This is a genomic window from Ferrimonas marina (assembly GCF_900129905.1).
Classification (GTDB): Bacteria; Pseudomonadota; Gammaproteobacteria; order Enterobacterales; family Shewanellaceae; genus Ferrimonas; species Ferrimonas marina.
This window is the reverse complement of record NZ_FQXG01000005.1, coordinates 398,735-456,405: the sequence shown is the minus strand read 5'-3', so window position 1 is coordinate 456,405 and position 57,671 is coordinate 398,735. Positions and strand designations below refer to the sequence as shown.

Genomic DNA, 57,671 nt, shown 5'->3' with positions numbered 1-57,671 from the left:
AGAGGGCGTTTTCATAGAACTTCTCGTCGGCACTTTCGTTGGTGCCGTAGGAGACGTTCAGGCCCAGCCAGTTCCAGCCGATGCTACCGTAGACCTCACCGAAGTCGAGATCATCGCCATTGGGGTAGGCGTAGTAGATGTAGCCGACGTCGTAACCGAAATCGCCAATCTCGCCGCCAAAGCCGCCGTACAGGTCCCACTCGTAGGTGGCCGCATCGCCAAATTCGATATTGGAAACCCAGGTGCCCAGGTAGAAGCCGGAGTCATGACCCCAGTCGATGCCGCCGGAAACCGCCGGTGCGCCATCGGTTTGGGTGACACCACGCCACAGGTAATCACTGGTGACACCGATATTGCCGCTGACGTCCGCCATGGCTGGCGCAGACAGCAGAGCGCTGGCGCTCAGTATGGTACCGACCGCTACAGATACTGCGTTTTTCATCATCCATTCCCTCTTTTATCCAATTGGGGCAAAGCCCGGTTTTTTAAAAGCAAATCGGGAAGGACCTAGGGGGGTCCTTTCAACATAAACGGGAATGAATTGGAATTGCAAGGTGGCGATAAAAAGCGATTTGGGTCTAATAAACCAAAGCGATACACTGTGGCGCACTGCTGCCCGAGGAAGATGTGATGAACAATTACCTGATCTGCCCCTCCATCCTGTCGGCGGACTTCGCCCGGCTGGGTGAGGATGTCGCTAAGGTGCTGGAAGCCGGCGCCGATGTGGTCCACTTCGATGTGATGGACAACCACTATGTGCCCAACCTGACCATCGGCCCCATGGTGTGTCAGGCGCTGAAAGCCGACATGGATCGCCGTGGGATCCAGGCCCCCATCGACGTGCACCTGATGGTGAAGCCGGTGGATCGATTGATCCCGGACTTTGCCAAGGCAGGTGCCTCCATCATCACCTTCCATCCGGAAGCCTCGGAGCACATCGACCGGACGGTGCAGCTGATCAAGGATCACGGCTGCCAGGCGGGCCTGGTGTTCAACCCGGCCACCCCATTGCACTACCTTGACCACCTGATGGATAAGCTGGACGTGATCCTGCTGATGTCGGTCAACCCCGGTTTCGGTGGCCAATCCTTTATCCCCGGCACCCTAGACAAGATCCGCCAGGTGCGCGAGCGCATCGAGGCCAGTGGCCGACCGATCCGCTTGCAGGTGGATGGCGGCGTCAAGGTGGACAACATCGCCGAGGTGGCCGCGGCCGGTGCCGACATGTTTGTTGCTGGCTCCGCCATCTTCAACCAGCCCGATTATGCCCAGGTGGTCGAACAGATGCGCCAGGAGCTGGCGGGAGTGGCCCGCTGATGCCGCTGTCCCAGGTACAAGCCATCGCCTTTGACCTGGATGGGACCCTGATCGACAGCGGTCCCAGCTTGGCCCATGCGGCGGCGGAGACCCTGATCGATCTGGGCCGACCGCCCTGCGATCCCACCAAGGCCTTGGGCTGGATTGGCAATGGCGCCGAGGTGCTGATCCGCCGGGCCCTGTCTGACGATGTCCAGGTTGATCCCGGCCTGGATGAGGCGCTGGTGGCCAAGGCGCTCTCGCGCTTTCATCACCATTATGCCCAGCACCAGGCCGGCCCGGAACTGCTCTATCCCGACGTGGCTCAGACCCTGACTACCCTTAAGGCGCGGGGCTATCGACTGGGGCTGGTGACCAACAAGCCGGCCCAGTTTGTGCCTGAGCTGCTGGCGGCCTGTGGCATCGATCATCTGTTTGATCACTGGTTCGGTGGCGACAGCCTGGCCCGGCGCAAGCCGGATCCGCTGCCGCTCAACACCCTGCTGCAGCGCTGGGGACTGACCCCGGAGCAGATGCTGATGGTGGGGGATTCCCGCAACGACATCGAAGCCGGTAAGGCGGCGGGCTGCCCCACCATTGGCCTGAGTTACGGCTATAACTACGGGCTGGACATCCGCACCCTAGATCCGGATCATGCGCTGGACCAATTCAAACCGTTGCTGGCGCTGCTGCCGGCCTTAACCGAGAACGAGATCCAATGAGTAAACCCATCGTCTTTAGTGGTGCCCAACCGTCGGGCGGCCTGACCCTTGGTAACTACATGGGTGCACTGCGTCAGTGGGTGAACCTGCAAGACAGCCACGATGCGCTCTACTGCATCGTTGATCTGCACGCCATCACCGTGCGCCAGGACCCGGAAGCGCTGAAAAACGCCTGCATGGATACCCTGGCCCTGTACCTGGCCATTGGCATCGATCCCGATAAGAGCACCGTGTTCGTGCAGTCCCATGTGCAGGAGCACACCCAGCTGGCCTGGATCCTCAACTGCTACACCCAGATGGGTGAACTGAACCGGATGACCCAGTTCAAGGACAAGTCCGCACGCCACGCCAACAACATCAACGCTGGTCTGTTCAGCTACCCGGTATTGATGGCGTCCGACATCCTGCTGTACCAGACCAACGAGGTGCCGGTCGGCAACGATCAGAAGCAGCACCTGGAGCTGTCCCGCGACATCGCCACTCGCTTCAACAACCTGTACGGTGAGGTGTTTGCGATTCCGGAGCCGCACATCCCGCAAACCGGGGCCCGGGTGATGAGCCTGCAGGATCCGACCAAGAAGATGTCCAAGTCGGACGACAACGCCAACAACCGCATTGGCCTGCTGGAAGATCCCAAGGTGATCACCAAGAAGTTCAAGAAGGCGGTAACCGACTCTGACGATCCGGCCGTGGTGCGCTACGACTTGGAAAACAAGGCCGGCGTCTCTAACCTGATGAGCATCTACTCCGCCACTTCTGGCAAGAGCTTTGCCGAGATCGAGGCGGAGTTCGAGGGCAAGATGTATGGCCACCTCAAGGTGGCTACGGCCGAGTCCGTGGTGGCGATGCTGGAGCCGATGCAGCAGCGCTTCAAAGAGATCCGTGCCGATCAGGCCTACCTGGATGCGGTGATGAAGCGCGGCGCAGAGAACGCCCGCGAGCGAGCCGCTGCCACCCTAGCCAAGGTGTACGAGGCAGTCGGCCTGCCGCCGATGCCGCGTTAAGCGCTGAGCCACAAAAAAGCCGCCCCGATGGGCGGCTTTTTTATGGCGCTGAGGCTGCTAGCTACTGGGGCGGGCTGCGCCCTTCTAGGAAAAGGCAGGCACTAGGCCGGGCATAGCCCTTCTAGAGGCTAGGAAGAGCGTTGGAAGGAAAGGTACTAGGCCGGGCAAAGCCCTTCTGGGTACTAGGAGGAGCAGGAGATAGGAAGAGCTAAGGAAAGTCGTTGACGGTGATGGTTCGAGCTCTAGGCTAGCCTGCCTAGCACCTAGCACCTAGCACCTAGCACCTAGCACCTAGCACCTAGCACCTAGCACCTAGCACCTAGCACCTAGCACCTAGCACCTAGCACCTAGCACCTAGCACCTAGCACCTAGCACCTAGCACCTAGCACCTAGCACCTAGCACCTAGCACCTAGCACCTATTGGTACTCGAACACCTTCACAACCTTGCGCACCCCGGCGGTGGTGCGGGCCACGTCCACCGCCAGATCGGCCTCCTGGCGGTCCACCAGGCCGAGCAGGAACACCTCACCGTTCTCGGTGATCACCTTGATGCGTAGGGCATCCAGCTCGCCGTCACTGAACATGCGAGATTTCACCTTGGTGCTGATCCAGGTGTCATTACTCTTGGTGGTAAAGCCCACCGGGCTGCCCTGGCGCAATTGGTCGTGCACCACGGTGACCCCCTCAACCTGGCTGACGATGCGCACCGCCTTGTCACGCAGCACCGGGGTGGGCACCTGGCCCACCAGCAGCACCTGTTGATTCATGCTGATGGCGCTGATCCGAGCCTGGGCGCGCAGATCCTCCTCGCCCCGCAGGGCCGAGGCGATGCGCACCTCCAAGGCATGGTCATCGATCTGGGTACTCATCGAGCGGCGGTCGTTGACCATCACCGCACCACCCACGGCACCGGCCATGATCGCTCCGGCACAACCCGCCAATTGGGTGACCACCAGCAATATCCCTATCGCACGCCACATGGCTCAGTCCTCCTGGGGGAACAGGGTGCGATCGATGTTGTCGCACAGGCAGTGGATTGCCAGTAGGTGCACCTCCTGGATGCGGGCGGTGCGGTTGCTGGGGACGCGGATCTCCACGTCGTTTTCGCTCAGCAGGCCGGCCATAGCACCGCCATCCTTGCCGGTCAGGGCAACGATGGTCATATCGCGGTTCACCGCCGCCTCCATCGCCTTGATCACGTTGCCGGAGTTGCCGCTGGTGGAGATCGCCAGCAGGATGTCACCGGGCTGGCCCAGGGCGCGCACCTGCTTGGAGAAGATCTCCTCGTAGCTGTAGTCGTTGGCGATGGCGGTGATGGTAGAGGTGTCGGTAGAGAGGGCGATGGCGGGCAGGCCCGGGCGCTCGATCTCGAAACGGTTGAGCAGCTCCGCGGAGAAGTGCTGGGCGTCACCGGCGCTGCCGCCATTGCCGCAGGCCAGGATCTTGTTGCCCCCGAGCAGGCATTGGACCATCGCCATGGAGGCCTTCTCCAGGGACTCCGGCAGCGCTTCCGCCGCGTCGATCTTGGTCTGAATGCTCTCGGTAAAGCTCTCTTTAATCCGCTCCAGCATGGCGCGTTCACCTCTTAAAATGCGTTTTCAATCCAGTCGATGTGCTCGCCAGTCATGGCCACCACATCGAATCGGCAGGGGCGGTCCTCCCAGCCGTGTTGTTGTAAGTACCACTGCGCCGCCAGGCGCAGTTTTTGTTGTTTGGCCGGGGTTACCGCGGCACTGGCGCCGCCAAAGCCACCGCTGCGACGGTATTTCACCTCGACGAACACCAGCTGGTTGCTGGCCTGCATCACCAGGTCAACCTCACCAAAGCGGCAATGGACGTTACGAGCCAGAGGCGTTAGCCCCTGGGCCTGGAGGAAGTCACAGGCCCGTTGCTCGGCCCAGTCGCCGCGAGCCCGAGTCATCCTTCCGGGCGCAGCGTTCCGCGACGGTAGCGGGACCAGTCCAGCTGTCGCTCCAGGTTACCATCCGGCTCCACCGTCAGCTGGCCGGATAGGCCACGCATGCGGTAGCCGGTGAACACCCGCATCTGCGCCAGGCGGTCGATCAGGCTCCAGCTGTCGTAGCCCATGGCATACAGTCGTTGCAGTGCCAGCGAACGCTCGGGCCACAAGGCAACCGCTTGTTGATGTTCAGCATTGTCGCTTAACAGCCAGGGCATGTCACTGAGGCGCAGGCCATCGAGCTCCTCCGCCTGGCTGCCGGAACCCAGCTCGCCGTGGGCCCGGCTGCTGGCGTACAAGGCCAGGGGATCGGCGAACACTGCCAGGTTAACGTCGACAAAGGGCTTGAGCAGTCGGACCTCGTTGCTGGTGGCCACCAGGTAGAGCGCATCCACATCCCGACGGGAGCGGAAGTCCGCCTTGGTGCGGGGGCCGAACAGTGTGCGGATCTCGGCGATGCGGGCGTTGCTCTGATCCACATGCATGGCGGATTGCACGGTTTCCCGCATGCTGTCATTGCCCTGGAAGTAGTGGATCTCCGCCTCCTCCTCAGTCAGCTCCAGCCACTCTTCGGCAAAGCGATCGGCCATGCGGCGGCCGGTGGCACTCTGCGACGCCAGTACCATCGGACGCTGGATCCCCTGGGCCTGCATTCGCTGTGCGGCTTGACGGGCCTCGCTTTCCGGATCCAGCGAGAAGAAGTAAAGGTCTTCGTGGGGATCGAGACCGTCGTTCTGATTCAGCGCCAGCAGCGGCACCTCACCCTGGTAGACCGCCATAACCGCGTCCAGGTTGGGTTTGAGCAGGGGGCCGATAACAAAGCCGGCACCCTCATCCAGGGCCTGTTGATAGGCCTCCGCCGGGTCCAGTTGGTCGGTGTCGTAGAAGCGCACCTTACGGCTTTGTTCATCACCGAGCAGGTTGGCCAGCAGGCCATCCTGGATGGCTCGGGCCTGGTTGGCGAATTGGCCCGACAGGGGCAACAGCACCGCCACCTGCTCCGGTCGGTAGGGCTGAACGTTGATCGCCTGCTCCAGATCGCTGGGCAGGCGGCGGGACGCCGGATGGGTCGGGTTGCGGCGCTGCCAGCTGGCCAGTTCCGCTAGCATGGTGGTGGGCTGTACCGCGTAATGCTGGGCCAACCAGGCCAGCTCCAGCCAGGCCTTCCATTGGCTGTCGCGGGTCTGGGCCATGGCCGCCTGCAGCTCCTCTTCCGGCATCGGCGAGAGCAGTTCCCAGATCCGGTCCCAGTTGGGCTGCTGGTAGGCATCGGACAGGTAGGGTCCTAGCTCGTAATGGGCAAAGGCCTGGGACAGGGGGGCACCGGTTTGCTGGAAGTAGCGGATCTGCAGGGCGTAGCGATCCCGCCACTGGGCCGAGGACAGGGCCCATTGGCCTGGCCAGTCCAGCATCGGCAGTACCTGGTCCAGCTGCTGGGTCTCCAGCGCGATGCGGGCACGCAGCAGGCGGTGCTCTGCCGCCAGGGTGCCGCTGCCCGGCAGCTGTGCTTCCAGGCTGTTGAGCAGGTTCTGGGCGGCATTGACCTGACCCTGTTGCAGGTAGGCCCGGGCGGCCAGCAGCAGGTTGGCCTGACGGCGCTCGCCATCGCTGCGCTCCGCTTCGGCCAGGTAATAGGCGGGAGCGGCGCTGGATTGACCCAGGGTAATGCTGCTGGGCTCGGAGACCGGTTCCGGTCCGGTGGCACAACCCAGCAGGGCTGTGACCAGGGCCAGCACGGTCAGCGAACGGCGGGCGCGAAGGGGGGTAAGGCTTTTCACCAGCACCTTCCTGTCTGATAGTGATAGACTTTAGCCCTCTAGTTTAACCCCCTGTTTGTCGTAAACCAATTGGCGTCTGCCAGCTCAGAGAAGGCGATCTCCCTATGTCCACCGACGTTGCCCTGTACATCGTGCCCACCCCCATCGGAAATTTGGGGGACATCACCCAACGGGCGCTGGAGGTGTTGGAACAGGTTGCGCTGATCGCCTGCGAAGATACCCGTCACAGCGGTAAGCTGTTGAGTCACTTTGGGATCAATACCCGCACCATGGCGCTGCACGATCACAACGAGCGGCAGCGGGCGGCCAGCTTGATCCAGAAACTGGCCGCCGGCGACAGCGTCGCCTTGATCTCCGATGCCGGTACCCCGCTGATCTCCGATCCCGGTTACCACCTGGTGACCCAGGTGCGCGAAGCCGGTTACAAGGTGATCCCGCTGCCGGGCCCTTGCGCCGCGACCACCGCTTTGTGCGCCGCCGGGCTACCGTCGGACCGTTTCGCCTTCGAGGGCTTTCTGCCCGCCAAGAGCAAGGCCAAGCGCGATACCCTCGAGGCACTGTGCCAGGAACCCCGCACCCTGATCTTCTATGAATCGCCCCGTCGGGTGCTCGACACCATCGAACAGATGGTAGCGGTGCTGGGACCGGACCGCCCGCTGGTGCTGGCCCGCGAGCTGACCAAGAGCTTTGAGACCATCCACGGTGCGCCGGCAGAAGAGCTGCTGACCTGGCTGCAGCAGGACGAGAACCGTACCCGCGGCGAGATGGTGTTGATGGTGGCGCCGTTCAAGGCAGCGGAGGATGCCCTGCCGGCGGAGGCGCTGCGCACCACCGAGCTGCTGTGCCAGGAGTTGCCGCTGAAAAAGGCGGCGGCGCTGGCGGCGCAGATCCACAACGTTAAGAAGAACGCCCTGTACAAACATGGCCTGGCGGCGGGCTGGTAATCGATTAAGGAAGCAGCAGTTGCCCTGGCGGCACCGGTGTAGACTGGTGCCCGCCGGCCCGGGGCGCTATACTCCTGCGCCTTGGAGTTGGCCAGGCAATCGCTGCCTTGTCGTTGTGCCGGTAGACCTTAGGGTATAAAGCAGACGGGCAAGGGGGAGGAAAGTCCGGGCTCCATAGGGCAGGGTGCCAGGTAACACCTGGGGGGCGTGAGCCCACGACCAGTGCAGCAGAGAGCAGACCGCCGATGGCACTTCCTCGGGAGTGCACAGGTAAGGGTGAAAGGGTGCGGTAAGAGCGCACCGCGCGGCCAGTAATGGTTCGTGGCACGGTAAACTCCACCCGGAGCAAGACCAAATAGGCCCCCATTGGCGTGGCCCGCGTTGGGGGCGGGTAGGTTGCTTGAGCCTGGGAGCGATCCCAGGCCTAGAGGAATGATTGCCGCCGCGCAAGCGGAGACAGGACCCGGCTTATCGGCCAACTCCAACCTAATCAAAACGAAAAAGCCCCTCACCTGAGGGGCTTTTTTGTGTCCTATGTCGACCTGGATTGGTACAAGATGCTGCCAGTGTGTGGATCAGGCAGTGCTTAGCTTTGAGAAAAAAGGGGGTGCCAATGTCGATCGCCTTTTTTGCTGACTGTCTCGTGCCATTGGGCAGCACAAACAAATGCCTGGAAAGAAAGAGGCAGGGTTAGGTCCTGCCCGTCGTCATTCAGCGGCCGACAGCGTCTTGGACAGAACAAGACCTGGCAATAGAGCCGCTGGGGCCTGCCTTTATTCGAAGATCGCCGATCGTTATACGATCGGAGTATTTGCTTTTAACTGGATGTTTTTCAGTCGTATAGCGATGAACTTCCCAAAGTCATAGGCGGCAAGTTTCAGTCCTGGCGCGGCTTTCCCCGAGAATTTGACCACGTCCCTTCCTTGACAATCCTTGCTTCCGGCTCATAATTTGAGTCGTTGTGGGATAAAGTGGTTATTAGTGGATCTATATGGATCATTAAGACAGGGAAGGGTCTCTATGTTCCGAGGTGCCAACGCCATCGCGCTGGACAGCAAAGCACGTTTAACGGTACCGACCCGGTACCGCGAACCGTTGCGCTCGTTGTGCGGCGGCCAAGTGGTCTGCACCGTCGACTTCCAATCCCCCTGCCTGTTGCTTTATCCCCTGCCAGAATGGGAACTGGTTGAGCAGAAACTGATGGCCCTCTCCGATACACAGCCGGCGGAGCGGGCGCTTAAGCGTTTGCTGCTTGGCTACGCCACCGAGGGCGAAGTGGATAAGGCCGGTCGCCTACTGATCTCGGCGCCGCTGCGGCAATACGCCCAGCTGGAGAAGCCGTTGATGCTGGTAGGCCAACTCAACAAATTTGAGATCTGGTCGGAGCCCTTGTGGCAGGCGCAGATCGCCGAAGCCCATCAGCAGGTGGGCTCGGAGGATATCCAGAATAACCCCCGGCTACAGGACTTTTCACTCTGATGGCAGAGCAATATCAACACATCACCGTCTTGCTTGACGAAGCGGTCGACGGTCTGGGCCTGAAGCCGAACGGGACCTACGTCGATGGCACCTTTGGCCGTGGTGGTCATTCCCGTCATATCTTGTCGCGACTGGGGCCCGAAGGGCGCCTGATCGGCATCGACCGGGATCCCCAGGCGATCGCCGTGGCCGAGCAACTGGCCAGCGAAGACGATCGCTTCCAGATCGTTCACGGCCCCTTCTCCGGCATCGCCGAGTACATCGAAGCGCTGGGCCTCAAGGGCCAGATCGATGGCGTGCTGCTGGATCTCGGCGTCTCTTCTCCCCAGCTGGACGACGCCGAGCGCGGCTTTAGCTTCCTGCGCGACGGGCCGCTGGACATGCGGATGGACAACAGCCGCGGTGAGACCGCGGCCCAATGGCTGGCGCGGGCAGAGGCTAACGACATCGCCTGGGTTCTCAAGACCTTTGGTGAGGAGAAGTTTTCCCGCCCCATCGCCCGCAAGATCAAGGAACACATCGCCGAAGGGCTGCCGATGGAGCGCACCCTGGATCTGGCCGGGTTGATCGAGAAGATGACGCCACAGCACAAGCGGGAGAAGGGCAAGCATCCGGCCACCCGCAGTTTCCAGGCGATCCGGATGTACATCAACAGCGAGCTGGAAGAGATCGAACAGGCGCTGCAGGGCGCGGTTCAGGTTCTGGCCCCCGCTGGCCGCCTGTCGGTGATCAGCTTCCATTCCCTGGAAGACCGCATGGTGAAACGCTTCATGCGCAAGATGAGCCAAGGCCAGGAGGCACCGCGAGGTCTGCCCCTGACCCAGGCCCAGTTGGATGAAAGCAAGGTGCTGAAACTGGTGGGCAAGGCCCTCAAGCCCAGTGACGGCGAAGTGGAAGAGAACACCCGGGCACGCAGTTCAGTCCTGCGGGTAGCGGAGAAACGGTAATGACCACGGACAAACCCAGCCTGACACGCATCATTCTCAACGACTTGTGGCAACACAAGGGCCTGCTGGTGCTGGGTTTGGCGGTGGTGATCACCGCTTTTGCGGTGATCTGGTCGGCGCAGGAGTCGCGCCGTCTGACCGCGCAATGGAACAACCTGCTGCAGGAGCGGGATCACCTCGATGTGCATTGGCGTCACCTGCTGCTGGAGGAGCAAACCCTGGCGGAGCATAGCCGCATCGACCGCCTGGCCCGCAATCAGCTGGAGATGAACCGTCCCAATCCGGCCCAGGAACGGGTGGTGAGACTGCCATGAGTCGTCAGGCCAAGCAAAAGCTCAAACCCACCCCTTTTCGCTGGCGCCTGCAGCTGGTGAGTGTGGTGATCCTGCTGGTGTTCGGTGCCATCGGTGCCCGCGCCGCCTGGATCCAGGTGGTGGCACCAGACCAACTGCGTCATGAGAGCGATCTGCGTACCCTGCGGCTGGAGACCTCCGAGGTGCAGCGGGGCATGATCACCGATCGCAACGGCGAGATGCTGGCGGTGAGTGTGCCGGTGATGGCCGCTTTTGCCGATCCCAAGCTGGTGCGCGATGGCAACGGCTTCGAGGATCTGCGTCGCTGGCGGGCGCTGGCGGACGTGCTGGAGCTGGATGCCGATAGCCTGATTGCCAAGATCCGCGACAGCCGTGGCCGATTCCTCTATATCAAGCGCCAGGTTACTCCGGCGGTGGCGGAGTACATCCGTCAGCTGCGCATCCCGGGGATCTCACTCAAGCCCGAGTCCCGCCGCTACTACCCGGCCGGTGAGATCACCGGTCAGCTGGTGGGGCTGACCAACATCGACGACAAGGGGATCGAGGGGCTGGAGCGCAACTTCGATGACTGGCTGACCGGCTCACCGCAAAAGATGCGGGTGCGAAAGGCGCGCAGCGGTGAAGTGGTGGAGAACCTGTCCGTGGTGGAGGAGGGGGAGAACCCCAATGATCTGGTGCTGAGCCTGGATATGCGTTTGCAGGCCCTGGCCTACAAGGCGCTCAAGCGGGCCACCCAGATGCACATGGCCACCTCCGGCTCGCTGGTGATCATCGACATCCCCACCGGCGAGATCCTGGCGATGGCCAACACCCCCAGCTTCAATCCCAACCAGCGCCGTGGCATCCAGGCCTACCAGCTGCGCAACCGGGCCATCACCGACGCCTACGAGCCCGGCTCGGTGGTCAAGCCCCTGGTGGTCGCCGCGGCCCTGGAGAAGGAGCTGGTGACGGCGGATGAGATGATCGACACCAGCCCCGGCTGGATGCGGGTATCTGGCGGCCTGGTGCGGGATGGTCGTAACCACGGCAAGCAGGATCTCGGTACCTTGCTGGAGAAGTCCTCCAACATCGCCATGGCCAAGATGGCGCTGCAGATGGACGTGGAGGAGCTGTTGGCCTTCTACGCCGATTTTGGCCTGGGCACCTACAGCGGCATCAACCTGGATGGCGAGTACACCGGCAATGTGCCCAAGCGCCACCGCTGGTCTGAACATGAGCGCGCCACCCTGGCCTTTGGCTATGGCCTTACCACCACCCCGCTGCAGCTGGCCCGGATGTACGCCATCCTCGGCGGCGATGGCGTCGCCCGCCCTGCGTCCATCCTCAAGCGCCGCGCCATCCCTGAGGGGGAGCAGGTGCTCTCCCCGCAGGTGGCCCGCCAGGTGGTGGAGATGCTGATCGGTGTGACTGAGCCCGGCGGCACGGCTACCCGGGCGGCGGTGAACGGTTACCGGGTGGCGGGCAAGACCGGCACCAGCCGTAAGGCGATCGCCGGCGGCTACGGCGAGGACTACGTCACCCTGTTCGCTGGCCTGGCCCCGGCCGAGCAGCCGCGGCTGGCAATGGCGGTGGTGATCAATGAACCCCAGGGCGACAGCTACCACGGGGGCACGGTCGCCGCCCCGGTCTTCGCCGAGGTGATGGGGGATGCCTTGCAACTGTTAAATGTGGAACCAAGCCAGGGGCGCGCGCTGCGTGGCACCCTGGCCAACAACCGGATGGGGAGCAGCGATGTCGTCACTCGATAGTGTATTGGCTCCCTGGGTTACGGTAGAAACAGGGATCCGTTTCAATAACATGGCGCTGGACAGCCGTAAGATCGAGCCCGGGGATCTGTTTGTGGCGGTGCAGGGGCACCTGCTGGATGGTCGCGACTTTATTGAAGCCGCCATCGCCAAGGGGGCGGTGGCGATCTTGTGTCAGGCGGATCAAAGTGGCCGCCTGCCGGATCAGGGTGGGGTGCCCGTGGTGGGGATCCGGGCGCTGCCCCAGCACCTTTCTGCGGTGGCGCTGCGTGCCTACCCACAGGCCAGTGAGCCCCGCCTGGTGGGGGTTACCGGCACCAACGGCAAAACCACGGTCACCCAGCTCTATGCCCAGCTGCGAACCGGATTGGATGAGCGTACCGGCGTGATGGGCACAGTGGGCAATGGCTTGTGGGGGCAGCTGACCCCGTCCGCCAACACCACCTCTGACGCGGTCACCGTGGCCGCTACCCTGGCGGCTCAGGCGCAAGCCGGTGCCAGTGCGGTGGCGATGGAGATCTCCAGCCATGGCCTGAGCCAGAACCGGGTCTCGGCCCTGCCCATCGAGGTGGCGGTATTCACCAACCTCAGCCGCGACCACCTGGATTACCACGGCGATATGGAGAGTTACGCCGAGGCCAAGCGCCAGCTGTTCTCCCAGCCGGGTCTGCAGGGGTCGGTGCTTAACCTGGACGACGAATACGGCAGCCTGTGGCATCGCCAGCTTAAGGGGCAGATGCGCGCGCTGGGTTACAGCATTGATGGTGCACGCTGCGAAGGCGACTACCTGACCGCCACTGATCTGCGCTTTACCGACGCTGGTGTCGAGGCGCGACTGGAGTCCTCCTTCGGCCAGGGCCAACTGCGCAGCCCACTGCTGGGCAAATTCAACTTGGCCAACCTGCTTGCCGCCTTAGGGGCTTTGCTGATGCAGGGCTACCCGCTGGCGGATCTGTTAGCCCAGGTGGCCAAGCTGCAGCCGGCGGCGGGCCGGATGGAGCGATATCAGGGCAGCACCGGGCCCACCCTGGTGGTGGATTATGCCCACACCCCGGATGCCCTGGAACAGGCCCTGTCGGCCCTGCGTCACCACTGCCAGGGCCAGCTGTGGTGCCTGTTTGGCTGTGGCGGCGAGCGTGATCGCGGCAAGCGGCCGATGATGGCGCAAAGCGCCGAACGCTTTGCCGACCGCCTGGTGATCACCGCCGATAACCCCCGCAGTGAGGCCTTCGACCAGATTGTCCAGGACATGCTACCGGGGCTGCAAAAGCCCGATGGCGCCCTGGTGATCGAGGACCGCGCCGAGGCGGTCCGCCAAGCCTATCAACAGGCCGCCGATGGCGACCTTATCCTGCTGGCGGGCAAAGGCCACGAGGACTACCAGCTAATCCAGGGTAAAACCCTAAGCTATAACGAGCGCCATTTGGCCCAGGCCTTGACCGGAGAAGAGCAATGATCACGCAGTCGCTGGCACAGTTGACCGAGGTAGTAGGGGGCCGCTTGATCGGCACCGACGTCGAGATTGAGCGGGTCAATACCGACAGCCGCCGACTGCAGCCTGGCGATCTGTTCGTTGCTTTGGTCGGCGAGCGGTTTGATGGTCATGATTTCGTCGCCAGTGCCGCCGAGGCCGGCGCCAGTGCGGTGTTGGTCAGCCGTGAGCTGGACAGCTCCTTGCCCCAAATTTTGGTGGAGGACACCCTGATGGCCCTCGGCCAGCTGGGCGCCTGGTTGCGTCGTGAGGTGAATCCCTACAGCGTGGCGTTAACCGGCTCGGTGGGAAAAACCTCGGTCAAGGAGATGGCGGCCGCGATCTTTGCCCAGGCCGGGGAGACCCTGGCCACCCGTGGCAACCTCAACAACACCATTGGTGTACCCCTGACCCTTTTGGAGCTGGAGCCGCAACACCGTTTCGGGGTGTTCGAGCTGGGCGCCAACCACGCCGGTGAGATCCGCTACACCAGCTCGCTGGTGCGCCCGGACGTGGCCCTGATCAACAACATCCAGCCGGCCCACCTGGAGGGGTTCGGTGGCATGGATGGGGTTTATCGCGCCAAATCGGAGATCTTCGAATACCTGGCTGCCGACGGTAAGGCGGTGGTGAACCTGGATGACGACCGTGCCGACGACCTGCTGGCGCTGCTGGAGGATCGCGACGTGATCCGCTTCTCCAGCGAAACCGTGGCGGACGTCTGGGCCGAACAGGTGGAGCCGGGCAACTTTGGTCACTACCGCTTCAACCTGCACCGCGGAGAGCACTGTGTGCCGGTGCAACTGCCGGTGGCCGGCCGCCACCAGGTCAACAACGCCCTGGCCGCCGCCTCGCTGGCCAGCGCCGCGGAGTTGAGCCTGGAGCTGATCGCCGCCGGTCTGGCCAACACCCCGGAGGTGGCCGGTCGTAACCAGTTCCACAAGATCACCGACCAGCTCACTGTGGTGGATGACAGCTACAACGCCAACCTGGCGTCCACTCGAGCCGCCATCGATCTGCTGGCCCAGCAAAACGGCGTTACCCTGCTGGTGTTCGGCGATATGGGTGAATTAGGTGACAGTGCCGAGGCCCATCACCGTGAAGTCGGTCGCTATGCGGCTCAGAAAGGGATTGATTACTTACTGACAACGGGTACATTAAGCGGTTTTGCCGCCGAGCAGTTCGAAGGTGCGGAGCACCTCGACGATCAGCCTGAGCTGATCCGGCAGTTGGTGCGTCGGATCCAGGGGATCCAGGCGCCCACCACGATTTTGATTAAAGGTTCCCGCAGCGCCCGAATGGAACAGGTGGTCGCTGCCCTACGGGAGCAGTTTGGGGACAACCAATAATGCTGGTCTATCTCGCCGAATACTTAACGCAGTATTTCAGCGCCTTCAATGTCATCTCCTACCTGACGTTCCGGGCCATCATCAGCCTGCTGACCGCCCTGGGCTTCTGCCTGTGGTGCGGTCCCAAGATGATCCGTTACCTGCAGCGCCTGCAGATCGGCCAGGTAGTGCGCCACGACGGGCCGGAATCCCACTTCTCCAAGCGCGGCACCCCCACTATGGGTGGGGTGATGATCCTGGCGGGGATCTTCGTCGCCACCCTGTTGTGGGGAGATCTGGGCAACCACTACGTGCTGGTGATGCTGTTTGTGCTGGGCTCCTTTGGTGCCATCGGCTTCGTCGATGACTACCGCAAGGTGATCCGCAAAGACCCGGCCGGCCTGATCGCTCGCTGGAAATACTTCTGGCAGTCCGTTGCGGCCTTCGTGGTGGCGGTGTGGCTGTATGCCGTGAGCCAACCGGAAGACCTGGTGCTGGTAGTGCCCTTCTTCAAGGACGTGATGCCGCAGCTGGGCCTGGTGTTCATCGCCTTGGCTTACTTCACCATTGTTGGCAGCTCCAACGCGGTGAACCTGACCGATGGCCTGGACGGCCTGGCGATCGTGCCCACGGTGATGGTGGCCTCCGCCTTTGCCCTGGTGGCTTACCTCTCCGGCAACATCAACTTCTCTGAATACCTGCATATCCCGCACCTGCCTGGTGCCGGCGAGCTGGGGGTGGTGGCCACCGCCATGGTGGGCGCCGGATTGGGCTTCTTGTGGTTCAACACCTACCCGGCCCAGGTCTTCATGGGTGATGTTGGCTCGCTGGCACTGGGCGCAGGCCTGGGTGCCATGGCGGTGCTGACCCGTCAGGAGTTCCTGTTGGTGATCATGGGGGGGATCTTCGTTATTGAGACCCTGTCGGTGATCCTCCAGGTGGGCTCCTTCAAGCTGCGCCGTAAGCGGATCTTCCGCATGGCGCCGATCCATCATCACTATGAGCTCAAGGGCTGGCCGGAGCCGCGGGTGATCGTGCGTTTCTGGATCATCTCCCTGTGCCTGGTGCTGCTGGGCCTGGCCACCCTGAAGGTGCGTTAAGATGCATGCCGCCGATACCCTCATCCTTGGCCTGGGCCTGACCGGGCTCTCCTGCGTCCGCTTTTTGCGGACGCAGGGCGTTGAGGTAGCGGTATGGGATACCCGCATGCAACCGCCGGGAGCGGATACCCTGGCCACTGAATTCCCCGAGGTGAGGCTGTTGACCGGCCCGTTCGATGCCGACGCGCTCAAGCGAGCACGCTCTCTGGTGGTCAGCCCGGGCATCCCCCTGGCGACCCCCGCCATCGCCGAGGCGATGGAGGCCGGGGTGGAAGCCATTGGCGACATCGAACTGTTTGCCCGTCACGTGGACGCGCCGGTACTGGCGATCACCGGCTCCAACGGCAAATCCACCGTGACCAGCTGGGTCGGGGCCATGGCCGAAGCGGCCCAGTGGTCGGTCGGCGTGGGGGGCAATATTGGTACCCCGGCACTGGATCTGCTGGGACAGGGCCATCGGCTCTACATCCTGGAGCTGTCCAGTTTCCAGCTGGAAACCACCGACAGCCTGGATGCCATTGCGGCGACGGTACTCAATGTCAGTCCAGACCATCTCGATCGCTACACCGGCTTTGATGCCTACCGGGACGCCAAGCTCAAACTCTATGACCAGGCTCAGCTGTGCATCACCAACCGGGCCGACCCCCACACCCAGGCCCCGGAAGAGCGGGCCAGCCTGAGCTTTGGCCTGGATGCCCCCGTGGGACAGGACTACGGCGTACGGGATGGCCAACTGGTGCAGGGGGACACCCCTCTGCTGGACAGCAACGAGCTGGCCATGGTGGGCTCTCACAACCTGGCCAATGCGCTGGCCGCCTCGGCCCTGGCCCGGGCCGCCGGATTGCCCCAGGAGGCGATCAACCAGGCACTGCGCACTTACCGCGGCCTGGCCCATCGTTGTGAACTGGTGGCGGAAAAGGGCGGTGTTCGCTACATCAACGACTCCAAGGCCACCAACGTGGGGGCGACCCAGGCCGCCATCGACGGGCTGTGTGATCTGCCCGGCCGGTTGCTGCTGATCGCCGGCGGTGACGCCAAGGGCGCTGATCTGACTGAATTGGCACCGACCCTGGCCAAGGTCGACCAACTCATCACTCTGGGTCAGGACGGCCCGGCACTGGCGGCGTTGAAGCCCGGTGCCGAGCAGGTGGCAACGCTGCAGTCTGCCGTGGCCCTGGCCGCTTCCGAAGCGCGACCGGGTGATCTGGTGCTGCTGTCACCGGCCTGCGCCAGCCTGGATATGTTCCGCAACTTTGTCGAACGGGGCGAGCAGTTCGCCGCCGCGGTGGAGGCGCTATGAGCCGACTCGCCGCGATGCAGCAGATGGAGTTGTTTGGTCAGCGCTGGCAGGATGGGCTGCGCCGCCTGTTCCCTGCCAGCAACAGCGAGCCACAGCCCTACGATCGTGGCTTGCTGGTGCTGATCCTGACCCTGATGACCCTGGGGCTGCTGATGGTGGCCTCCGCTTCCATGCCGGAGGCGACCCGGCTGACCGGCGATCCCTATTACTTCATTAAGCGCCAGATGATCTTCCTGGCCGGTGCCCTGGTGATCGCCGCGGTGGTGTTGCGGGTGCCGGTACATTACTGGGAGCGCTACAGCTGGTTGCTGATGCTGGTGGGGCTGTTAAGCCTGATCGCGGTGCTCTTTATTGGCCGGACGGTGAACGGCGCCACCCGCTGGATCCCACTCGGTCCATTCAATTTCCAGGTGGCGGAGCTGGCCAAGCTGGCGCTGTTTGTGTTCCTGGCAGGCTACCTGGTGCGACGCCACCAGGAGGTGCGGGAGAACTTCAAGGGCTTCGTTAAGGCGCTGGCGGTCTTTGGCGTTTACGCCACCTTGCTGATTCAGCAGCCGGACTTCGGCACCGTGGTGGTGATGTTCGTAACCACCACCGGCATGCTGTTCCTCGGTGGCGCCCGGCTGGGCCAGTTCGTCGCCCTGATCCTGGTGGGGCTGGGCGGCTTTATCGGCCTGGTGGCCACCTCGGGTTACCGGATGGCGCGGATCCAATCCTTTATGGACCCCTGGGCTGATCCCTTTGGCACCGGCTACCAGTTGACCCAGTCGCTGATGGCCTACGGTCGGGGCGATTGGTTCGGGGAGGGCCTAGGCAACAGTATCCAGAAGCTGGAGTACCTGCCCGAGGCCCATACGGACTTTATCTTTGCGGTGCTGGGCGAGGAGCTGGGCTTTGTTGGTGTGATCGGGGTGCTGTCGTTGCTGCTGTTGCTGGCGATGCGGGCCCTGTGGATCGGCCACCTGGCTCTCAAGCAGGAGCAGGCGTTCTCCGGCTACCTCGCTTACGGCATCGGTATCTGGTTCAGTTTTCAGACCGCGGTTAACGTGGGCGCCTCGGTGGGGGTACTGCCCACCAAAGGCCTGACCCTGCCGCTGGTCTCTTATGGTGGAAGCAGTTTATGGATCATGACCGCCGCAGTGGCCTTGTTGCTGCGCATCGATCACGAGCGGCGCATCGGTGTGGTACCGGTGACGCCAGCCCCCGAGGCGGACAGCCCGGCGGAGCCACCCATCAAGCCCAAGCGACGCAAGAAGCGGAGGGCCGGCAATGAGTAATGGCAAGCGTTTACTGGTGATGGCCGGCGGTACCGGCGGCCACGTGTTCCCCGCCCTGGCGGTGGCTCGGCGTCTGCGTGAGCAGGGCTGGGAGGTACTGTGGCTTGGCACCGAAGAGCGGATGGAGGCTCGACTGGTGCCCCAGCATGGCTTCGCCATTCGCTTTATCGACATCAAGGGCGTGCGGGGCAATGGCCTGGTGCGCAAGCTCAAGGCGCCGTTGCAGATCCTTAAGGCGATCGGCCAGGCACTGGGCATCATGAAGGAATACCAGCCGGACGTGGTGCTGGGGATGGGCGGCTACGCTGCCGGCCCCGGAGGTATCGCCGCCTGGCTGCGCCGCACCCCACTGGTGCTGCACGAGCAAAACGCCGTTGCCGGTGCCACCAACAAGATCCTGTCCCGCTTTGCCAAGGCCCGCCTGGTGGCCTTTGAGGGCGCGCTGGACAATGCCCAGCGGGTCGGTAACCCGGTGCGTGACGAACTGGTCACCCTGGGGGCGGAACAGCCGGTCCAGGCTGGCGAGCAGCTTAAAGTGTTGGTGGTAGGCGGCAGCCTCGGGGCCAAGGTGCTCAATGACACCGTGCCCTGTGCGGTCGGCCAGATCGCCGGCAAGGCCAGGATCACCGTCTGGCACCAGGTCGGCCGCGGTCAGCGTGCTGAGGTGGAGCAGCAGTGGCAGGCTTGCGCACCGGGTGTGGGTGCCCAGGTGGCGGAGTTTATCGATGATATGGCGGCGGCGTATGCCTGGGCAGATCTGGTGATCTGTCGGGCTGGCGCCCTGACCGTGGCAGAGCTGGCAGTGACCGGCCGGCCTGCCATCCTGGTGCCTTTCCCCCATGCGGTGGATGATCACCAGACCCAGAATGCCCAGGCCTTGGTGGAAGACGGCGCGGCGATCCTGATCCCGCAGCCGGAGCTGACCCCGGATGACCTGGCCCAGCGCCTGTTGGCGTTGGCACAACAGCCGAAACAGCTGGAAGCGATGGCCGTAGCAGCCCGCGCCAGTGCGGTACCCGAGGCCACCGACAAGGTGGCAGAGATCTGCATGACATTAGCGCAAAGGAGCGGTCGATGAGCATTAACCTAACCGCCAACCCGCAATCCCGTGGTGCCATGGGACGGGTGAAGCGCATCCACTTTATTGGGATCGGTGGCGCCGGGATGGGCGGCATCGCAGAGGTACTGGCCAATGAAGGCTACCAGGTGTCCGGTTCGGACATCGCCCAAGGCCCGGTGACACAGCGTCTGTTGGACGCCGGTGCCCAGGTCCATATCGGCCACAACGCCCGCTGGGTCGAAGGGGCCGACGTGGTGGTGGTGTCCACCGCCATCGATGAGAGCAACCCGGAGATCCAGGCGGCCCGCGAGGCGCGGATACCGGTAGTACGCCGGGCCGAGATGCTGGCGGAGCTGATGCGCTTCCGCCATGGCGTGGCCATTGCCGGCACTCATGGCAAGACCACCACCACCAGCCTGACGGCCAGCCTGTTTGGCGAGGCGGGGCTGGATCCGACCTTTGTGATTGGCGGCAAGCTCAACAGCGCTGGCACCAACGCCAAACTGGGCCAGAGCCACTACCTGGTGGCGGAAGCCGATGAGTCCGACGCCAGCTTCCTGCATCTGCAGCCGATGCTGGCGGTGGTGACCAATATCGAGCCGGACCACATGGACACCTATGGCGGTGACATCAACAAGCTGTACGACACCTTCGTTGAGTTCCTCCATAACCTGCCGTTCTACGGCACCGCGGTGATGTGCCTCGATGATGAGGGTGTCAAGGCGGTGATGCCGCGCATCGGTCGCCGTATCGTGACCTACGGATTCCACCCCGAAGCCGATGTGCGTGCCGAAGACTTTGTCCAGATCGGTACCCAGACCCAGTTTACCCTGGTGCGTGAAGGGCATGAGCCGCTGCGCCTGACCCTCAACCTGCCGGGTCGTCACAACGTACAGAACGCCCTGGCGGCCATCGCCGTGGCGATGGAAGAGGGCGTCGAAGACGCGGTACTGCTCAAGGCGCTGGTGGAGTTCCAGGGCATTGGCCGTCGCTTCCAGCAATATGGCGACTTCGATACCGGTAAGGGCGAGGTCCGCCTGGTGGATGACTATGGTCATCACCCCAGTGAGGTGGCAGTGACCATCCAGGCAGCCCGCGCCAGCTGGCCGGAACGCCGCCTGGTGATGGTGTACCAGCCGCACCGCTACTCCCGCACCCGGGATCTGTACGAAGACTTCTGCCAGGTGCTGTCCGAGGTGGACTGCCTGGTGCTGATGGAGGTCTACAGCGCCGGTGAGGAGCCGATCCCCGGTGCTGACAGCCGGGCGCTGTGTCGCTCCATCCGTCAGCGTGGCCTGGATCCTGTCTATGCCCCGGGCCCAGAGGCCCTGCCGGCCCTGCTGGCGGATCAGCTACAAGATGGCGACATCATCCTGACCCAGGGCGCCGGTAACGTCGGTGCGGTGGCCCGCAAGCTGGCCGAGATGGGTATGTCGGTGCAGCGGATGAAGGAGCAAGGCTGATGAGCACACAGCAACAAGGCAAGGTAGCGGTGCTGTTCGGCGGTACCAGCGCAGAGCGAGAGGTCTCCCTCAACTCTGGCGCGGCGGTACTCAAGGGCCTGCAGCGCAGTGGCATCGATGCCCACAAGTTTGACCCGGCGGAGCAACCGCTGCAGGCGCTGGCCGAGTTTGATCGCGCCTTTATCGTGCTGCATGGCCGCGGTGGCGAGGATGGCAGCATCCAGGGGGCATTGGAGCAGCTCAGTATCCCTTATACCGGCTCCCGGGTGATGGGCTGTGCCGTGGCGATGGACAAGGTCCGCACCAAGTGGTTGTGGGCCGGCCTGGATCTGCCCACCGCCCAGTTTGAGGTTGTTGAAAAAGAATCGTTTAGTGAGGAAGACGCGGCGGCTATAATGGCGCGTCTTGGTGCCCCGGTGATGGTTAAACCGGCCAACGAGGGCAGCTCGGTGGGCATGGCCAAGGCGGCGGATGCCGCGGCTTTGGCTCAGGCGATTGAGGCGGCCCTGGTGTACGACGACACCGTGCTGGTGGAGGCCTGGATCCATGGCCCGGAGTTTACCGTGTCGATCCTCGGTGACCGCGCGCTGCCGGTGATCCGGATGGAAACCGACCACGAGTTCTACGACTACGACGCCAAGTACGTTACCGGCGACACCCGTTACCTCATTCCCTGCGGCCTCAGCGCCGAGCAGGAGCAGCGGATGCAGCAGCTGGCGCTCAAGGCCTTCAAGGCCGTTGGCGCGTCCGGCTGGGGCCGGGTCGACGTGATGCAGGACGCCGATGGTCAGTTCCAGCTGCTGGAGGTGAATACCGTGCCGGGCATGACCGAAACCAGCCTGGTGCCCAAGGCCGCCAAGGCGGTGGGACTTGAGTTTGACCAGCTGGTCGGCCAGATCCTCGAGATGGCCAGGTAACCCGTCATGGTGAGCCTGTCCCTGCCGCAAACTCAACATGTCCGCTGGGACATGTGGTTTGGCTTGGCGTTTCTGCTGCTGGTCCTGCTGGGGCTGGCGCGGGGTGCCTGGTGGGTGGTGGACTTTACCCGCAGTGCTGACAGCCTGCCGATTGAGGAGCTGGCGCTGATCGGTGAGCGCCAGTACACCAGCGACGACGAGGTGCGTCAGGCACTATTGGATCTGGGGCGCTGGTCGCTGTTTACCGCCGACGTTGAGGCGGTGCGTGAGACACTGACCGCACTGCCCTGGGTCGACCGGGCGTCGGTGCGTCGCGAGTGGCCCAACCGACTGCGGGTTTACCTGCTGGAGCAGGTGCCGGTAGCCCGTTGGCATGAGGCTGCCTGGCTCAATGAGCGGGCGCAGCCATTCCAGGCGCCACCCCGTGAGGGGCTGGAATCTCTGCCGCAACTCTCCGGTCCGCCGGAAAGTGGCGAAAAAGTGTGGGAAATGTGGCAGCAACTGTCTGAATTGCTGGCGTTACACGGCTTTCAAGGGCAAGCTTTGCAGTTGAACCGTCGACACGCCTGGACGCTGCGGCTGGAGGGGGGGATCGAGCTGGCCTTGGGCCGAACCGATACCCTGGCCCGGACGCAGCGCTTTATCGATCTCTGGCCGCAGCTGGAGCAGGAAGGCAAGCCCATTGAACGGGTGGATTTACGATACGACACGGGCTTAGCCGTGCGTTGGCAGGAACAAGAAGAATGACCATGAGCCAGGAATCGAGCTTGATTGTGGGACTGGATATCGGCACGGCGCAAACCAGCGCGGTGATCGGAGAGGTGTTGCCGGATGGTCAGATCAGCGTCATCGGATTGGGCAGCCAGCAGTCTCGCGGTATGGACAAGGGCGGGGTCAACGATCTCGACTCGGTGATGCGCAGCGTTAAGCTGGCGCTGAACCAGGCGGCCTCCATTGCCGAATGTGAGGTAGCTTCGGTCTACCTGAGCATCTCCGGCCACCACGTCAGCTGCCAGAACGAGAAGGGCATGGTGCCGATCAACGGTGCCGAGGTGCTGCAGGAGGACGTCGACGACGTCATCCACACCGCCCGCTCGGTCAAGATCCCCACCGAACGCCGGATCCTGCACGTGTTGCCTCAGGACTTCACCATCGACGAGCTGGAAGGCATTCGCTCGCCGGTAGGTATGTCCGGCATGCGGATGGAGGCCAACGTTCACATGGTGACTTGCTCCGCCGATTGGGCGCGCAACATCACCAAGTGTGTGCAGCGTTGCGACGTCTCCGTCGACGACCTGGTGTTCTCCGGTATCGCCTCCGCTGAAGCGGTGCTGACCGAGGATGAGAAAGATCTCGGTGTCTGCCTGGTGGACATCGGCGCCGGTACCACCGACATCGCCATCTACGCCGGCGGCGCGCTGCGTCACTGCGCGGTGATCCCGGTAGCGGGCAACCAGGTGACCAACGACATCGCCAAGATCTTCCGTACCCCCTTGAGCCACGCCGAGCAGATCAAGGTGCAGTTTGCCTGTGCCCGCAGTGCCCTGGTGAGCCAGGAGGAGAGCATCGAGGTGCCCTCGGTCGGCGGTCGCCCGGCGCGCAGCATGTCCCGCCACACCCTGGCGGAGGTGGTGGAGCCGCGCTATCAGGAGTTGTTTGAGCTGGTGGCCGATGCACTGCGCACCAGTGGCCTGGAAGACCAGGTCGCCGCCGGTGTGGTACTGACCGGCGGTACCGCCCTGATTGAGGGGGCGGAAACCGTGGCAGAAGAGATCTTCGGCATGCCGGTGCGCCTGGCGCAGCCGCAGCCGCTGAAGGGATTAAACGATTACATTCAGGAGCCCAGCTACGCAACTGCGGTTGGGCTACTGCATTACGGTGCGAAGCAATTGGCAGTGAAGGCCCATGAGCGCGCACCGAAACAAGGTTTGGGTCAGATTCTAGGCAGGATGCAGAACTGGTTCAAAGGCGAGTTTTAACGCCGTTTTAGTAAAACATTTGGACGCGGGCTGAACGGAGATAAAAGCATGTTCGAGATTGTAGACAGTCACAGCGACGACGCTGTCATTAAAGTCGTCGGGGTCGGCGGCGGTGGCGGTAACGCCGTCGAGCACATGGTGGAGCAGACCATCGAAGGGGTGGACTTCATCTGTGCCAACACCGATTCCCAGGCGTTGCGCAAATCCTCTGCGCAAACCACCATTCAACTGGGCAAGAACGTCACCAAGGGCCTGGGCGCTGGCGCCAACCCCGAGGTAGGTCGTGAAGCCGCCCTGGAAGACCGGGAAACCATTCGCGCCGCCATTGCCGGTTCCGACATGGTGTTCATCGCCGCGGGCATGGGCGGTGGTACCGGTACCGGTGCCGCTCCGGTGGTTGCCGAAGTCGCCAAGGAGGAGGGGATCCTCACCGTGGCGGTGGTGACCAAGCCGTTCTCCTTCGAGGGCAAGAAGCGTTCCGCCTTTGCCGAGCAGGGGATTGAGCAGCTGGGCAAGCAGGTGGACTCGCTGATCACCGTGCCCAATGACAAGCTGATGAAGGTCCTGGGTGGCCGCACCAGCCTGCTGGATGCCTTCAAGGCCGCCAACAACGTGCTGCTGGGTGCCGTGCAGGGCATCGCCGAACTGATCACCCGTCCGGGCCTGATCAACGTCGACTTTGCCGACGTGAAGACCGTGATGTCCGAGATGGGTAACGCCATGATGGGCACCGGTGTCGCCCGTGGCGAAGACCGTGCCGAGGAAGCGGCGGAAGCCGCCGTGGCCAGCCCGCTACTGGAAGACATTGATCTTTCCGGTGCCCGCGGCGTACTGGTCAACATCACCGCCGGTCTGGACATCAGCATCGAAGAGTTCGAAACCGTGGGTAACCACGTTAAGGCTTACGCGTCTGAGAACGCCACCGTGGTAGTGGGTGCCGTTATCGACCCTGAGATGAGCGACGAGCTGCGGGTTACCGTGGTTGCCACCGGCATCGGCGCTGAGAAGAAGCCGGACATCCAGCTGGTGAGCAAGCCTGCCGCCAAGCCGGCGGCAGAAGCCCGTCCGCAGGTTGAGCGCGCCGCGCCGGAAGCCCCGGCCAAGGCCAGCCCGGCCCAGTACGCCGTCGACTCCGCCCCGAGCCTGGGCAGTGCCACCAGCACCCCGTCTCAGCCGGAGCCGAGCCGTCCGTCCAATCCGAGCGCCCCGGGCAACGCCGCTGCCGCCAAGCAGCCGCAGAGCCAAGAGCACTACCTGGACATCCCGGCGTTCCTGCGTCGTCAGGCCGATTAAGGAAATCGGATAAACTGGTTGGGCCTGTTTTTTGTCAGGTTGCATTTTTGTGGTAGAATGCGCGCCTTTGGTACGCAGTAGGAGAGCTGGCTATGAGTAAACAAAAGACGCTTCAGCGTCCGATCCAAGCCTCTGGAGTGGGTTTGCACTCCGGAAATAAGGTGACGATCGTGTTGCAGCCTGCCCCGGTCAACACCGGGATTGTCTTTCGCCGGGTGGACTTGTCCCCCGTGGTGGAAGTGCCTGCGCGTGCCGATCTGATCAAAGAAACCACCCTGTGCAGCGGCTTGGCCAATGAGCAGGGGGTGAAGGTCCTGACCGTGGAACACCTGATGGCGGCTCTGGCCAGCTTGGGGATCGACAACGCGTACATCGAGGTAGACGCGCCGGAGATCCCGATCATGGATGGCAGTGCCAACCCCTTCCTTTTCCTGTTGCAAAGCGCCGGTATCGCAGAGCAGTCCGCGTCCAAAAAGTATCTGCGTCTGCGCAAGACCGTGCGTGTGGAAGAGGGCGACAAGTGGGCGGAGTTCCGCCCCTACAACGGGTTCCGCCTGGATTTCTCCATCGACTTTAACCACCCGGCCATCAGCCGTAGCGCTCAGCGTCTGGCCCTGGAATTCTCCGCCAGTGCCTTCTCCCGCGAGATCAGCCGAGCGCGCACCTTTGGCTTTATGAAGGACATCGAGTTCCTGCGGGCCAACAACCTGGCCCTGGGTGGCAGCATGGAAAACGCCATCGTGCTGGATGAGTACCGTATCCTCAACCCGGACGGGCTGCGGGATCCGGACGAGTTTGTGAAGCACAAGATCCTGGATGCGGTGGGGGATCTCTACCTGGCTGGCCACGCCATCCTTGGTGAGTTCCGTGCCCACAAGTCTGGTCACGCCCTCAACAACCAGTTGATCCGGGCCGTGCTGGCAGACGCCTCCGCTTGGGAGATGGTGACCTTCGAGCAGCCCCAGGAGGTGCCGATGGACTACCTGGCACCCTCACTGGCGTAAACGCTGGATTAGGTTTTCGATTGGCCGCCCGAATGGGCGGCCAATTTTTTAAGTTTCTCTCCCAATTCGCCGCCTAACGTATTTGCGAGGGTCTCAAGCTCGTTCCCTGCCTTTTTGCTTAAGTGTTTGGATATTTGAGGCTTTTGTCGCGTTAGCTGGGACAGCTCCGGGTTGACTTTGAACTGGATAGTCGTGAGCATGGGAAATCCTTTTTTCCGCAATTCCGACAGCAGATCAAGGTGTTGATACTGCAGTCGCGTGGCCCAAGCCGCCGACGCCAGTTCAATCACCAGGGTGCCGCCACGCAGGTTGGCGACCTTAATCTGGTCCCGGATCGCCGGGTCGAGCAGTGGCAGCAACTGCGCCTGCAGCTGACCCAAGTGACCGCTATGCCGCTGCAGTTGGGCGAAATGTTCACGGGCCAGGTTGGCCATGTCTTGCGGTTTGGATTTCAATTAAACAACGGAAATTAGTTTAGACACCATGAGTGTAACAGTCTTTATCCGCTCTAAGCGCGGCGTGCGCCGCATCGAGCCGGGCAAACGTTGGTTTTTACTGCCAGTGGCGCTGATCGCCTGCCTGGTGGGGATCTGGCATTGGTCAGAGCAACGGGTGCTGACGGTGGCCACCGAGTTGGCGATGACCCACCAGCGTTCGGACAGCCAGCAGGATAAGCTGTTGCAACTGCGTGATCAGACTGAAGCCCAGCTGTCTGTGCTGGCCGCCCGTCTGGGTCGCATTCAGGCCCGGATGAACCGGGTCGAGGCAGTAGGGATCGCCCTGGCGGAGCGCTCCGACCTGAGTGAGCAGTTCGACTTCAACAGCGAGGTGGGCCTGGGCGGCGTCGATGTGCCGGATCAGAGCGACATCGAGCTGGATCTGCTGCTGGCGGAGATGGACGAGTTGATGATCCGACTGGACCGGGTAGATAATCAGCTGCCCCTACTTGAAAGTCTGGAACGCCATCACCATATCGAGAGTGAGACCTACCTGAGTGGGCGTCCACTCACCAACGGTTGGCAGTCTTCCTCGTTCGGCTATCGTAATGACCCCTTCAACGGGCGTCGCCGGATGCACCGCGGTCTGGATTTTGCGGGTCCCGAGGGGGGAGAAGTGATCGCCACCGGTGCCGGAGTGGTGTCCTATTCTGGTACCATGTTCGGCTATGGCAATCTGGTTGAGGTTGACCATGGTAATGGCCTGAAAACCCGTTACGGTCACAACAAAGACAATCTGGTGGAGTTGGGCCAGGTGGTGGAGAAAGGAGAGGTGATTGCCACCATCGGCAGTACCGGACGCTCCACCGGGCCACACGTTCACTACGAAGTGTTGGAAAATAACGTACAGGTGGATCCTGCGCGGTACGTGTACCGCAAACCGAGAAGTTAGCAGGGATCTAACGGATTAATCCTCACAGGCGCCGACACCTTTTGTCGGCGTCTGCCGTGTTAAGTAGCGATGTAAAGCAATGTTAGCGAAACTCCTGACCAAGGTATTTGGTAGTAAGAACGAGCGAACCCTTAAGCAGCTGCGCAAGGTGGTGACCAAGATCAACGCCATGGAGGCGGATTTTGAAGCCTACAGCGACGAGCAGCTGAAGCAGAAAACTGAGGAGTTTAAGCAACGAATCGCCGAGGGGGCTACCCTGGACGACATCTTGCCGGAGGCCTTTGCCACCGTACGGGAAGCCTCCAAGCGGGTGTTCGCCATGCGCCACTTCGACGTCCAGCTGATGGGCGGCATGGTGCTGCAGTCTGGTCGCGTCGCTGAGATGCGCACCGGTGAGGGTAAGACCCTGACCGCGACCCTGCCTGCCTACCTCAACGCACTGACCGGCAAAGGCGTTCACGTCATTACCGTGAACGACTACCTGGCTCGCCGTGACGCCGAGTGGAACCGTCCGCTGTTTGAGTTCCTCGGCATGACCGTGGGCATCAACCTGTCCGGCCTGCCCCATGAGGCCAAGAAGGAAGCCTACGGCTCTGACGTCACCTACGGTACCAACAACGAGTTCGGCTTCGATTTCCTGCGTGACAACATGGCGTTCTCCGCTGCCGAGCGGGTCCAGCGTGAGCTGCATTACGCCCTGGTGGATGAGGTGGACTCCATCCTGATCGATGAAGCCCGTACCCCGCTGATCATCTCCGGTGCCGCCGAGGACAGCTCCGAGCTGTACATTCGCGTCAACACCCTGATCCCCAAACTGGTTCGCCAGGAGAAAGAAGACACCGAGGAAGAGGTGGGCGAAGGCGACTTCTCCGTCGACGAGAAGGCCAAGCAGGTCCACATGACCGAGCGCGGTCAGGAGAAGGTTGAGACCCTGCTGCTGGAGATGGGTCTGCTGCAGGAGGGCGATTCCCTCTACAGCGCCGCCAACATCTCGCTGCTGCACCATGTCAACGCGGCCCTGCGTGCCCATATGCTGTTTGAGCGCGACGTCGACTACATCGTCGATGACCAGGGTCAGGTGGTGATCGTAGACGAGCACACCGGCCGTACCATGCCCGGTCGTCGCTGGTCCGAGGGTCTGCACCAGGCGGTGGAGGCCAAAGAGGGCCTCAAGATCCAGAACGAAAACCAGACCCTGGCGTCCATCACCTTCCAGAACTACTTCCGCATGTACGACAAGCTGGCGGGGATGACCGGTACCGCGGACACTGAAGCGTTCGAATTCCAGAGCATCTATGATCTGGATACCGTGGTGCTGCCCACCAACAAGCCGATGATCCGTAAGGACATGGCTGACCTGGTGTACCTCACCGCGGAAGAGAAGTTTGAGGCGATCATCGCCGACATCCGTGACTGCATGGAGCGGGGCCAGCCGGTGCTGGTGGGCACCATCTCCATCGAGTCCTCCGAGTACCTCTCCAACCTGCTGCGCAAAGAGAAGATCAAGCACAACGTGTTGAACGCCAAGTTCCACGAGCAGGAAGCGGAGATCGTTGCCCAGGCCGGTCGCAGCGGCGCGGTAACCATCGCTACCAACATGGCCGGTCGGGGTACCGATATCGTGTTGGGTGGCAGCTGGCAGGCGGAGATCGACGCTTTGGGTGACAACCCCAGCGAAGACAAGGTCGAGAAGATCAAGGCCGACTGGCAGGTGCGTCACGACGCGGTGCTGGAGGCCGGTGGTCTGCACATCATCTCTTCCGAGCGTCACGAGTCCCGTCGTATCGATAACCAGCTGCGTGGCCGTTCCGGTCGTCAGGGTGATGCCGGTTCCTCCCGCTTCTACCTCTCCATGGAAGACAGCCTGATGCGGATCTTCGCGTCTGATCGTGTCTCCGGGATGATGAAGAAGCTGGGTATGGAGCGTGGCGAAGCGATTGAGCACCCTTGGGTTAACCGCGCCATCGAGAACGCGCAGCGCAAGGTAGAAGCCCGCAACTTCGACATCCGTAAGCAGCTGCTGGAATACGATGACGTCGCCAACGATCAGCGCCAGGTGGTGTATGCCCAGCGTAACGAGCTGATGGACGACGAGGACATCAAGGAGACCATCGAAGCGGTTCGCGCCGATGTACTCAACGAGGTGATCTCCCAGTACATCCCGCCGCAATCCCTGGAGGAGATGTGGGACGTACCGGCGCTGGAAGAGCGCCTGGCGCTGGACTTCGAGCTGGCCCTGCCCATCGGTGAGTGGCTGGACAAAGAGGACGACCTGCACGAAGAGACCCTGCGTGAGCGCATTGTTGCCGCATGGGACGAAGCCTACGCTCAGAAAGAGGAGCAGGTGGGTGAGAAGGTGCTGCGTCAGTTTGAGAAAGTCGTGATGCTGCAGACCCTCGATAACCTGTGGAAGGAGCATCTGGCGGCGATGGACCACCTGCGTCAGGGTATCCATCTGCGTGGCTATGCCCAGAAGAACCCCAAGCAGGAGTACAAGCGTGAGTCCTTCGAGCTGTTCCAGGGGATGCTGGAGAGCCTGAAGACCGACGTTATCTCGCTGCTGTCCAAGGTACGGGTGCAAGCTCAGGAAGACGTGGATGCCATGGAGCAGAAGCGCCGTGAGCAGGAGGAGCAGCTGGCTCGTCAGCGTGCCTTCCAGCACCAGCAGGCTCAGCAGATGGGTGCCGAGCAGGCGCCTCAGCAGGCCGTTGCTCAGCGTCAGGGCCCCAAGGTCGGTCGTAACGACCCTTGCCCCTGCGGTTCTGGCAAGAAGTACAAGCAGTGCTGCGGCAAGCTGTCCTAAAGACTAGGTGCTAGGAAGAGCAGGCTCTAAGAGCAGTAGCCTAGAAGCGAAGCGCCCCCGCGCCTAGCAACCTAGTAGCGAAGCGTCCTAGAACCTAAAAACCTGCTTCAAACGGGCAACCCAGAGTGGTTGCCCGTTTTGTTTCGATAGGGAGTGAGGAAATGACCATTATCCAGGTGGCGATCGGAGTGGTACTGGACAGCCAGCAACGGGTGCTGGTGGCCAAGCGCAAAGCAGAGCAGCACCAGGGCGGCCTGTGGGAGTTCCCCGGCGGCAAGGTGGATGCCGGTGAGGGCTTTGAGCAAGCCCTGGCTCGGGAGCTGGAAGAAGAGGTAGGGCTAACGGTGCTGGGCTGTGAGCCACTGCATTCGGTCACCCACGATTACGGCGATCGCACCGTGCAGCTGGCCACCTACCTGGTCACCGAGTTTGATGGCGAAGCCCAGCCCAAGGAGGGCAACCCGCTGCAGTGGGTGCCGGTGACTGACCTGCCAAAGCTAGCGATGCCAGCAGCTAATCAAGTGCTTATCCAGGCGCTGTTACAGAGATTGGCCTGACAAAAAAACGCCACCCTTTGGGGTGGCGTTTTTGTTTGTGTTTTCCGTGCGTTCAGTGCTTGGGCTCGTCCTCATCCTCATCCTGGAGGAAGAAGTCCGGCTCACTGATATCAAACTCATCCGGCAGCTCCACCTTGCCGTGGATGGTGTTGCGTTCCTCGGCCCAGTCGCCCAGGTCAATCAGCTTGCAGCGCTCGCTGCAGAAGGGGCGGAAGGGGTGGTCCTTGTCCCAGGGTACTTCGGCTTCACAGGTGGGACACTTCACTTTCAAAGTCATTTGCTCTCCAAAGACAGGCACAGCTGTATCGGCAGATTACGTGAATCTGCCTTGCCGGTCTCGTGGTTGATCAGGTGGATGGTAAAACGGTGCCGGTGGGCGCTGATGGTAGGGTATACCCCGTACTCCTGCTTAACCCGAACCTGCAGCAAATCGAGCCCCTGCTCGGAGCTGGCCTGGTAACTGCCGCGGATCGCCAGTTGCTCCTGCCAGCGGCCGGTTTGACGCAACAGCTTGAGTGACAGTGCCACGCTGTCCAGCACCGGCGCCAGGGTTGCCAGCCATGCCTGGCTCTGCTTGGCTTTGGTGTCGCTGTCCTGGGCCAGCCAGAAGTGCAGCTGCGGCAGGTCAAAATTGCCATAGCCGCCTGGAATGGTCATACGTTGGCGTAGGGCACTGAGGAAGCGGTCATTCTTGAGCACTTGGGTGGGCCTGGTCTGGGCCTGCAGCCGACGCTGCAGGTTCTGCAGTTGTTGCTCGAACAGGTCCAGTTGGGCGTGGTCCACCGAGGGTAGCGGGCGCCACAGCTCTATCTGGGTGAGCTGGCGCTCCAGGTCTTTGAGCAGGTCTGAGCGCAGATCGGCGCGCTCCAGCAGCTCGGCCAGTTCAAACAGGGTGCGGAAATAGGCCATCTCCGCACCGGGATGGGACAGGGTCGCGTGGGCTTTCACTTCGCCGGCGACGGTCTCGATCCGCAGGTAGTTGCGGATCTTCTCATTGAGCGGCTGCTCAAAGGTCAGCGACATGCTGTTTCTCCGCCATAGAAAGATAGGATTGATGTAAGCGTTGAACCTCGCCATCGAGTTGGGCCAGGTCACCGCTGTTGTCGATGATGTCGTCCGCCGCGCTGAGCCGCTGTTCACGGCTGGCCTGGCGTTTGAGGATGCTCTCGACCAGTTCTGGGTCATTGCCATCGCGGGCGCTGGTACGGGCTATCTGCACCGACTCCGGCACATCCACCACCAGAACACGGTGCACCAACTTATCCAGGCCACCCTCCACCAGCAGCGGTACCACCAACACTACGTAGGACGAGGGGGCTGCCTGGCACTGGGCCAACATCCGCTGTCGGATCCGCGGGTGGGTCTGCTGGTTCAGCCACTGGCGCTCGCCTTCATCGGCAAACACCCGTTGTCGCAGTGCGGTGCGGTCCAGCTTGCCATCCGCCTGCAGTATCGCATCACCGTAACGTTCAACGATCGCCTCAAAGGCCGGCTGGCCGGGTTCCACCACCTCGCGGGCGAGGATATCGGTATCCACCACGGTGATCCCCAGCTGGGCGAAGCGATCGCTCACTTGAGTCTTGCCGGAGCCGATGCCGCCGGTCAGACCCACGATAAAGTTGCTCATGGTCTGGCTCCCCAGGTTGTTGATTGGCTGAGGCGCTTAAGCGCCTAGGGCAGCACTCAGGTACCAGCTCACCAGCTGTGGGCCCCACAACAGGTAGATGAAGCCTCCCAGGGCGATCCAGGGGCCGAAGGGCATGGGTTTGCCCTGGGCCAGCTTGCCGGTGGCCATCAGTGTAATCCCCACCACGGCACCGCCAACGGAAGCCAACAAGATGATGGGTAGGATCGCCTGCCAGCCAAACCAGGCACCGAACAGGGCCAACAGCTTGAAGTCACCGTAGCCCATCCCCTCCTTGCCGGTGAGCAGCTTAAAGCCCTGGAACACGCTCCACAGCGACAGGTAGCCGACAGCGGCACCCAACACGGCGTCGCTGAGGCTGGCGAACAGACCGTCGATATTCAGTAGCAAGCCCAGCCAAAGGAGGGGCAGGGTGATCTGATCCGGCAACAGCATCTTGTCCAAGTCGATAGCGGACAGGGCCACCAGGGACAGGGTCAGTAGCCAGGCGGCCAGGAACTGCGGTGTCGGCCCCAGTTGCCAGGCCACCAGGGTACAGAGCAGTGCGGTGGCGAGTTCAACCAGGGGGTAGCGCACAGAGATAGGCTCGGCGCACTGGTGGCAGCGGCCCTTCTGGGCCAGGTAGCTTATCAGGGGAATATTGCGCCAGGCGGGGATGGCGGTGCCACAGTGGGGGCAGGCACTGCCGGGTACCACCAGGTTGTACTGCGCTGGATAGCCATCATTGAAGTTGCCGTTATTTAGCGTGCCGGTTTTCAGGGTGGCCTGGTCACCGCTCAGCTCCAGGGCTTCCGCGCACTCCAGCTTCCACTCCCGCTCCATCATGATGGGCAGGCGGTGGATCACCACATTGAGAAAGCTGCCCAGCAGCAGGCTGACCAAGAACACGCAGCTAAAAAACAGCGCCGGATAGAGGGTAAAGGATTCAAGCCACCAGGCCATAACAGTCGCCTATAGAAAGATCTTCCCGACGATCCTATCCGACAACGTTACCCAATTGGAAGATGGGCAGGTACATAGCAATGACTAGCCCACCAACTAGCACTCCAAGTACCACCATCAGCATCGGCTCGATCAGGGTGGATAGGCCATCTACTGCATCGTCCACCTCCATCTCGTAGATGTTGGCAACCTTGTTGAGCATGTCATCCAGCGAGCCGGATTCCTCGCCGATCATTACCATCTGGATCACCATGTCGGGGAATACCGGCACGGTGCGCATCGCCACGTTCATCTGCAAACCGGCGATCACCTCCTCTTTCACCTTAAACACGGCATCGCGGTAGACGGCGTTGCCGGAGGCGCCAGCGGAGGCATACAGCCCTTCCACCAAGGGCACACCGGCGGCGAAGGTGGTGGCCAAGGTACGGGAGAACTTGGCGATAGCAGCTTTGTGCAGGATGGGGCCAATGGCGGGGAGCTTCAGCACGCCTGCATCAACCCGGTTACGGAACTTGGCGGAGTTGCGATGGGTGCGCACGAAAGCCCAGATCAAAACGACGATGATGCCAAAAAAGTAATACCAACTGGACTGGAGAAAACGGGAGAGACCAATGACCAGTTGAGTAAAGAAGGGCAGCTCGGCGCCAAAATCACTGAAGATTGATTCGAATTGGGGCACAACGAACAGCAGCAGGATCAAGGTAACGCCGATGGCCACGGTGACTACCGCGGCAGGATAGAACATCGCTTTCTTAATCTTCGACTTGAGCGCCTCGGCCTTTTCTTTATAGGTGGCCACCCGGTCGTACACCTTGTCCAGGGTGCCAGATTGTTCACCAGCGGCGATCAGATCGCAGTAAAGGTCGTCAAAGTATCGGCGATGGGGTCGCAGGGCTTGGGATACAGGAGTGCCAGATTGGATCTCCGCCAGGATGGTTTGCAGTAGGATCCGCATAGTCGGCTTTTCGTGGCCTCTCGCTACCATCTCCATGGCGGTGACCACGGGCACCCCTGCCGAAAGCATGGTGGCTAGCTGTCGTGTGATCACCGCGATATCGGCGGGGGTGATCTTGGCCTGGCGCTGAAACAGAGGCTTGGGTTTCTTGGCGACCCTGAGGGGTTGTACTCCCTGCTTGCGCAACTGAGCCTTCACCTCAAGGGCGGAGCTGCCGCGAAGCTCACCCTTGATCGGTTTACCCTGCTTGTTTTTACCGGACCAGGTAAACTCAGTAACGCTGTCCTTGGCCTTTTTTGGCCGCGATTTGGTGGCAGTGGCCATGGCTCCATCCTTGGTTCATGATTGTTGCGTTTTCGTTCGAGCCTGCGCTCGCCCGTTTTCTAGCAGCGAGCGGCGAGCACCAGGCTCTTGGTATCAAGTACCTAGTGTTTGGTAACCCGGTTAACCTCCGCCAGGGAGGTGACCCCTAGCATCACCTTCTCGAGGCCGGATTCGCGCAGGGTTTGCATGCCATCCGCCTTGGCCTGGGCGGCCAGGTCGAGGGCGCTGCCCCCGGCCATAATTTGAGTTGCCATCTCTGGCGTCATTTGGAGTAGCTCGTAGATTCCTACTCGTCCCTTGTAGCCGCCGTTGCAGTTGTCGCAGCCCTTAGGTCTGTAGATAGGGAAGGGCTCAGCCAGCATTTCGGAAGTAAAGCCCTCCTCCTCCAATGCGTGTCGGGGTACCTGCTCCAACTCCTTGCATTGGGGACAGAGCTTACGGGCCAGGCGTTGAGCGATGATGAGGCTGACTGAGCTGGCGATGTTGTAGGCGGGTACACCCATGTTGAGTAGTCGAGTCAGGGTTTCCGGTGAGGAGTTGGTGTGCAGGGTACTGAGCACCATATGGCCGGTTTGTGCTGCCTTGACCGCGATCTCAGCAGTCTCTAGATCACGGATCTCCCCCACCATCACGATGTCCGGGTCTTGTCGTAGGAAGGAGCGCAGCGCCTCGGCAAAGGAGAGGCCCGCCTTGGGGTGGATCTGCACCTGGTTAATGCCCGGTAGGTTGATCTCCACCGGGTCTTCCGCCGTGGAGATGTTTCGCTCCTCGGTGTTGAGGATGGAAAGGCCGGTATAGAGGCTGACGGTTTTGCCGGAGCCGGTAGGGCCGGTGACCAGGATCATGCCCTGGGGTTTGTGTAGGGTATCGAGGTAGAGCTGTTTTTGACGGTCGTTGTAGCCCAAAACGTCGATATTGAGGCTGGCGGCGGAGGAGTCGAGGATCCGCATCACCACCTTCTCACCAAACAGGGTAGGCAGCACCGATACACGAAAATCGACGGATTTTTTGTTGCCCAGCCGTAGCTTAATGCGGCCATCCTGGGGCAAGCGGCGCTCAGCAATATTGAGCTTGGCCATTACCTTGATGCGGGCGGCCAGGCGGGGGCCCAAACCCACCGGGGCGGTTTTTATACTTTGCAGGATACCGTCGATGCGGAAGCGTACCCGATAGGTGGTTTCATAGGGCTCGAAGTGCAGATCCGAGGCGCCGCGGCGAATAGCCTCGGTCATCAGCTTATTGATAAAGACAACCACGGGTGCATCGTCCGCACCGTTTACCACTGCATCGTCGGTGGGACGCTCACTTTCGCTGGTCTCTACGCCGGCCAGGCGCTGTTCATCCTCTTCAGTGATGTCTAACTGCTCTATCTCGTCACCCAGCAGTTTCTCAATAACACGATCTAGCTCGGATTGGTCAACGAGAATTGGGTCTACATGAAGTCCAGAGTTAAACTGGAACTCTTCGAGAGCAGTAAGGTCATTGGGATCTGAAATCGCGAGGACTAATCGGTTGCTTCTGATTGATAATGGCAGGCAATGGTGTCGCTCGATGAGGTCTCTACTTTTTTTATTGTCCTCAAAGTACTCTGGAAGTAGCCAGCCGACATCAAAGCTTGGATGACCAAATATGTCATGGTTTAACTGCATTAATACATTGCCTTGTCATTAAAGGCGAAACGGCGGGTCTAAATGACCCGCCGTTCCTTAATGTCACGGACAGTAATCAGTAACGGTGTTGGCGCCGTTTTTACAGGCCCCGACCCAAGTTATCGCACCGGTAGTGGCATTTACCGTACCAGTCAAGACATAGGTGTGCCCTGACGCCAAGGAACCAATGCCATCTGCAGGAGCGGTTGAAGTAACCGTCACAGCAGTAGTGCTAGAAAAGTTAACCGCAAGCCCAATTGTGTCATTGCCGGTGGTACCAGCAGTGACTGTATTGGGAACGCCATTTGAATTTGCTACACAGTTGGTGTTCCCGGTGCCAGGAAACGACTGCGAACATACTTCTACAGCGGTCTTTGCGCCGCTTGTTGCGGCAACCAAATGAGTAAAGTTGGATTTCTTGGTGTAGTTAGAATATGCAGGAAGTGCAACCGCGGCCAAGATACCGACGATTGCAACCACAATCATCAGCTCGATCAGGGTAAAGCCCTTTTGTTGAGTCCGTTTCATCATCATCTCCGTCCAGAATGGATATCCGTGTCTCAAGTTGGTTGAAGCGTCCGACCAAACCGTGCTGAAGCTTGCCTGGTGACGTCACGCTGCCTCTCAAATTTGCATGGATGCAACACACTTGAGAGGTACAAAAACGAGTGTATTCAACTGTTTTTTATAACGCAATGGTAACAACTAGGCAGGTGAGAACCGGGAAAGTTGCGATCAGATCCTGGCTTTTAGTAATTCAGTCTCCGGATCGTTCTTAGTTTGGAGGCTCTGGCTGGGCAAGTGTTCCAATTTATTCCCGATCCTTAGAAAATAATAAACGAACAAAAAATCCCCCATCAGGGGGATTGACTATTTGCATTTTGTTATTTCATTCGGTGTCGGATGCATTTTTTGGCTAGGGTGGTCGTACTTTTGGGTGATTTAAGGATTACTTCCCTACTAGCACCTAGCACCTAGCACCTAGCACCTAGCACCTAGCACCTGCGCTTAGCCTTTGAAGCGCATCGAGAGGTCCATGGCGCGTACATGCTTGGTTAGGGCGCCTACGGATACGTAGTCCACCCCGGTTTTGGCGAAATCGCCGATGGTATCCAGGGTCACATCACCGGATACCTCCAGCTTGGCCTTGTGGCCGCCTTCGTTACGCAGCTTCACCGCATCCAGCATCATGGTGATGTCGAAGTTGTCCAACATCACGATGTCGCTGCCTGCTTCCAGCGCCAGGGCCAGCTCCACCAGGTTCTCCACCTCCACTTCTACCGGTGCATCCGGGCGCAATTGGCGGGCAGACTCAATGGCTTGAACGATGCCGCCGCAGGCGGCGATGTGGTTTTCCTTGATCAGGAAGGCGTCGTACAGGCCGATGCGGTGGTTATGGCCGCCGCCGCAGGTGACGGCGTACTTCTGGGCGGTGCGTAGACCCGGCAAGGTCTTGCGAGTATCCAGCAGGCGGCACTGGGTACCTTCCAGGCGGGCAACATAGTGCTGCACCGTGGTGGCCACGCCGGACAGGGTCTGGATAAAGTTGAGCACGGTGCGCTCGCCGGTGAGCAGCGCGCGGGCCGGGCCGTCCAGTTCGCACAGCAGCTGACCCGGCACCACCAGGTCGCCGTCGTCCACGTGCCAGTGCAACGCCACCTCGCCTCCGAGCTGGTTGAAGGTCTGCTCAGCCCAGGCCTTGCCGCAAAACACGCCTTCCTCGCGGGTGATGATGGTGGCCTCGGCGGCCCGGTCGGCGGGGATCAGCTGAGCGGTGATGTCGCCTTCGGTGGGCCCCAGGCCCCCCAGGTCTTCTTGCAGGGCGGCGCTCACCGCCAATCGGATGTCGTTCTCGAGCATCAGTACTTCCGTAATGTCAAAGTGTCCCCACGCTGGATAAGCTCCAGATCTTTAAGGGCATTCATTCCCAATAAGATGGTGTTGTCGTCCAGACCGGGATTAATATTGGCGGAGAGATCATACAGGGTTAGCACGCCGATGGAGAGGGTCTCGATGCGGGTCTGGAACACATCGATGCTGCCGTTGGCGGTGTTAACGGGAAAACGGCGACCGGGCTGAAGCCCCAATCGGCTGGCGACGTGCTCGGGGATGGAGATCTCGGTGGCGCCGGTATCCACCAGCATCACCACGTCGTGGCCGTTAATTTGGGCGCTGGTGACATAGTGACCCTGGCGGTTGCGCAGCAGCTGCACCTCACTGACGCTGCCCACCATCTGGCTCTGCACCCGCTGGTTGGGGTTGTGTCGGGTAGCCAGCTTCTGGTCGAAGTAGAGGTAGAGCAGGCAGGCGAGGGCAATCCAGGCCAACACAAACATCACTTTGCCTAATCGCTGCGTCTGCGGAGATGTCGGACTCATGGCATCACTGTTATGGTGAGGGATTAGCTTCATTATTTGCGAGGGTTGAAGGAATTACCATGATTACTGGCCACGGCTTGCCGGAGAAACCCGGGGCCGATCCCACCAATAGCTATGCGCTCGACCCCCAGGGCCGCTACCTGTTAGCCGCCCATCACTGCTTCTCGCCGCACCAGGGGCCGCGCCCGGAGGGAGAGCAAGTCAGCCTGCTGGTGGTCCACAACATCACCCTGCCAGCCGGTCTGTTTGGCGCGCCCTTTATCCATCAGCTGTTTCTGGGTTGCGTGCAGCCGCAGCTTCCCGGGCTGGAGGAGGTGGTGGGGCTGGAGGTCTCAGCCCATCTGCTGATCCGACGGGACGGTTCGATGGTGCAATATGTGCCCTTTGACCGCCGCGCCTGGCATGCCGGGGTCAGTGAGTTTGAGGGCCGCAGTGGGTGTAACGATTTCTCTATCGGTATCGAGTTGGAAGGGGGCGATCACATCCCCTATGAAAATGCGCAGTATCAGGCCCTTGCCGGGGTGACTAAATCCCTGATGGAACAGTATCCTATGCTGACTCGCTCCCGCATTGCGGGGCACAGTGATATCGCCCCGGGTCGCAAGACCGATCCGGGCCCGGCGTTTGACTGGGACGACTTCTACCGATTATTGGACGATTGATATGGCCCTGTTTTCTCTGCTGTTGGTGCTGTTGCTGGAACGCGCCAAGGTGCTTAGCCCCAAGCTGCAATTCGAAACCCTGTTTGAGCGCTACCGTCAGGCCAGCTTTGACGATGACAAGCTGGATCAGCTGCCGCAGATGCTGCTGACCCTGTTGCTGCCTGCGGTACTGCTGCACCTGCTGGCGGGTTTCCTCGAGGGGCGCCTGTTTGGCTTGCTCCATCTGCTGCTGTGGATCGGCACCGGCCTGGTGCTGTTTGCCCACCAGCCGCTGCGTGACCGCTTCCGCGAGTACCTTAATGCCGCCTGCCGCGGCGATACCCAAAGCTGTTATCACCATGCCCAGCAACTGGATGAGACCGGTGACGAGGCCGGCGCCTCGGAAAGTGAGATGGGTGAGCACATGGGCCAGCTGGCGGCCTGGATCAACTACCGCTATTACGCCGCGGTGGCACTCTACTTTGTCGCCCTGGGGCCGGCGGCGGCGCTGTTCTACAGCACCGTGCGGGCCTACCACGATCACTTTTGTCAGCAGGAGCTGAAGCGGCCGCTGGTGCCCACCCTGATGCACCTGCTGGACTGGTTGCCGGCGCGGATCGTGGCGCTGGGTTTTGCCCTGTCCGGTCACTTCAGCCGAGCGATGGGTCAGCTGTTGCCGCGACTGTTGGATCCCTTTGCGCCAGCCCGTACCCTGATCACCGAGGTGGCGCTGGCGGCGGAAGACCTGCCGGAGCACTCCGACGATCCCGTCAGTGTGCAGTCCACCTTCGCCCTGCTGCAGCTGGCCAAGCGTAACCTGATCCTGTTGCTGGTGGTGGTCTCCCTGCTCACCATCTTTGGTGTGCTGCAGTAAAGCTGCAGCCCCAACTTACTCTCCCTATTGCATTGGTCTGACCATCTAGTCATTTGCCTGCCATAATCATGCAATGTTGACCATCACACCCTAAAGCGGTTTTGTGATGGGGCTCAAAAGTATTGATTTGGTTGTGTGAGGTCTGCTACATTTCGTCGCAGGTTTCAATGGTCATACCAATTTCACGTTTCATTAACCTTTGGAATAAAACGCTTTATGGCCTACCGCAGAATTAATCAGCCGAAGCTGTCCGACGTCATCGTCAAAGAATTGGAAAAGATGGTGCTGGAAGGCAGCTTGAAGCCGGGCCAGAAACTGCCGCCGGAGCGGGAGTTGGCCGTTCAGTTTGAGGTATCGCGCCCCTCTTTGCGGGAGGCGATCCAGAAGCTGGAGGCAAAAGGGGTGCTGACCCGCCGCCAGGGAGGCGGTACCTACGTTAAGCAACAGCTGTGGAACAGCCTGTCTGACCCGCTGGTGGAACTGCTCGCCAACAACCCAGAGTCGCAATACGACCTGTTGGAGTTCCGTCATGCCACCGAGGGGATGATGGCTTACTACGCCGCGCTGCGGGGCACCGATGCCGATCACGCATCGATGCGACGCAAGGTACAGATCATCAAGGAGGTGCAGGGCAACCACGAAGAGGAGTCCAAGGCCATCGTCGATTTCTACGGCTCGGTGGCGGAGGCATCTCACAACGTGGCCATGCTGCACCTGGTGTTGAGTCTGGCGCCGTTGCTGCGTCGGAACATCGCGGAAAACCTGGAACTGTTGTACCGCCGGGAGGGGTCTTCCGAGGTGGCAAATACCCACCGGGAAGCGCTGGTGGAGGCCATTCTCAAGCGCGAGCCGGAGAAGGCACGCCAAGCCTCCAACGACCACCTGGCCTACATCGAAGAAGTCACGCTGGAGGTGCGTCGCGAAGACAGCCGCCAGCAACGCAGTTTGCGAAGAATGCGGAACGACCTCATATAGGGGCGCTCCACTCACAATTAGTCGCTATCGAGGCGGCGTGGAAACCTAAGGGCATAGCTCATGTCAGACACCATTCATCACGATGTCGATAAACAAGAAACCCAGGAATGGCTAGAGGCACTCAGTGCCGTGATGCAGGAAGATGGGGTAGAACGGGCCCAATTCCTGCTGGAACAGATGATCCACAAAGCCCGCCTCGACGGCGTTGATCTTCCTACCGGGATTAACACCAACTACATCAACACCATCGCCCCTGCCGATGAGCCCGCTTACCCGGGTGACATGAGCATCGAGCGCCGCATCCGTAGCATCATCCGCTGGAACGCCATCATGATCGTGCTGCGCGCCTCCAAGAAGAACCTGGACCTGGGCGGCCACATGGCATCCTACCAGTCTGCTGCGGCCTTCTACGAAGTCGGCTTCAACCACCTGTTCCGTGCCCCCAATGAGAAAGACGGCGGCGATCTGGTCTACTACCAGGGCCACATCTCCCCCGGCATCTACGCACGTGCCTTTATCGAAGGCCGCCTGAGCGAAGAGCAGCTGGACAACTTCCGCCAGGAGGTGGATGGCGAGGGGATCTCCTCCTACCCCCACCCCAAGCTGATGCCGAACTTCTGGCAGTTCCCCACCGTGTCCATGGGCCTGGGCCCGATCAGCGCCATCTACCAGGCTCGTTTCCTCAAGTACCTGGATGGCCGTGGCCTGAAGGACACCAAGGAGCAGCGCGTCTACGCCTACCTGGGTGACGGTGAGATGGATGAGCCGGAATCCCGTGGTGCCATCTCCTTCGCTGCCCGTGAAGGCCTGGATAACCTCTGCTTCCTGATCAACTGTAACCTGCAGCGCCTGGACGGCCCGGTAATGGGTAACGGCAAGATCATCCAGGAGCTGGAAGGCCTGTTTAAAGGTGCCGGCTGGAACGTGGTCAAGGTGATCTGGGGCAACGGCTGGGACAAGCTGCTGGCCAAGGACACCACCGGTAAGCTGCTGCAGCTGATGAACGAAACCGTGGACGGCGACTACCAGACCTACAAGGCCAAGAACGGCGCCTACGTGCGTGAGCACTTCTTCGGTCGCTACCCGGAAACCGCTGCCCTGGTGGCGGACATGACCGACGAGGAGATCTTCGCCCTGCAGCGCGGTGGCCACTCCTCCTCCAAGCTCTACGCCGCCTACATGAACGCCAAGACCACCAAGGGCAAGCCCACCGTGATCCTGGCCAAGACCGTGAAAGGCTACGGCATGGGCGAAGCCGCCGAGGGCAAGAACATCGCCCACCAGGTCAAGAAGATGGACATGACCCACGTAGTCCACCTGCGTGACCGTCTGGGCCTGCAGGACCTGGTGACCGACGAGCAGGTGGCCGAGCTGCCCTACCTCAAGCTGGAACAGGGCTCGCCGGAGCACCGTTACCTGCACGGCCGCCGCGAGGCCCTGCACGGCTACACCCCGCAGCGTCTGCCCAACTTTACCCAGCCGCTGGAGCTGCCCAAACTGGACAGCTTCCAGGGCCTGCTGGACGCCCAGAAGCGCGACATCTCCACCACCATGGGCTTTGTCCGTGCCTTGAACCTGCTGCTCAAGGACAAGGGCATCGGCAAGAATATCGTGCCGATCATCGCCGATGAGGCGCGTACCTTTGGTATGGAAGGGCTGTTCCGCCAGATCGGCATCTACAACCCCAAGGGTCAGCACTACACCCCGCAGGATCGTGACGTCGTCTCCTACTACAAGGAGTCCACCTCCGGTCAGGTATTGCAGGAAGGGATCAACGAGCTGGGGGCGATGAGCTCCTGGGTGGCCGCGGCGACCAGCTACAGCACCAACGATCTGCCGATGATCCCCTTCTACATCTACTACTCCATGTTCGGCTTCCAGCGTGTGGGCGACATGGCCTGGATGGCGGGCGACCAACAGGCCCGTGGCTTCCTGCTCGGTGCCACTGCCGGTCGTACCACCCTCAATGGTGAAGGTCTGCAGCACGAAGATGGTCACAGCCTGGTGCTGGCCAACACCGTGCCGAACTGCATCAGCTACGATCCCACCTTTGCCTACGAGGTGGCGGTGATCATGCAAGACGGTATCCAGCGCATGTACGGGCCGGAGCAGGAGAACGTGTTCTACTACCTGACCCTGATGAACGAGAACTACGCCCAGCCGGCCATGCCGGAAGGCGCCGAGGAGGGGATCCGCAAGGGGATCTACAAGCTGGAGTCCTACCAGGGTGATAAAGCCCAGGTCCAGCTGCTGTCCTCCGGCACCATCATGATGCAGGTGCGCGAAGCGGCCCAGATCCTGTCCGAAGAGTACGGCATCGGCTCTGACGTGTTCTCCGTGACCTCCTTCAACGAGCTGACCCGCGACGGTCAGGACGTGGAGCGCTGGAACATGCTGCACCCCACCGAGGCGGCGCGTACCCCTTACATCACCGAGGTGCTGGGCGACGCCCCCACCATCGCCGCCACCGATTACATGAAGAACTACGCCGAGCAGGTGCGGGCCTTCATCCCGGCGGACAGCTACAAGGTGCTGGGCACCGACGGCTTTGGCCGCTCCGACAGCCGTGCCAACCTGCGTCGCCACTTCGAGGTGAATGCCCACTACGTGGTGGTCGCCGCCCTGAACGAACTGGCCAACCGTGGCGAGCTGGACAAGAGTGTGGTGGCCGACGCCATCGCCAAGTACGGCATCGACGCTGACAAAGTTAACCCGCTTTACGCTTAAGGGATTGCCTGACCATGTCTATTGAAATCAACGTACCCGATATTGGTGCTGACGAAGTTGAAGTGACCGAGATCCTGGTGGCCGTGGGCGACCGGATCGAAGAGGAACAATCCCTGATCACCGTGGAGGGCGATAAGGCCTCCATGGAGGTGCCGGCCAGCCAGGCCGGTGTGGTCAAGGCGATCAAGGTAGCGGTGGGCGACAAGGTCGTGACTGGCTCCCTGATCATGGAGTTTGAAGCCGAAGGCGCAGCCGAGCCTGCCGCAGCAGCGGCACCGGCTCCGGCCGCCGCGGCCCCGGCAGCAGCCTCCGAGGTGAAATCCGTTGCGGTGCCGGACATCGGTGGCGACGAGGTGGAGGTGACCGAGATCCTGGTGGCGGTGGGTGACCAGATCGAGGAGGAGCAATCCCTGATCACCGTGGAGGGCGACAAGGCCTCCATGGAGGTCCCGGCCCCCTTCGCCGGCACGGTGAAATCCATCACCATCTCGGTGGGCGATAAGGTCAACACAGGCAGCCTGATCATGGAGTTCGAAGTGGGCGGCGCGGCCCCAGTCGAGGCCGCTCCGGCTGCCGCTGCTGCACCGGCGGCCCCGGCCAGCACCAGCGTACAAAGCGTTGCGGTGCCGGATATTGGTGGTGACGAGGTGGAAGTGACCGAGGTGCTGGTGGCCGTGGGCGACAGCATCGAGGAGGAGCAATCCCTGATCACCGTGGAGGGCGACAAGGCCTCCATGGAGGTGCCAGCGCCGTTCGCCGGCACGGTGAAGGCCATCACCATTGCCGTGGGTGACAAGGTCTCCACCGGCAGCCTGATCATGGAGTTCGAGGTGGCTGGTGCAGCCCCTGCACCGGCTCCGGTGGCCCCCGCTCCGGCGGATGAGCCCAAGGGCAAGATGCCGCACCCGGCCCCGGTGGCCTCCGATCAGGTGGCACATACTGAACCGGGCACCGGCTTTATCGAAAACAGTGCCTACGCCTACGCCACCCCGGTGATCCGCCGCATGGCGCGTGAGCTGGGTGTTGACCTGTCCCGGGTGACCGGTACCGGTCGCAAGCGCCGGATCCTCAAAGAGGACGTGGAAGCTTACGTTAAGGCGGCCCTGGCTCAGGTGCAGTCCGGCAAGGTGGCTTCAGCCCCGGCGGGCAATGGTGGTGGCCTGGATCTGATCCCCTGGCCCAAGGTGGACTTCGCCAAGTTTGGCGAGGTGGAAGAGAAGCCGCTGTCAAAGATCAAGAAGATCTCCGGCGCCAACCTGGCCCGCAACTGGGCGATGATCCCCCACGTCACCCAGTTTGACGAGGCGGACATCACCGAGCTGGAGGCGTTCCGCAAGGAGCAAAACGCCGTGGTGGCCAAGCAGGAGCTGGGCTTCAAGATCACCCCGCTGGTGTTCATCCTCAAGGCGGTGGCTAAGACCCTGGCGGACTTGCCCCAGTTCAACAGCTCCCTGTCCGAAGACGGCCAGAGCGTCATCCTCAAGAAGTACATCAATGTCGGTGTGGCGGTGGATACCCCCAACGGCCTGGTGGTACCCGTGGTGCGCGACGTCAATAAGAAGGGGATCTACGAGCTGTCCCAGGAGCTGATGGCGATCTCCAAGAAGGCCCGCGGTGGCAAGCTGACCGCCGGTGATATGCAGGGCGGCTGCTTCACCATCTCCAGCCTGGGTGGCATCGGCGGTACTGCCTTTACCCCCATCGTTAATGCGCCGGAAGTGGCCATCCTCGGGGTCTCCAAATCGGAGATGAAGCCGGTATGGAACGGTAAGGAGTTCGTGCCGCGTCTGACCCTGCCGCTGTCGCTGTCCTACGACCACCGGGTGATCGACGGTGCCGACGGTGCCCGCTTCAGCTCAACCCTGGCGGGTTACCTCAGCGATATCCGCAAGTTGACCCTGTAATACCCCGCTGCAACCGGCCCTCGCGGCCGGTTGTCAGCTTGGATGAACAGGGTGTGTGTCACGTGAAGGGGGTTCTTTGTGATCCGCCTTCTGTTCCGACTCCGGGGGCAGTACAATGCCGTTGCCCCCAAAAGGACTACAGAATAATCAGAGGAATATCATGAGCAACGAGATCAAGACCCAGGTTGTTGTACTCGGCGCCGGCCCTGCAGGTTACTCCGCCGCTTTCCGTGCCGCGGACTTGGGCCTCGAGACCGTCATCATTGAACGCTACAGCACCCTGGGCGGTGTGTGTCTCAATGTCGGTTGTATCCCCTCCAAGGCCCTGCTGCACATGGCCAAGGTGATCGAAGAGGCGCAGATGGTCTCTTCCCACGGCATCAGCTTCGGCAAGCCGGAAATCGATCTGGACAAGATCCGCAGCTACAAAGAGGGCGTGATTGGTCAGCTGACCGGCGGCCTCGGGGGCATGGCCAAGATGCGTAAGGTCAAGGTGGTCAACGGCAAGGGCCAGTTCACCGGCGCCAACAGCATCGACGTCACCGGTGATGACGGCAAGGTCACCACCGTGAAGTTCGACAACGCCATCATCGCCGCGGGCTCCCGCCCGATCGAGCTGCCCTTTATTCCTCATGAAGATCCGCGGATCTGGGACTCCACCGATGCGCTGGAGCTGCGCAACGTGCCGGAGCGCCTGCTGATCATGGGTGGCGGCATCATCGGTCTGGAGATGGGCACCGTTTACCACTCCCTGGGCAGCCAGGTGGAAGTGGTGGAGATGCTCGACCAGGTCATCCCGGCCGCCGATAAGGACGTGGTGAAGCCCTTCACCCGCCGTACCGGCAAGAAGTTCAAGTACATGCTGGAAACCAAGGTGACCGCGGTCGAAGCCAAGGACGATGGCATCTACGTCTCCATGGAAGGCAAGAAGGCCCCGTCTGAGCCGCAGCGTTACGACGCGGTGCTGGTGGCCATCGGTCGTGCGCCGAACGGCAAGCTGCTGGCGGCGGAAAACGCCGGTGTGAACGTGGATGAGCGTGGCTTTATCAACGTTGACAAGCAGATGCGCACCAACGTGCCGCACATCTACGCCATCGGCGACATCGTTGGTCAGCCGATGCTGGCGCACAAAGGTGTGCATGAAGGCCACGTGGCGGCGGAAGTGATTGCCGGTAAGAAGCACTACTTCGATCCCAAGGTGATCCCCTCCATCGCCTACACCGATCCGGAAGTGGCCTGGGTTGGCCTGACCGAGAAGGAAGCCAAGGCGCAGGGCATCAACTACGAAACCGCCACCTTCCCCTGGGCAGCCAGTGGCCGTGCCATCGCCTCCGATTGCAGCGACGGCATGACCAAGCTGATCTTCGACAAGGACAGCAACCGCGTGATCGGTGGCGCCATTGTTGGCACCAACGGCGGCGAGCTGCTGGGCGAGATTGGCCTGGCCATCGAGATGGGCTGTGATGCCGAAGATTTGGCACTGACCATCCACGCCCACCCGACCCTGCACGAGTCCGTGGGTCTGGCGGCCGAGGTATACGAGGGCAGCATCACCGATCTGCCCAACCCCAAGGCCAAGAAGAAGAAGTGATCTTCTGGCGTTGAAAGGCGGCCCTCGGGCCGCTTTTTTTGTCGCTGTGACCCAGCCCGGGTTGTCTGCGCGATACGGCCATTGGGAGGTGAAAATCCTACTCAAATGCCGTACCTTACCCTGAGCAATAAACCAACAAGGATCGTGGTGGCTCGCATCATTCTTTGGCTGTCGCTGTGTTTGGCGACAGCAGCCCAGGCAGACGTCTTTCGCCATTTCGGGGTAGATCAAGGCTTATCCAATGGAACCGTTCTCGACGTGGTCGAGGATGGCGACGGCCTGTTGTGGGTCGGCACCGAGGATGGCCTGTTTCGTATCAGTGACCGGGTGATCCGCCGGGTCGACCGCCTGGGCAAGGACCTGCTCACCGAAGACCCGGTGTTCTATGCCATCCAACCACTGAGTGATCAGCGCCTGCTGCTCTCTACCATGCAGGGTCTGGTGGTGCTGGACATCGCCGAGCACCGCTTCGATTACCTGCACCACTCACTGCCGCAACTTCCCTCCGCGCTCTATACTCGCAGCTTCTTCCGCAATAAGCGGGGCCAGGTATGGTTCGTCACCGGCGAAGGGGTGTTGTTTGAGCTCAACGACAGCCTGACCGAGCTGCGCCAACTGGCGCAACTGCCCGCCGATGAGCGCTGGCGTGATGTCTGGCAGCAAAGCGATGGCACCCTTTGGGTGTTGGGACGCAACCAGCTGTGGCAGCTCAGCGCCGACGGGGTGGTACTGGAGCAGGATCATTGGCCCGCCAGCCGCGGCGAGTTGCGCTCGCTGCTGGAGATCAGTCCCAACGAGGCCTTGCTGGCCAGCAGTCATGGCCTGTACCGACTGGATCTGAACCGCAAACGGGTGTCCCCTGAGCCGATCCTGACCGGCCGGTTGTGGGACCTGGCCCAGGAGCCGGATGGCGATCTCTGGCTGTTGGGCAAAGGGGGCTTGTGGTACTGGCCGGTAACGGAATCGGAGCCACACCAGGTGACCACGCCCTGGAGTAACGACTTCCGTACCGAGATGAGCTATCGCATGACCCTGGATTCGCGTCAGCAGCTGTGGCTGATGAGTGACTTCCAGGGGTTGCTTGGTGTGCGCGCCAACTCCGGCCTGGTCACCGAGCTGTACGATCAGCAGCGCTACCCGCAGATGACCAGCGCCACGGTATGGCACATCTTTGCCGATGGCAGCCAGCGCTACCTGGCCAGCCCCGGCGGGGTGCAGTGGTTTGATCGCGCCAGCGGCGAATACCAGATGATTGAGCTGCCGGGCCTGGGACCGGTGGGCGACGCCTTCGCGCTGCAGCCATTGGATGACGATATCCTGATGGTCGCCACCTCCAGCGGCCTGTACCAGATCGACCGCCATAGCCGTCAGGCTGCGCGCTTTGACCCGGAGGAGGACATCGCCTTGCGCCAGCGCCAGGTCCTCAACCTGCTGCCGGACGGGGACGATTTCTGGATCCTGACCGATCTCTACCTGCTGCACTGGTCGCCCGAACGCAACCTGATTGAGCCGTTCGAGGTGGATGGCGAGCCGCTGATTGGCGTGCGCAACCTGGTTCGGGATGACAACAACCGCCTCTGGCTGGCTGGCGACAATGTCTGGGGCTTTAGCGACGCCGACGGAAGCTACACCTCGCTGCTGGCGCTGCTGCCGGAGGGGCAACGCTCCCACTTCGTTAGCACCATCCAGCCGCTGCCCCATAACCGGGTCTGGTTCGGCTCCTTTGGCCGCGGTCTGTGGCAATACGATGGCCGTTGGCAGGAGCTGACCCCCATTGGCGACACCTGGGGGATCCAGTGCGACAACCCCAACTTCACCCAGATGATCGACAACCGGGTATTCCTGGCCTGCAACAAGTACCTCTACCGCATCGATCCGGCCCGGGACGAGGTGATCGGCCTGGACCAGTACGATGGCCTGGAGATGACCGGCTACAACGAGGGCGCCTACTTCTACAGCCCTGAGCAGGGCCTGATGATGGGCAGTGTGCGCGGCATGGTGGTGGTGGACCCAGATTACTTTGCCTCCCAGGAGCAGGGCGAGCGACCGCTGATCGAATCGCTGCAGATCCAGTACCAGGATGGCCAGCGTCAGCTGTTGCTGCGGCCCGAGGTACGCCCCACGGTGATCGAGCCGCACTATCACCAGATCCGCATCCAGTTTGCCAACAACCGGCTGCTGGATCGCAGCAGCAAGATGTTCCGCTATCGCCTCAACCACAATGGCGAGCAGGGCGAGCTGCATGAGCAGAGCCAGCACGGCCAGCTGATCTTCGGCCAGCTGCCCTATGGCGATTACGAGCTGGAGCTGTTTGGCATTCGCCAGGGTGGTTGGTACGCCATGCCCAGCCGGCTGCAGTTCACCATCGCCCCCTACTGGTGGCAGCGCCATGAGATACGCCTGGGCGCCGCCGCGGCCCTGCCGTTGTTCCTGCTGGTGCTGTTGTGGGTGCGTTCCCGCCGATTGCAGCGCAGCCGACGGGATCTGTACCAACTGGTGGGCAACCAGAAAAAGCTGCAGCTGGCACTGAGCGCCGGCGGCTCCGACACCTGGGAGTGGGACGCCAGCAGCAACCGGATTCGACTGCAGGATCGCCGCCGTCTGTTCAGTGCCAAGGGCGAGCCCATCGAGATGGATATCCTCACCCTGCGGCTGCATCCGGATGATCGCTTGCGGGTGCACCAGACCTGGCAGGCCCACGTGCTGGGCCAGACCGAGCGCTACGAGATCAAGTATCGCCAGGCGGACCACCAGGGACACTGGCGCTGGCTGTGGGTGACCGGCCAGGCCCAGCAGCGTGACCCCCGCAGCCAGCGGGCCCTGTCTATGACCGGGATCTACACCGACATCACCGAGTCCCGGCGGATGGAGGAGGAGCACTCGCTCTATGCCCTGGCATTTGATCACGCCGCCGAGGGGGCACTGATCCTCGACCGCCACTGCAATATCCACGTCTGCAACAGCGCCGCCGCCGCTATCCTGGGTACGGAGAAATCCCTGCTCAGTGGTGCCAACTTCAGCCATTACTGGCTGCGGGAGCAGGACACGCCGCTATCGCGCTTGCTGCAGCAGGGCGAGTCCTGGCGCGGTGAGGTCACCCTGCTGCCCCAGCACGGCGCGCCGCTGCCGGTCAGCCTGACCCTAAATACCATGGGCGAGGAGGGCGAGCAGCGCTGGATCCTGCTGTTCTCCGACATCTCCGAGCGCAAGCGCACCGAGCTGGCGATGGCCCGCATGGCCAACTACGACGCCCTGACCGGCCTGCTCAACCGCAGCCACTTCAACCTGCAGCTGGAGCAGGTGCTGGAGCAGAACGAACTGCTGGGGGCGGAAGCGGGCCTGATGTTCCTGGATCTCGACCGCTTCAAGCACATCAACGACACCTATGGCCACTCCACCGGCGATGCCCTGCTGGTGGAGGCGGCCCGCCGCCTGCAGGAGGAGCTCAGTGGCTCCGAACTGCTGTGCCGCTTCGGTGGCGATGAGTTCATGGTGCTGGTGCCCCAGGTAGAGCAGCGGGCTCAGCTGGAAGCCTTGGCCAACGCCTTCCTGACCACCATTGCCGAGCCATTCGAGGTGGAGGGACAGGTGTTCTATCTCTCCACCAGTGTGGGGATCGCCTGCTGGCCGCAGGATGCCCAGCAGGCAGAGAACCTGATCAAGAACGCCGATCTGGCGATGTACCAGGCCAAGGACGCCGGTCGCGGTCAGCTGTGTTTCTACTCCAGCCAGCGCAATGCCCAGGCCACCTATCAGCTGGCGCTGGACAAGGTGCTACGCCAGGCGCTGGAGGGGGACCGCCTCAGGCTGCACTATCAGCCCCAATGGGACCTGCTACTGGAGCGTCCGGTTGGGGTGGAAGCGCTGCTGCGCTGTTACGATCCTCAGGCCGGCGACATGGACCCGGCCCAGTTTGTCGAGCTGGCGGAGGCCAACGGCTTTGTCACCAAGCTGGATCGCTGGGCACTGAAACGGGCCTGTGAGGAGTTCTCCCGCTGGGGCATGGACGACCGACTGGTGTTGTCGGTGAACGTCTCCCCCACCCACTTCCGCGAGTCCGACTTCGTTGAGTACGTCACCCAGGTACTGGAGCGCTGCGGCCTGCATCCTTCGCGACTGTGCCTGGAGATCACCGAGCGGGTGCTGATGCGCCAGGTACCGCTGGCCAAGCGCCATCTGCAGGCACTGAGAAGATTGGGGGTCAAGGTGGCGATCGACGACTTTGGCACCGGCTACTCCAGCCTGGCCTACCTCAGTCAGTTCGCGGTGGACCAGCTTAAGATCGACCGCTCCTTTGTCCATGACCTGCCGGACAACCGAACCCAGACCGCCATTGCTCAGTCGATCCTAGACCTGGGTCGCAACCTGGAACTGACGGTGCTGGCGGAAGGGGTGGAAACCCCAGACCAGGTCAGTTTCCTCAAGGGGCAGGGCTGTCACCTGGTGCAGGGCTTCCACTTTGCCCGGCCGATGGGTAGCGAGGCGTGCTGTAACTGGCTGCGGGAGCGGCTGAGTCCGCCATTGCTGGAGCCGGCCGTCACCCAGCTATCCCACAATACCGAAGAAGCCGCCCAGTAGCGCGTTACTGGGCGTCCACCGCCTGCTGCCACTGCTGCAGCCAGGGGGCGGTCAGTTGCTTCAGGCTGTCCATCCGGTGGTCGGCAATAACAAAGCGCGGGTCATCGCGATGGTGATCGTCCGGGATCGCCAGCACCTGCATCCGCGCCGCTTTGGCGGCCAGGATGCCGTTGAAGGAGTCCTCGATCGCCAGGCAGCGCTCCGGCGCAACATCGATAGCCGCCGCCGCATTGAGGTACACCTCGGGGTGGGGCTTGCCATAGGCCAGGTGCTCCGCCGACAGGCAGGCCTGGAAATGGGGCTGCAGTTGCAGCCGCTCCAGGGTGGCATCGATGATGGGGCCCGGCGAAGAGGTGGCCAGGGCCACTGGCAAGCCGGAAGCCTGCACCACCGCCATCGCCTCGGCCACCCCGGGTAGCGCACGGCCCTGCAGTCGGATCTGCCGCGCGACCTCCTGCACCAGCTCATCCGCCACCGCCTCAATGGAAGCCCCCTGCCAGGGAAAGCGCTGATGCCAGTAGTGGACCAGCTGGTCGATACGCAAGCCCTGGGTTTTTAAGGTATCTTCGAAGGTGAGGGGCACGCCGTACTTGGGCAGGATCGCCAGCTCCGCTTGCTGCCACAGGGGCTCGGAATCCACCAAAACCCCGTCCATATCAAAAATAATCGCTTTCAATTTGCCGCCTTCTGTGTCAAAAACTGCGCCCGCTGAATCAGCTTCAGCTTCAGCGTCAGGCGGACGCCCTAGCAATACAGCATCCGCTCAAGAATTACGGCCTACCGAGCACGAGTCTGGCCCATCAAAACACTGACAACCTTTCTGGAAATCAACGATGAATCTGGCAAAAACGGCTCTGAGTTCGGCCCTGGTACTGGCGCTCGCAGGCTGCGGCGGCAGCGACGACGATAATACCGCAAAAACCGGCCAATTCAGCCTGGGCGTCTCCGACAGCCCGGCGCTGGCCACCAATGTGACCATCGCCTTCGATCGCGTTGTGCTCAAGGGCAGCAGCGAAAGCTACACCTTCGATGTCACCGAAGAGGGCGAGCTCAAGCAGGTCAACCTGCTGGATTATCAGGGCCAGGAGGTGGAAACCCTGGTCTCTGGCCAAGAGGTGCCAGTGGGTGAATACCAGATGTGCATCTACATGAAGAACGACACCACCGGTGCGGATGACACCTCCTTTGTGATCGCCGAGGAAGCGATGAAGGGGTTGATCTCCAACTCCCAGGGCAGCTGCGGCAACGCTGACAGCGAAGATCAGGCGGTAAAGGAGGAGGGGCGCATCTTCCTCAACAAGAAGTTCCCCATCGCCGTGGGTGACAACCGCTTCGTGGCCGAGTTCAACCTGGCCAAGCTGCAGCCGCCCAAGGGCAACAAGGATTACTGGGTACTGAAGCCCACCGACGTGGTGCGCATCGAGAACGTGTCCGATGTGGGCACCATCAGTGGCAGCGTTGACTCTCGGATCACCGCTGACTGCCTGGTGGAAGCCGGTGATGACGCCGACAACCGCAGCGCGGTGTACCTCTATCGCGCCGGCGCTACCCTGGATGGGTCAGAGAATGCGGCCAAGATGGCGGACTTCCGTGACGCCCCATACACCACTTTGGAAACCGCGCCGATCGCCAGCGCCCGGGTGGACGAGGAAGGCAAATTCGAGTTTGGTTTCGTGGTAGCCAGCGACTACGCCCTGGGCTACACCTGCGTGGCGCAAAAGGACGATCCGGTGGCGGATGATATGAACGGTGAAGAGGCCAGCTTCTTCCTGTTTGATGCTATCGATAATGTCGTAGTGGAAGAGAACAGCACCACCGAGGTGGCCTTCGGCAGCAACTGAGCCCAAGGCTGACGATCATTCAAAATGGACGCTTCGGCGTCCATTTTTTCGTTAGGGCCTAAAAGGTAAGCTTTGTTCACAGTGAGCCGGGCCGTAATTTGATTTAAAACTGTGCGCAAGATCGCTATACTGCCGACACCCCCGAAGGATGTGGTCTGTGTCACAAGACACCGGGACTGCTTTCCAGGGAATTAGATGGGTGTGTATCACTGCAGGGGCGACATCCTCCCGCACCGGCGCAACGCCGGGGGCAGGGCGGCCGTGCGGCTCTCCCTCTTCTTTTCTGTTAGGCATCATCGGTAGCCACATTGCATCACAGGAAGTGCAGCTTGTTGTGAGCCTGCCAGGAAGAGAAGGAAGTGAGTTGTGTTAGAAGCCTATCGTGAACACGTCGCAGAGCGTGCCGCCCAGGGCATCGTGCCCAAGCCCCTAGACGCCCAGCAAACCAGTGGGCTGGTCGAACTGCTGAAGAATCCCCCCGCCGGCGAAGAAGAGACTCTGATCGATCTGCTGGAGAATCGCATCCCGCCGGGCGTGGATGAGGCGGCCTACGTCAAGGCCAGCTTCCTGGCAGCCATCACCACCGGCGAAGCCAGCAGCCCGCTGATCAGCGCCGAGCGTGCCACCGAGCTGCTGGGCACCATGCAGGGCGGCTACAACATCGAGCCGCTGATCAAGCTGCTGAGCCACGAGCCGCTGGCCCCGCTGGCCGCCAAGGCACTGTCCCATACCCTGCTGATGTTTGATGCCTTCCACGACGTGGTGGAGCTGGCGCAAGGTGGCAACAGCTACGCTCAGCAGGTACTGCAATCCTGGGCTGACGCCGAGTGGTTTACCAGCAAGCCGGCGCTGGCCGAGTCCATCACCCTGACCGTGTTCAAGGTGCCCGGTGAGACCAACACCGATGACCTGTCTCCGGCCCCGGACGCCTGGTCCCGCCCGGACATCCCGCTGCACGCCCTGGCGATGCTGAAATCCCCCCGTGATGGCATTACCCCGGATGAGCCCGGCACCGTCGGCCCCATCTCCACCATCGAGCAGCTGACCGCCAAGGGCCACCCGCTGGTCTACGTGGGCGATGTCGTGGGCACCGGTTCCTCCCGTAAGTCCGCCACCAACTCCGTGCTCTGGTTCATGGGCGACGACCTGCCCGGCGTGCCCAACAAGCGCGGCGGTGGTTTCTGCTTTGGCGGCAAGATCGCCCCGATCTTCTTCAACACCATGGAAGACGCCGGCGCCCTGCCCATCGAGATGCCGGTGGACCAGATGGCCATGGGTGACGTGATCACCGTATTCCCCTACGAGGGTGTGGTGCGTAACGAAGCCGGTGAGGTGATCTCCGAGTTCGAACTGAAGACCGACGTGCTGCTGGACGAAGTCCGCGCCGGCGGCCGTATCCCGCTGATCATCGGCCGTGGCCTGACCGACAAGGCCCGCGAGGCGCTGAAGCTGGCCCCCTCCGAGGTGTTCCGCCGTCCCCAGGACGTGGCCGACACCGGCAAGGGCTACACCCTGGCCCAGAAGATGGTGGGCAAGGCCTGTGGCGTCGAGGGCGTACGCCCCGGCCAGTACTGCGAGCCGAAGATGACCACCGTGGGCTCCCAGGACACCACCGGCCCGATGACCCGGGACGAGCTGAAGGACCTGGCCTGCCTGGGCTTCTCCGCCGACTTGACCATGCAGTCATTCTGCCACACCTCCGCCTATCCCAAGCCGGTAGATGTGAACACCCACGCCACCCTGCCGGACTTCATCATGAACCGCGGCGGTGTCTCCCTGCGTCCCGGTGACGGCGTGATCCACTCCTGGCTGAACCGCATGCTGCTGCCGGACACCGTCGGTACCGGTGGCGACTCCCACACCCGCTTCCCGCTGGGGATCTCCTTCCCCGCCGGTTCCGGTCTGGTGGCCTTTGCCGCCGCCACCGGTGTGATGCCGCTGGACATGCCGGAATCCGTGCTGGTGCGCTTCAAGGGCGAGATGCAGCCGGGTATCACCCTGCGTGACCTGGTCCACGCCATCCCCTACTACGCCATCCAGCAGGGCCTGCTGACCGTGGAGAAGAAGGGCAAGAAGAACATCTTCTCCGGTCGTGTCCTGGAGATCGAGGGCCTTGAGGACCTCACCGTTGAGCAGGCGTTCGAGCTGTCTGATGCCTCCGCTGAGCGCTCCGCTGCGGGCTGTACCATCAAGCTGTCCGAGGACTCCATTGCCGAGTACCTGCAGTCCAACATCGTGATGCTGAAGTGGATGATCTCCGGTGGCTACGGCGACCGTCGCACCATCGAGCGCCGCATCCAGGCGATGGAGGCCTGGCTGGCCAATCCGGAGCTGATGCAAGCGGATGCCGACGCCGAATACACCGAGGTGATCGAGATTGACCTGGCCCAGATCAAGGAGCCGATCCTCTGTGCGCCGAACGATCCGGACGACGCTCGCCTGCTGTCCGAGGTTCAGGGCAGTGACATCGATGAGGTGTTCATCGGTTCCTGCATGACCAACATCGGTCACTTCCGTGCTGCCGGTAAGCTGCTGGACAAGCACAAGGGTGCGCTGCCGACCCGCCTGTGGGTGGCACCGCCGACCAAGATGGACCAGCAGCAGCTGATCGACGAAGGCTACTACGGCATCTACGGCCGCGTCGGTGCCCGCACCGAGCAGCCAGGCTGCTCCTTGTGCATGGGTAACCAGGCTCGGGTTGCTGATGGGGCGTCGGTGGTTTCCACCTCCACCCGTAACTTCCCCAACCGTCTGGGTACCGGTGCCAACGTCTACCTGGCTTCGGCGGAGCTGGCGGCGGTGGCCTCCATCCTGGGCAAGCTGCCCAGCGTGGAGGAGTACCTGGATTACGCCAAGACCATCGATGCCCAGGCGGCGGACACTTACCGCTACCTGAACTTCCACCTGATGGAGCAGTACACCCAGCCCGCCGGCGAGGTGATCCTGCAGCAGCCGGCCTAATCGTCGCTGATGGCAAGGGGCCTCGGCCCGCTTGCTTGATACAACAACGCCAGCTCAATTGAGCTGGCGTTCTTTTTTGTCTTTTGTCCTGTTTGGGGTTGCTGCTCACCCGTGAGCTTGAACGTACTTTCTTGTCGCTTTGGCGACGACAACCAAAGGGGCTACGCGCCCCCTTGGAACCCCCGTTGCCTCCGGTCGGCGCTCAAACTCGTTCTCGCCAAGCACAGCTTAGGTCTCGGCCAGAGTCGACTTTGTTGCTGCGCAGTCCCTGCTTCGCATCAAAGCCCGGCTTCGGCATCCCTGCCTACGCGTTCAAACCTGCAGTTTTCACCCATGCCTCCGCTGGCCTTTCGGGCCATCCTGGCCCTCTCCCTAGCCTTGCTGGGCTTCACTCGGGCGCCTCCAAGTCGGCGAAGTGCTGGCGGGGCGCAATCATTTGTTATCAATCAGAGCCCTCGTGAAGCTCAATTCTTTATTAGGAAATACGCTTTCTTTGGGTTCACGATGCCTACCTAGCACCTAGCACCTAGCACCTAGCACCTAGCACCTAGCACC

General features: G+C 61.7%; 47 protein-coding genes, 1 other RNA gene and 1 pseudogene (1 of these 49 cut by a window edge). 33 read left to right on the top strand and 16 right to left on the bottom strand.

The window, feature by feature from the left end; translation table 11 throughout:
* Window positions 1-442, bottom strand: partial view of a TorF family putative porin gene (locus tag BUC04_RS14440; RefSeq protein ID WP_143165731.1) — the 5' portion only. 230 nt of this gene lie to the left of the window's left edge; only the first 442 of its 672 coding nucleotides appear in the window; it begins with the start codon at window positions 440-442; its stop codon lies beyond the left edge, outside the window.
* A 188-nt stretch (window positions 443-630) separates the two neighbouring features.
* Here BUC04_RS14440 and rpe point away from each other — a divergent pair, with 188 nt between their 5' ends.
* The 3 genes from rpe to trpS are packed head-to-tail and all read left to right on the top strand — an operon-like array spanning window position 631 to window position 3,022.
* Entirely contained in the window at window positions 631-1,317 is a 687-nt protein-coding gene (gene rpe, locus BUC04_RS14435; RefSeq protein ID WP_067665900.1) for a ribulose-phosphate 3-epimerase, read from the top strand.
* Complete coding sequence (locus BUC04_RS14430) at window positions 1,317-2,018, top strand: phosphoglycolate phosphatase (RefSeq protein WP_067665903.1); 702 nt, start codon at window positions 1,317-1,319, stop codon at window positions 2,016-2,018. Before rpe ends, BUC04_RS14430 begins: the two co-directional genes overlap by 1 nt.
* Window positions 2,015-3,022 carry a tryptophan--tRNA ligase gene (gene trpS, locus BUC04_RS14425; protein WP_067665906.1) on the top strand — a complete coding sequence of 336 codons (1,008 nt, stop codon included), beginning with the start codon at window positions 2,015-2,017 and terminating at the stop codon, window positions 3,020-3,022. The genes BUC04_RS14430 and trpS overlap by 4 nt, the downstream gene beginning before the upstream one ends.
* Before the next feature lie 417 nt (window positions 3,023-3,439).
* On the opposite strand, the gene dolP is transcribed toward trpS, so the two are convergent.
* Genes dolP through BUC04_RS14405 form a run of 4 tightly spaced genes read right to left on the bottom strand, consistent with a single transcriptional unit; the run spans window position 3,440 to window position 6,761 of the window.
* Window positions 3,440-4,003, bottom strand: coding sequence for a division/outer membrane stress-associated lipid-binding lipoprotein (dolP, locus tag BUC04_RS14420; protein ID WP_067661572.1), 564 nt, complete (start codon window positions 4,001-4,003; stop codon window positions 3,440-3,442).
* Between the two features lie 3 nt (window positions 4,004-4,006).
* Window positions 4,007-4,594 carry a phosphoheptose isomerase gene (locus tag BUC04_RS14415; protein WP_067661574.1) on the bottom strand — a complete coding sequence of 196 codons (588 nt, stop codon included), beginning with the start codon at window positions 4,592-4,594 and terminating at the stop codon, window positions 4,007-4,009.
* Between the two features lie 14 nt (window positions 4,595-4,608).
* Window positions 4,609-4,944, bottom strand: a complete 336-nt coding sequence (locus tag BUC04_RS14410) for a YraN family protein (protein WP_067661576.1) — start codon at window positions 4,942-4,944, stop codon at window positions 4,609-4,611.
* Window positions 4,941-6,761 (bottom strand): penicillin-binding protein activator, encoded by a 1,821-nt coding sequence (locus tag BUC04_RS14405; RefSeq protein WP_159437699.1) that lies wholly within the window; start codon window positions 6,759-6,761, stop codon window positions 4,941-4,943. Before BUC04_RS14405 ends, BUC04_RS14410 begins: the two co-directional genes overlap by 4 nt.
* Before the next feature lie 104 nt (window positions 6,762-6,865).
* Here BUC04_RS14405 and rsmI point away from each other — a divergent pair, with 104 nt between their 5' ends.
* The 18 genes from rsmI to lpxC all read left to right on the top strand — a co-directional run bounded on the left by rsmI (window position 6,866) and on the right by lpxC (window position 26,382).
* Entirely contained in the window at window positions 6,866-7,705 is an 840-nt protein-coding gene (gene rsmI, locus BUC04_RS14400) for a 16S rRNA (cytidine(1402)-2'-O)-methyltransferase (RefSeq protein WP_067661580.1), read from the top strand.
* Window positions 7,706-7,788: 83 nt separating this feature from the next.
* Window positions 7,789-8,192, top strand: an RNA gene (gene rnpB / locus BUC04_RS14395) — RNase P RNA component class A.
* A 533-nt stretch (window positions 8,193-8,725) separates the two neighbouring features.
* Complete coding sequence (mraZ, locus tag BUC04_RS14390; RefSeq protein ID WP_067661582.1) at window positions 8,726-9,184, top strand: division/cell wall cluster transcriptional repressor MraZ; 459 nt, start codon at window positions 8,726-8,728, stop codon at window positions 9,182-9,184.
* Entirely contained in the window at window positions 9,184-10,131 is a 948-nt protein-coding gene (rsmH, locus tag BUC04_RS14385) for a 16S rRNA (cytosine(1402)-N(4))-methyltransferase RsmH (protein ID WP_067661584.1), read from the top strand. The genes mraZ and rsmH overlap by 1 nt, the downstream gene beginning before the upstream one ends.
* The gene (gene ftsL, locus BUC04_RS14380) at window positions 10,131-10,445 is read left to right on the top strand and encodes a cell division protein FtsL (protein WP_067661586.1); all 315 of its coding nucleotides are present in this window, start codon (window positions 10,131-10,133) and stop codon (window positions 10,443-10,445) included. Before rsmH ends, ftsL begins: the two co-directional genes overlap by 1 nt.
* Complete coding sequence (locus tag BUC04_RS14375) at window positions 10,442-12,193, top strand: peptidoglycan D,D-transpeptidase FtsI family protein (RefSeq protein ID WP_067661588.1); 1,752 nt, start codon at window positions 10,442-10,444, stop codon at window positions 12,191-12,193. Before ftsL ends, BUC04_RS14375 begins: the two co-directional genes overlap by 4 nt.
* Entirely contained in the window at window positions 12,177-13,646 is a 1,470-nt protein-coding gene (gene murE / locus BUC04_RS14370; RefSeq protein WP_067661590.1) for a UDP-N-acetylmuramoyl-L-alanyl-D-glutamate--2,6-diaminopimelate ligase, read from the top strand. The genes BUC04_RS14375 and murE overlap by 17 nt, the downstream gene beginning before the upstream one ends.
* Window positions 13,643-15,010 (top strand): UDP-N-acetylmuramoyl-tripeptide--D-alanyl-D-alanine ligase, encoded by a 1,368-nt coding sequence (locus BUC04_RS14365; RefSeq protein WP_067661592.1) that lies wholly within the window; start codon window positions 13,643-13,645, stop codon window positions 15,008-15,010. Before murE ends, BUC04_RS14365 begins: the two co-directional genes overlap by 4 nt.
* Window positions 15,010-16,089, top strand: a complete 1,080-nt coding sequence (gene mraY / locus BUC04_RS14360; protein ID WP_067661594.1) for a phospho-N-acetylmuramoyl-pentapeptide-transferase — start codon at window positions 15,010-15,012, stop codon at window positions 16,087-16,089. The genes BUC04_RS14365 and mraY overlap by 1 nt, the downstream gene beginning before the upstream one ends.
* A 1-nt stretch (window position 16,090) precedes the next feature.
* Window positions 16,091-17,389, top strand: coding sequence for a UDP-N-acetylmuramoyl-L-alanine--D-glutamate ligase (gene murD, locus BUC04_RS14355; RefSeq protein WP_067661596.1), 1,299 nt, complete (start codon window positions 16,091-16,093; stop codon window positions 17,387-17,389).
* A complete protein-coding gene (gene ftsW, locus BUC04_RS14350) occupies window positions 17,386-18,666 on the top strand; it encodes a cell division protein FtsW (protein WP_234977418.1) in 1,281 nt (426 codons plus the stop codon). The genes murD and ftsW overlap by 4 nt, the downstream gene beginning before the upstream one ends.
* Window positions 18,659-19,744 carry an undecaprenyldiphospho-muramoylpentapeptide beta-N-acetylglucosaminyltransferase gene (gene murG, locus BUC04_RS14345; RefSeq protein WP_067661597.1) on the top strand — a complete coding sequence of 362 codons (1,086 nt, stop codon included), beginning with the start codon at window positions 18,659-18,661 and terminating at the stop codon, window positions 19,742-19,744. The genes ftsW and murG overlap by 8 nt, the downstream gene beginning before the upstream one ends.
* Entirely contained in the window at window positions 19,741-21,189 is a 1,449-nt protein-coding gene (murC, locus tag BUC04_RS14340) for a UDP-N-acetylmuramate--L-alanine ligase (protein WP_067661599.1), read from the top strand. Before murG ends, murC begins: the two co-directional genes overlap by 4 nt.
* Entirely contained in the window at window positions 21,189-22,106 is a 918-nt protein-coding gene (locus BUC04_RS14335; RefSeq protein ID WP_067661601.1) for a D-alanine--D-alanine ligase, read from the top strand. Before murC ends, BUC04_RS14335 begins: the two co-directional genes overlap by 1 nt.
* Before the next feature lie 6 nt (window positions 22,107-22,112).
* Window positions 22,113-22,853 carry a cell division protein FtsQ/DivIB gene (locus tag BUC04_RS14330; RefSeq protein ID WP_067661603.1) on the top strand — a complete coding sequence of 247 codons (741 nt, stop codon included), beginning with the start codon at window positions 22,113-22,115 and terminating at the stop codon, window positions 22,851-22,853.
* Window positions 22,850-24,085, top strand: coding sequence for a cell division protein FtsA (gene ftsA / locus BUC04_RS14325; protein WP_067661605.1), 1,236 nt, complete (start codon window positions 22,850-22,852; stop codon window positions 24,083-24,085). The genes BUC04_RS14330 and ftsA overlap by 4 nt, the downstream gene beginning before the upstream one ends.
* Window positions 24,086-24,133: 48 nt before the next feature.
* On the top strand, window positions 24,134-25,378 hold the full coding sequence (ftsZ, locus tag BUC04_RS14320) for a cell division protein FtsZ (protein ID WP_067661607.1): 1,245 nt from the start codon (window positions 24,134-24,136) through the stop codon (window positions 25,376-25,378).
* 92 nt (window positions 25,379-25,470) lie between these two features.
* The gene (gene lpxC, locus BUC04_RS14315; protein ID WP_067661609.1) at window positions 25,471-26,382 is read left to right on the top strand and encodes a UDP-3-O-acyl-N-acetylglucosamine deacetylase; all 912 of its coding nucleotides are present in this window, start codon (window positions 25,471-25,473) and stop codon (window positions 26,380-26,382) included.
* 8 nt (window positions 26,383-26,390) lie between these two features.
* On the opposite strand, the gene BUC04_RS14310 is transcribed toward lpxC, so the two are convergent.
* Window positions 26,391-26,816 (bottom strand): DUF721 domain-containing protein, encoded by a 426-nt coding sequence (locus BUC04_RS14310; protein ID WP_067661610.1) that lies wholly within the window; start codon window positions 26,814-26,816, stop codon window positions 26,391-26,393.
* Window positions 26,817-26,865: 49 nt separating this feature from the next.
* On the opposite strand from BUC04_RS14310, the gene BUC04_RS14305 reads away from it, so the two are divergent.
* The 3 genes from BUC04_RS14305 (at window position 26,866) to mutT (ending at window position 31,131) form a co-directional block, all read left to right on the top strand.
* Window positions 26,866-27,771 carry a M23 family metallopeptidase gene (locus BUC04_RS14305; RefSeq protein ID WP_067661612.1) on the top strand — a complete coding sequence of 302 codons (906 nt, stop codon included), beginning with the start codon at window positions 26,866-26,868 and terminating at the stop codon, window positions 27,769-27,771.
* A gap of 79 nt (window positions 27,772-27,850) precedes the next feature.
* Window positions 27,851-30,574 carry a preprotein translocase subunit SecA gene (gene secA / locus BUC04_RS14300; protein WP_067661614.1) on the top strand — a complete coding sequence of 908 codons (2,724 nt, stop codon included), beginning with the start codon at window positions 27,851-27,853 and terminating at the stop codon, window positions 30,572-30,574.
* 161 nt (window positions 30,575-30,735) lie between these two features.
* On the top strand, window positions 30,736-31,131 hold the full coding sequence (gene mutT, locus BUC04_RS14295; RefSeq protein ID WP_067661616.1) for an 8-oxo-dGTP diphosphatase MutT: 396 nt from the start codon (window positions 30,736-30,738) through the stop codon (window positions 31,129-31,131).
* Window positions 31,132-31,183: 52 nt separating this feature from the next.
* Here mutT and yacG read toward each other — a convergent pair whose 3' ends face one another.
* The 9 genes and pseudogenes from yacG to BUC04_RS14250 form a co-directional block, all read right to left on the bottom strand.
* Window positions 31,184-31,408, bottom strand: a complete 225-nt coding sequence (gene yacG / locus BUC04_RS14290; protein ID WP_067661618.1) for a DNA gyrase inhibitor YacG — start codon at window positions 31,406-31,408, stop codon at window positions 31,184-31,186.
* A complete protein-coding gene (locus tag BUC04_RS14285) occupies window positions 31,405-32,154 on the bottom strand; it encodes a cell division protein ZapD (RefSeq protein WP_067661619.1) in 750 nt (249 codons plus the stop codon). The genes yacG and BUC04_RS14285 overlap by 4 nt, the downstream gene beginning before the upstream one ends.
* Window positions 32,138-32,758, bottom strand: a complete 621-nt coding sequence (coaE, locus tag BUC04_RS14280; protein ID WP_067661620.1) for a dephospho-CoA kinase — start codon at window positions 32,756-32,758, stop codon at window positions 32,138-32,140. Before coaE ends, BUC04_RS14285 begins: the two co-directional genes overlap by 17 nt.
* 36 nt (window positions 32,759-32,794) lie before the next feature.
* Window positions 32,795-33,718 carry a prepilin peptidase gene (locus tag BUC04_RS14275; RefSeq protein ID WP_067661621.1) on the bottom strand — a complete coding sequence of 308 codons (924 nt, stop codon included), beginning with the start codon at window positions 33,716-33,718 and terminating at the stop codon, window positions 32,795-32,797.
* A 34-nt stretch (window positions 33,719-33,752) separates the two neighbouring features.
* Window positions 33,753-34,997, bottom strand: coding sequence for a type II secretion system F family protein (locus BUC04_RS14270; RefSeq protein WP_067661623.1), 1,245 nt, complete (start codon window positions 34,995-34,997; stop codon window positions 33,753-33,755).
* Window positions 34,998-35,098: 101 nt separating this feature from the next.
* Window positions 35,099-36,649, bottom strand: a pseudogene (gene pilB / locus BUC04_RS14265) (type IV-A pilus assembly ATPase PilB); the annotation flags it as partial.
* A 60-nt stretch (window positions 36,650-36,709) separates the two neighbouring features.
* Window positions 36,710-37,174 carry a pilin gene (locus BUC04_RS14260; RefSeq protein ID WP_073325961.1) on the bottom strand — a complete coding sequence of 155 codons (465 nt, stop codon included), beginning with the start codon at window positions 37,172-37,174 and terminating at the stop codon, window positions 36,710-36,712.
* A gap of 480 nt (window positions 37,175-37,654) precedes the next feature.
* A complete protein-coding gene (nadC, locus tag BUC04_RS14255) occupies window positions 37,655-38,506 on the bottom strand; it encodes a carboxylating nicotinate-nucleotide diphosphorylase (RefSeq protein ID WP_067661627.1) in 852 nt (283 codons plus the stop codon).
* Window positions 38,506-38,982, bottom strand: coding sequence for a retropepsin-like aspartic protease family protein (locus BUC04_RS14250; RefSeq protein ID WP_234977423.1), 477 nt, complete (start codon window positions 38,980-38,982; stop codon window positions 38,506-38,508). Before BUC04_RS14250 ends, nadC begins: the two co-directional genes overlap by 1 nt.
* Before the next feature lie 101 nt (window positions 38,983-39,083).
* Here BUC04_RS14250 and ampD point away from each other — a divergent pair, with 101 nt between their 5' ends.
* The 7 genes from ampD to BUC04_RS14215 all read left to right on the top strand — a co-directional run bounded on the left by ampD (window position 39,084) and on the right by BUC04_RS14215 (window position 52,314).
* On the top strand, window positions 39,084-39,686 hold the full coding sequence (ampD, locus tag BUC04_RS14245) for a 1,6-anhydro-N-acetylmuramyl-L-alanine amidase AmpD (protein WP_082766718.1): 603 nt from the start codon (window positions 39,084-39,086) through the stop codon (window positions 39,684-39,686).
* A 1-nt stretch (window position 39,687) separates the two neighbouring features.
* A complete protein-coding gene (gene ampE, locus BUC04_RS14240; protein WP_067661631.1) occupies window positions 39,688-40,539 on the top strand; it encodes a beta-lactamase regulator AmpE in 852 nt (283 codons plus the stop codon).
* Between the two features lie 216 nt (window positions 40,540-40,755).
* Window positions 40,756-41,514: a pyruvate dehydrogenase complex transcriptional repressor PdhR gene (gene pdhR / locus BUC04_RS14235; protein WP_067661633.1), complete on the top strand. Its 759-nt coding sequence runs from the start codon at window positions 40,756-40,758 to the stop codon at window positions 41,512-41,514.
* 60 nt (window positions 41,515-41,574) lie between these two features.
* Window positions 41,575-44,241 (top strand): pyruvate dehydrogenase (acetyl-transferring), homodimeric type, encoded by a 2,667-nt coding sequence (aceE, locus tag BUC04_RS14230; protein ID WP_067661635.1) that lies wholly within the window; start codon window positions 41,575-41,577, stop codon window positions 44,239-44,241.
* 14 nt (window positions 44,242-44,255) lie between these two features.
* Window positions 44,256-46,145, top strand: a complete 1,890-nt coding sequence (aceF, locus tag BUC04_RS14225) for a pyruvate dehydrogenase complex dihydrolipoyllysine-residue acetyltransferase (protein ID WP_067661637.1) — start codon at window positions 44,256-44,258, stop codon at window positions 46,143-46,145.
* A gap of 160 nt (window positions 46,146-46,305) precedes the next feature.
* Window positions 46,306-47,736 carry a dihydrolipoyl dehydrogenase gene (lpdA, locus tag BUC04_RS14220; protein WP_067661639.1) on the top strand — a complete coding sequence of 477 codons (1,431 nt, stop codon included), beginning with the start codon at window positions 46,306-46,308 and terminating at the stop codon, window positions 47,734-47,736.
* Between the two features lie 147 nt (window positions 47,737-47,883).
* Window positions 47,884-52,314, top strand: coding sequence for an EAL domain-containing protein (locus BUC04_RS14215; protein ID WP_159437698.1), 4,431 nt, complete (start codon window positions 47,884-47,886; stop codon window positions 52,312-52,314).
* A 4-nt stretch (window positions 52,315-52,318) separates the two neighbouring features.
* On the opposite strand, the gene hxpB is transcribed toward BUC04_RS14215, so the two are convergent.
* Window positions 52,319-52,990, bottom strand: coding sequence for a hexitol phosphatase HxpB (hxpB, locus tag BUC04_RS14210; protein WP_268762535.1), 672 nt, complete (start codon window positions 52,988-52,990; stop codon window positions 52,319-52,321).
* A 157-nt stretch (window positions 52,991-53,147) separates the two neighbouring features.
* Here hxpB and BUC04_RS14205 point away from each other — a divergent pair, with 157 nt between their 5' ends.
* On the top strand, window positions 53,148-54,155 hold the full coding sequence (locus BUC04_RS14205) for a DUF4382 domain-containing protein (RefSeq protein ID WP_067661645.1): 1,008 nt from the start codon (window positions 53,148-53,150) through the stop codon (window positions 54,153-54,155).
* Window positions 54,156-54,521: 366 nt separating this feature from the next.
* On the top strand, window positions 54,522-57,116 hold the full coding sequence (gene acnB, locus BUC04_RS14200; RefSeq protein ID WP_067661647.1) for a bifunctional aconitate hydratase 2/2-methylisocitrate dehydratase: 2,595 nt from the start codon (window positions 54,522-54,524) through the stop codon (window positions 57,114-57,116).
* Window positions 57,117-57,671 lie beyond the last annotated feature (555 nt).

Coding starts and splice junctions, on each gene's coding strand:
- yacG (WP_067661618.1), bottom strand. CDS start 31,408: ATGACTTTGAAAGTGAAGTGTCCCACCTGTGAAGCCGAAGTACCCTGG.
- rsmH (WP_067661584.1), top strand. CDS start 9,184: ATGGCAGAGCAATATCAACACATCACCGTCTTGCTTGACGAAGCGGTC.
- trpS (WP_067665906.1), top strand. CDS start 2,015: ATGAGTAAACCCATCGTCTTTAGTGGTGCCCAACCGTCGGGCGGCCTG.
- BUC04_RS14260 (WP_073325961.1), bottom strand. CDS start 37,174: ATGAAACGGACTCAACAAAAGGGCTTTACCCTGATCGAGCTGATGATT.
- BUC04_RS14205 (WP_067661645.1), top strand. CDS start 53,148: ATGAATCTGGCAAAAACGGCTCTGAGTTCGGCCCTGGTACTGGCGCTC.
- murE (WP_067661590.1), top strand. CDS start 12,177: ATGTCGTCACTCGATAGTGTATTGGCTCCCTGGGTTACGGTAGAAACA.
- BUC04_RS14415 (WP_067661574.1), bottom strand. CDS start 4,594: ATGCTGGAGCGGATTAAAGAGAGCTTTACCGAGAGCATTCAGACCAAG.
- dolP (WP_067661572.1), bottom strand. CDS start 4,003: ATGTGGCGTGCGATAGGGATATTGCTGGTGGTCACCCAATTGGCGGGT.
- ampD (WP_082766718.1), top strand. CDS start 39,084: ATGATTACTGGCCACGGCTTGCCGGAGAAACCCGGGGCCGATCCCACC.
- rsmI (WP_067661580.1), top strand. CDS start 6,866: ATGTCCACCGACGTTGCCCTGTACATCGTGCCCACCCCCATCGGAAAT.
- BUC04_RS14365 (WP_067661592.1), top strand. CDS start 13,643: ATGATCACGCAGTCGCTGGCACAGTTGACCGAGGTAGTAGGGGGCCGC.
- ftsW (WP_234977418.1), top strand. CDS start 17,386: ATGAGCCGACTCGCCGCGATGCAGCAGATGGAGTTGTTTGGTCAGCGC.
- mraY (WP_067661594.1), top strand. CDS start 15,010: ATGCTGGTCTATCTCGCCGAATACTTAACGCAGTATTTCAGCGCCTTC.
- BUC04_RS14330 (WP_067661603.1), top strand. CDS start 22,113: ATGGTGAGCCTGTCCCTGCCGCAAACTCAACATGTCCGCTGGGACATG.
- BUC04_RS14305 (WP_067661612.1), top strand. CDS start 26,866: ATGAGTGTAACAGTCTTTATCCGCTCTAAGCGCGGCGTGCGCCGCATC.
- BUC04_RS14335 (WP_067661601.1), top strand. CDS start 21,189: ATGAGCACACAGCAACAAGGCAAGGTAGCGGTGCTGTTCGGCGGTACC.
- rpe (WP_067665900.1), top strand. CDS start 631: ATGAACAATTACCTGATCTGCCCCTCCATCCTGTCGGCGGACTTCGCC.
- mraZ (WP_067661582.1), top strand. CDS start 8,726: ATGTTCCGAGGTGCCAACGCCATCGCGCTGGACAGCAAAGCACGTTTA.
- BUC04_RS14270 (WP_067661623.1), bottom strand. CDS start 34,997: ATGGCCACTGCCACCAAATCGCGGCCAAAAAAGGCCAAGGACAGCGTT.
- murG (WP_067661597.1), top strand. CDS start 18,659: ATGAGTAATGGCAAGCGTTTACTGGTGATGGCCGGCGGTACCGGCGGC.
- mutT (WP_067661616.1), top strand. CDS start 30,736: ATGACCATTATCCAGGTGGCGATCGGAGTGGTACTGGACAGCCAGCAA.
- BUC04_RS14430 (WP_067665903.1), top strand. CDS start 1,317: ATGCCGCTGTCCCAGGTACAAGCCATCGCCTTTGACCTGGATGGGACC.
- pdhR (WP_067661633.1), top strand. CDS start 40,756: ATGGCCTACCGCAGAATTAATCAGCCGAAGCTGTCCGACGTCATCGTC.
- BUC04_RS14310 (WP_067661610.1), bottom strand. CDS start 26,816: ATGGCCAACCTGGCCCGTGAACATTTCGCCCAACTGCAGCGGCATAGC.
- coaE (WP_067661620.1), bottom strand. CDS start 32,758: ATGAGCAACTTTATCGTGGGTCTGACCGGCGGCATCGGCTCCGGCAAG.
- murC (WP_067661599.1), top strand. CDS start 19,741: ATGAGCATTAACCTAACCGCCAACCCGCAATCCCGTGGTGCCATGGGA.
- lpdA (WP_067661639.1), top strand. CDS start 46,306: ATGAGCAACGAGATCAAGACCCAGGTTGTTGTACTCGGCGCCGGCCCT.
- secA (WP_067661614.1), top strand. CDS start 27,851: ATGTTAGCGAAACTCCTGACCAAGGTATTTGGTAGTAAGAACGAGCGA.
- BUC04_RS14285 (WP_067661619.1), bottom strand. CDS start 32,154: ATGTCGCTGACCTTTGAGCAGCCGCTCAATGAGAAGATCCGCAACTAC.
- ftsA (WP_067661605.1), top strand. CDS start 22,850: ATGACCATGAGCCAGGAATCGAGCTTGATTGTGGGACTGGATATCGGC.
- murD (WP_067661596.1), top strand. CDS start 16,091: ATGCATGCCGCCGATACCCTCATCCTTGGCCTGGGCCTGACCGGGCTC.
- lpxC (WP_067661609.1), top strand. CDS start 25,471: ATGAGTAAACAAAAGACGCTTCAGCGTCCGATCCAAGCCTCTGGAGTG.
- BUC04_RS14410 (WP_067661576.1), bottom strand. CDS start 4,944: ATGACTCGGGCTCGCGGCGACTGGGCCGAGCAACGGGCCTGTGACTTC.
- nadC (WP_067661627.1), bottom strand. CDS start 38,506: ATGCTCGAGAACGACATCCGATTGGCGGTGAGCGCCGCCCTGCAAGAA.
- ampE (WP_067661631.1), top strand. CDS start 39,688: ATGGCCCTGTTTTCTCTGCTGTTGGTGCTGTTGCTGGAACGCGCCAAG.
- ftsZ (WP_067661607.1), top strand. CDS start 24,134: ATGTTCGAGATTGTAGACAGTCACAGCGACGACGCTGTCATTAAAGTC.
- aceF (WP_067661637.1), top strand. CDS start 44,256: ATGTCTATTGAAATCAACGTACCCGATATTGGTGCTGACGAAGTTGAA.
- BUC04_RS14375 (WP_067661588.1), top strand. CDS start 10,442: ATGAGTCGTCAGGCCAAGCAAAAGCTCAAACCCACCCCTTTTCGCTGG.
- BUC04_RS14250 (WP_234977423.1), bottom strand. CDS start 38,982: ATGTTTGTGTTGGCCTGGATTGCCCTCGCCTGCCTGCTCTACCTCTAC.
- BUC04_RS14275 (WP_067661621.1), bottom strand. CDS start 33,718: ATGGCCTGGTGGCTTGAATCCTTTACCCTCTATCCGGCGCTGTTTTTT.
- ftsL (WP_067661586.1), top strand. CDS start 10,131: ATGACCACGGACAAACCCAGCCTGACACGCATCATTCTCAACGACTTG.
- aceE (WP_067661635.1), top strand. CDS start 41,575: ATGTCAGACACCATTCATCACGATGTCGATAAACAAGAAACCCAGGAA.